The following is a 56,053-nucleotide window of genomic DNA, read 5'->3' on the forward strand; positions in this document are numbered from 1 at the left end:
CGACCGCTATCTTCACGCTGACCTCCACGCCCTCGCGCGAGGGGTACGCCTCATAGCTCCCCAAGAACACCCCCCCCGCCCCCCCCCCCCCCCCCCCGGGGGGGGGGCGGCCCCGCGGCCGCGTCAATCGTCGGCGATCTGGGCGGTGAGGCGGTCCAGCTCGGCCAGCTCCGCGGACGACAGCGCGAGCATCGACTTCGGCGGTTCCCCCAGGATGCGCTCGGCCTCGAGCGCGGCCACGGCGCCCGGGGCCGTGACCGTGACGACGCGGCTGCGGCGGTCCTCCGGGTGCGGCTCCCGAAGCACGAGGCCGCGGCGCACGAGTTCGTCCACCACGTGGGTGGTGTAGGGCCGGTCGGTGTTGAGTTGCTCGGTGAGCTCGCTCATCGTCAGCGGCCGCACCGCGACCCTCCGCAGGGCCTTGACCTTGATGAAGCTCATGCCGAGCGCCTCGCAGACCTCACGCCTGCGTTCGTGCCGGTCGAGCACCAGCGCCCGCATTCTGGCCCACACGCGGGTCGCGATCTCGTGGTCGTCGGCGCCGGGGTCGGTCATGTCAGGCCTTCACCAGCCCCGCGGAGGCGTCTTCCTCCAGGGCGACGCTGCGCGCGGTCGCGTAGGCCCAAGGCGTGGTGGTGACGAGTCCGAGCACGATCACCAGCACCCCGCAGGCGCCGATGATCCACCAGCCCGCGTGGCTGGCGGCGGGCAACCCGGCCGCGAACGGGCCCTGGACGCGGGCGGTGACGACCGCGCCGATCACCGCGACCCCCATCGACGTGCCGACCTGGCGGCTCGTCGACGCGATGGCGGCGGCCACCCCCGCCTGCGCCCGCGGCATGCCCGACACCGCCGCGTAGGTGATCGGGGCGTTGACCAGGCCGAAACCGATGCCGAACACGATGTAGGTGATGATCAGGCGCCACAGCGGTGTCGTGGCCGACAGATCGAGCATCAGCAGCGCGCCGACGACGGTACCGATCCCCGCGAAGACCAGCGGCAGCCGAGCGCCGCGCGTGCCCACGAGCCGGCCCGAGATGGGGGCGCAGATCGCGCACATGATGGCCATCGGCAGCGTCAGCAAGCCGGCGTGCAGCGCGCTGTAGCCGCGGGTGTCCTGCAGGTACAGCGAGTTGAGGAAGAGGAAGCCCGCCATGGCCGCGATGCCGCACACCGCCGTGAGGGTCGCGCCGGAGAACGGCGCGCTGCGGAAGAACCGCGGTTCCAGCAACGGCTCCTTGCGCCGGCGCTCGTAGGGCACGAACACGAACAACGACACCAGCGCGAGCACGAACGCGACGAGGATCTGCGGCGAGCCGTAGCCGGAATCGCGGCCTTCGATGATGCCGTAGGTGAGTCCGGCGAGGAACACGATGACCAGCAGCTGGCCCACCGGGTCGAGCCGGCGCGGCCGCGGCGCGCGCGACTCCGGCACGAACACGGCGGTGAGCACGACGGCGACGATGACCACGGGCACGTTGATCCAGAAGATCGAGCGCCAGCCGGCCACGCCCACGAGCGCACCACCGAGCACCGGCCCGACGGCCATGGACAGCCCCATCGTGGCGCCCCACATGCCGATCGCGCGCCCGCGCTCCTTCGGGTCCGTGAACGTGTTGGTGACGATCGACATCGCCACCGGGTTGAGCATCGAACCACCGACGGCCTGCAGCGCGCGGAACGCGATGAGCAGCCCCACGCTCGGCGCGACGCCGCACAGCAGCGAGCCGAGGCCGAAGAGCACCAGGCCGGTCTGGAAGGTGCGCCGCCGCCCGAGCCGGTCGGCCGTCGACCCCGACAGCATGAGCAGGCTCGCGAGCACGAGCGTGTAGGCGTCGATCGTCCACTGCAGACTCGAGACGGACGCGCCCAGGTCGTGCTGGATGGAAGGCAGCGCCAGGTTCACGATGGTGTTGTCGAGCCCGACGATGAACAGGCTCATGCAGCAGACACCGAGCACCATCTGACGCCGCCGACGGCTGAGCTCCGGCACGGGACCCCTCGAAAAGTAGTTGTAGAACTCTAACATTTAGCACACTACAACTAATCTTCCGCGCCGTCACCGGACGGCGGCGCAGCTCACGCCGCGATCCGGTCAGCCGGGGAACATCTTCGTGAGCCGGGCGAGGGTTTTCTCGATGCCGTCGGCGTTGCGCTTCGGGAAGCCGAGCAGCTGCAGCACCGCGGGTGAGTGCGCGGTGGAGTAGTCGAACGTCTCGGTCACCGACGTCTTCCCGTCGCCCGCGGGCTCGAGCAGCCAGCGCCAGCGGTGGCCCATGAAGTGGCGCCACGCGATGAGCCGGTTCTCCTCGAACTCCACCACGGTGTTCCGGATCCGGTACGGCGCGCCCATCCGCATGTCCATGCCGAACTCCGCCCCGAGCGACAGCCGCGCCGGCCCGCCGTCACGGCCGGCGCGGACCGTGCCCGAGCCGTCGATGAGCGGGTGGTTGGCGGGGTCGGCGAGGAGGTCGAAGATCTGGTCCGGACGGGCGGCGACGAGCACGGTGCGCGAGATCTGGCGAGTACCCATGGCCGGTGAGCCTAAGGGCCGGGCGGGGCGCCGACGATTCGGAAGCCCCGCCGGGAAAGGAGATCACCCGGGTGCCGAGGGGGCAGAGGCACCCGGGTGACCACCGGAACCGGCACCGGCGCGGCTCGGGCCGGACGGCCCCCCGAAACGATCCGCGCGACGCCGGAAGTGCGAAACCGCACCGCGTTGTCACCGCGGCGGCGAGTGCTTCAGCACCACCGTCCGCTCGCCGAGCGGCGCGGCGAGCGCCACGGACAGCACCGGGTAACGCAGGTCCATCGTGCACATCTGACCGGTCTGGGCCTTGGTCTCACTCAGGTCCACGACCACTTTCTGGGCCGTCTGCTCGGTCGCCTCGCCGAGGGCGTGCCCGCAACCGCCTTCTTGGGCGCGGAGGTTGAGGATCGTGCCGCCGTTGTCGGTCTTCACCTGGTTCGGGAAGCCGGACGGCAGCGCCGTCGCGTCGACCTGCGAGGCCGGGACGGGCGTGCTGCCGGGCGGGAAGTCGAAGCGGGACACGCCCGGCGGGTTGCCCGGCGGTTTCGGGACCGCGGACGGCGAGGTCGAGATGCTGCCGCTCGCCGCCGAGGAGTCGCCTCCGGGCGCGGGGTTGGTGGCCATCGTCCCCTGGCTGCCACACGCGGTGACCGTGGCGAGGATCAGGCCCGTGCCGACCAGCTTCGTCAAGTACCTCATGCACCCAGGACGGAAGGGGTACCGCCGCGGGTTGCACGCGATCACGGACCGGGCTGCAGCACCAGCGTCCGGCCACCGAGCGGCTCACCGAGCGGCACCGGCAGCGACACCTCACGCACGTGCATCGGGCACATCTGCCCGCGCGGTGCCTTCGTGACCGTCACCCGCACGACCACGTGCTGCGCCGTCTGCTCGCCGGCGGCCGCGGAGAGGTGGTCGCAGCCCGCCTCTTCGGCGTGGATGACCACGACCTTGCCGCCTTGCGCGAGCGTCACGTCGTGCGGGTAGCCGGCCGGCAGCGCCGACGCGTCGACCTGGCCCGGGGCCGGCGCCGTGTCCCCCGGCGGCACGCCCTGCGTCGGGCGGCTCTGCGGCGGCCCGCCCGGCGAAGGCGGGGGCGTCATCGGGGTCGTCGGCCCGGTCGGGGCGCCCGGAGTGGCCGGAGTGGTCGAAACCGCCGGTGGCGGCGAAGTGGCCGGGGCCGGACCCGCCGGCACCGTTCGTTCGCCGCACGCCGCGGCCGAAAGCAGCAGCACGCTCACACCCAGGACCTTCACCGTTGTCCGCATACCGTGCGGACGGAATCGGCGCCGCCGCGGTTGCACGGGCGGGTGCGAAAACTTCAGTCGAGCACGTCCGGCAGGTCGCGCACGGAGCCGAGCACGTGCGTCGCGCCCGCTTCGCGAAGTTCGGCGCCCGTTCCGGCACCGGTCAGCACACCCGCCACCACGCGCGCACCCGCGGCGAGCCCGGTCCGCATGTCCGCCGGCGTGTCCCCGGCGACCGCGACGTGCCGGACGTCCGTGACCCCCAGCCGCAGCACCGCGGCGAGCACGAGATCGGGGTACGGCCGCCCGCGCAGCCCGTCGCCGGGCGCGAGCGCGAGGTCGGCGAGGCCGCGCCAGCCGAGCGCGCCGAGGATCGCCTGTTGCGTGGCGACCGCGAAGCCGGTCGTGAGCGCGACCTTGACGCCCGCGTGGCGCAGGCCGCGGATCACCTCCTCCGCACCCGGCAGCGGCTTGCACTCCCCCGCCGCGACGAGCACGCCGTACGCGCGCTCGAACTCGGCGTTGGCGCGCTGCGCGAGGTCCTCGGTGGGCAGCAGCGACCGGAACACGGTGATCTTCGACTGGCCCATGGTGGCGTGGACGTGCGCCAGCATCCCGGCGAACCGGGAGTCCTCTTCGGACACTCCGGCCGCGCCGATCGCCGCGGTGAAGGCGCGCACGACCAGCCCGTCGTCGGCGACGGTGGTGCCGGCCAGGTCCAGTACGACGAGTTCCGTGGTCATAGACCCACCGCCAGCGCCGTGTCCTCCGCGATCGCGGGCGAGCACGTCATCCCGCGCCCACCGGGTCCGGTGACGAGGAAAGCGTTGTCCGCCAAGCGTTCCCGGTGCACGATCGCGGCCGGGTCGGTGGCTTGGGCGTAGACGCCGGCCCAGCGGCGGCGGATCCGCGGCAGCGGGCGGCCGAGCAGCTCGCCGGCGACGTCGGCGAGGTGCTCGTACGGGTCTTCGGTCACGTCGAAGCCGAAGGGCTGCGCGTATTCGTGCGTGTCGCCGATGGTCAGCGATCCGTCGAGGCGCTGGACCATCAGCAGTTGCATGGCGTGCGTCGCGGCGACGTCGCCCTGCGGCTGGGCGCGTTCGAGGGCTTCGCTGCGGAACGCCGGGTAGTAGCGGAAGCTGTCGGCGTCGGCGACGCTCGTGGTCAGCCGCTCGTCCAGCGGCTCGGTCTGGGCCATCTGCAGCCGGACGCGGCGGACGGGCACCGCACCGCCGAGCTCCCGGACGAGACCACCGAGCCACGCACCGGTGCAGAACAGCACGACGTCGCCTTCGTGGCGGTCGCCGTGGTCGTCCGTGACGCCGGTGCCGGTGAGGCTGCGGACCTCGCGGCCGGGGAGCCAGGTGTAGCGGCCCGAGGCCAGCAACGCCGCGCGGAGGGCCGGCTGGGCGGTGCGCGGTTCGACCGCGGCGTCGCGTTCGCACCAGAGCGCGGCGGTGAAGTCGCCGCGGAGCGCGGGGTTCACCGCGCGGGCCTCGGCCGGGGTGAGGAGCTTGAAACCGCGGTCGGCCGCGTCGGCGTCCGCGGCCGCTTCCCGCGCGACGGCGACCTCGGCCTCGGTCCTCAGCACGGTCAGCGACCCGTTCGCGCGGAAGCCCAGGCCGGGCACCTTCGCGCCGATCTCCTCCCACAGCCGGCGCGCCCGCAGCGCGGTACCCAGCTCGGGCCCCGCCGCGCGGCCGCTGACCCAGACGAGGCCGAAGTTGCGGACCGAAGCGCCGCGCGCCTCTGCTTCCCGCTCGATCTGCACCACGTCGTGCCCCCGGCCGACGGCCTGCCACGCGTGCATCGTCCCCAGCACGCCACCACCCACGATCACCACTCGCACGCCCGCCACGGTCTCCGCCTGTCGGGAATGGCGGTTGGCGTGGCGGGGAACGTGAGGTGAAGAGGTGGCGGTCGGTTGAGTCGCTTGTTCCGGGTCAGAGCCGGCCGGCGGCGACGAACGCGGCCAGCGCGAGGATGAGGACGTTGACCCCGACGTTGCGCCATTGGGCGGGTTTGTGCTGGGTGATCGCGAGGCGCGCGTGCATGGCCATCGCGCCGATCATGACCACGACCAGGCCCAGCGCGGCCCACCCGGTCAGCGCCGGGGCGATGCCGGTGAGTTGCGGCAGGACCAGCCCGAGCACCGCGAGCAGTTCGCAGATCGCCGCGAACCGCACCACGGGCAACGGATACGCGGCGGCGCCCGTCTGGCCCGTCTCCAGCAGGCGCTGACGCGACATCGTGGACTTGAGCGAACCGGACAGGGCGAACAGCAGCGCCAGGACGATTTGTCCGGTCCAGAGGGCGATGTTCACGGGGTGCTCCCTTCGGGGTGGCCGTCGGGAGGGGAACGGGACAGCGCCGCGGGATGTGACAGGCGATTTGTCGACGCGGCCCGGCGCTTGGCCTGCTCCGGGCGCCGGCGCCGAAAGTTTTGCTACGAGGGGACCGTTCGTACCGTAAATCCGAAGAAAGTAGCTTGTCCGGTTGACCGTTCTCTGGTGTAGTCGGGTGATCACTCCCCGTATCCCCTGTTCCACTTCGGACACCGGAAGGACGGATCTCCCGTGACCTCCAAGAGATGGTTCACCCTGCTCGGAAAAGCTCTCGTCGGCGTCACCGTGCTGGCCACGGCGCTCGGGCTGGCGGCACCGGCCGGCGCGTCGACGAGCGGCACCCAGGTCATCGGCGGCACGCGCGCGGCCCAGGGCGAGTTCCCGTGGATGGTGCGGCTCTCCATGGGCTGCGGCGGCGCCCTGTACACGCCGCAGATCGTGCTGACCGCCGCCCACTGCGTCACCCGCACCGGCTCGAACGCGTCGATCACCGCGACGCTCGGGGTCGTCGACCTGCAGAGCACCAGCGCGAAGAAGGTGCGCTCCAGCTACGTGTACCGCTCCCCCACGTACACCACCATCGGCGGTGACTGGGCCCTGATCAAGCTGGCGAGCCCCGTCAGCGGCATCCCGACCCTGCCGCTCGCCACGAGTACCTCACTGAACTCCGGCACGTTCACCATCGCCGGCTGGGGCGCCGCAACCGAAGGCGGCGCCCAGCAGCGCTACCAGCTCAAGGCGCAGGTCCCGTTCGTCAGCGACTCGACGTGCACCGCCCAGGGCGGCGACTACTCCGACCTCATCCCGGCCGCGGAAATCTGCGCCGGCAACGTCACCTCCGGCGGCGTCGACACCTGCCAAGGCGACTCCGGCGGCCCCATGTTCCGCCGCGACACCGCCGGCAACTGGGTGCAGGTCGGCATCACCAGCTGGGGCACCGGCTGCGCCCGCCCGCACGCCCCTGGCGTCTACACGGAGGTAACGAGCTTCACGAGCGCGATCTCGTCGGCTGCCTCGAAAATCTAGCGTCCACTGAGGACGGTGGAGCCCGACATCGGGCTCCACCGCCCACGCACTCGCCCGCCAGCAACGCAACAACGACGCGCCCGACCCCGACCCGCCACCTAGAACGGCGACGCACCACGCGCATACGCAACCGCCGCCCACCTGCCCGCCGAGGATGCACCCAACCCCTACCCGCCACCTCGTAACGGCGACGCACCACGCATACGACACCGCCGCCGAACTAGGCAACTGAGGAAGCACCCAGCCCCTGCCCGGCACCTCGATCCGAAGCTTCCACACGGCCGCCGACCCCGTGTCAAGGCACGCTTTCCCGCCTTGACACGGGGTCAGCGGCCGTAGTCACACTCAAGCTTCGGGGTGCCTACGCCACGCAACACGCCCCCGCGCAGGACCGCATCACCCCACAACGACTCCGCCACCTGTTGTCCTCAAAGGACCACCAAGCTCAGCGCGGCAACCCCTCCACTGCCTCGTCATAACCCCGAACAAGCTCCGCCATCACCTCCGCCACCGGGCGGATCCGGTCCATCCGGCCCACGATCTGCCCGACCGGCATCGACACCACCGACGGGTCGCTCGCGGCGTGGATGCGGTTGTGGGCGTGGGAGACCAGCAGGTTCTGCAGCGGCATCGGCAGCGGTTCGGGCGCGTCCGGCGCGGCCCAGGCGTCGGTCCAGCGGGTTTTGAGCAGGCGCGCGGGTTTGCCGGTGTAGATGCGGGTGCGGACGGTGTCGGCGGAGGTCGCGCCGACGAGCGCGGTCTGCATCGCGCCGGAGCCGGGCATGGTGCGGCGGTATTCCTCCGTGGCGAGCCAGAACGAGCCCATCCACACGCCGGACGCGCCGAGGGCCAGGGCTGCCGCGACTTGGCGGCCGGAGCCGATGCCGCCGGCGGCGAGCACGGGGACGTCGGCGCCGACGGCGTCCACGATTTCCGGCACGAGGACCATCGACGCGATCTCCCCGGTGTGCCCGCCGGCCTCATACCCCTGGGCCACCACGAGATCCACGCCGCGCGCGACGTGGCGGGCCGCGTGCTCGCCCTTGCCGGCGAGTGCCGCGACCGGCACGCCGGCGTCGTGGGCGCGGCCGATGACGTCCTCGGGCGGCGAGCCGAGCGCGTTGGCGATGAGGCGGATCGGGTGCTTCAGCGCGACGTCCACGTGCGAGCGCGCGACGGAGTGCAGCCAGCCGAGCACCCCGGCGCGTTCGTCGGTGTCGTCGGGCAACGGCGGCACGGCCAGGTCCCGGAGCACTTTGTCGACAAAGGACCGATGCGCGTCGGGGATGAGCTTGGCGAGGTCGACCTGGCTGCCCTCGGCGGGCACCTTGGCCGGCATCACGATGTCGACGCCGTACGGTTTTCCGCCGGTGTTCTCGTCCATCCAGCCGAGCACGGCGTCGAGTTCGGCGGCGTCGTTGAAGCGCACGCAACCGAGCACGCCGAGGCCGCCCGCGCGGCTGATGGCGGCGGCGACGTGCTCCGACGGCGTGAAACCGACGATCGGCAGGTCGATAGAGAGCCGGTCGCAGAGGGAAGTCCGCATGCGCGCTCCTAGGCGGGTTCGTGTTCGGCGGCGTAGCGCTGGGCCCACGGGTAGTCGGGTTTGCCGCTGGGCGAGCGCCCGATCTCGTCGGCGAGCCACACCGTGCGCGGCACCTTGTAACCGGCGATCTCGGTGCGCACGTGCGCCTCGATCGCCGCCAGGTCGGGTTCGACGCCGGGCCGCGGCTGCACGACGGCGGCCACGCGCTGGCCGAGCCGGTCGTCGGGCACCCCGATGACGAGCGCGTCGAACACGTCCGGGTGCGATTTGAGCGCGCCCTCGACTTCCTCGGGGTACACCTTCTCGCCGCCCGTGTTCACGCACTGCGAGCCGCGGCCGAGCAGCGTGACCGTGCCGTCGTCCTCGTAGCGCGCCCAGTCGCCGGGCACGACGTAGCGCACGCCGTCGACGTCGGCGAAGATCGTGCTGCTCTTCTCGGGGTCGTTGTAGTAGCCGAGCGGCACGTGGCCGCGGCGGCCGATGAGCCCGACGGCGCCCGGCTCGGCGGCCACGACGGCACCGTCCTCGTCCAGCAGGATCGCGTCCATGCCGAAGGTGACGCGCGGGCCCGCGCTGTGGTCGGAATCCTTGCCCACCATGCCGATGCCGGTGAACCCGCTCTCCGACGAACCGATCGCGTCGGTGATCACGACACCCGGCAACAGGTCGAGCAACTCCTGCTTCACCGACTGGGAGAACAGCGCCGCGTGGCTCGACACGGCGACGAGCGACGTCGCGTCGTAGCCGCCTTCGCGGTAGGCCTCGACGAGCGGGCGCGCCATGGCGTCGCCGACGATCGTGAGCACCTGCACCTTGTGCTCCTGCACGGCGCGCCACACGTCGTGCGCGTCGAACTGCGGCACGAACACGACCGGGCTGCCGGTGAACAGGGCGCCGAACGCGGCCCACTGCGCCGCGCCGTGGATGAGCGGCGCGGCAGGCAGCCGCACGAGCGCGCCGGACTTGCCCTGCTCGGCGAGCGTCCACTCGTCGGGCACGTACTCGCCGGTGACGAAGTTGATGCCGCCGCCCAGCGCGCGCCAGATGTCCTCGTGGCGCCACAGCACGCCCTTCGGGTACCCGGTGGTGCCGCCGGTGTAGAGGATGTAGAGGTCGTCGGCGCTGCGATCGGGGAAATCGCGCTCGGGTGAGGCGCCGGCGAGGGCTTCTTCGTACTCGACGCCCGTCTCGACCGGGGTTCCGGACCCGTCTTCGACGACGACAACGTGTTTCAGTTTCGGCGCCTCGGGCAGCACCGCGGCCACCTTGCCGGCGTACTTGCGTTCGTGCACCAGCGCGACGAGGTCGGCGTTGGTGAACAGGTAGCGCAGCTCGCCGTGGACGTACCGGTAGTTGACGTTCACCGCGACCGCGCGCAGCTTGTACGCGGCGAACATCGCCTCCAGTGCCTCGACTGAGTTGCGGGAATAGACACCGATGTGGGCTCCGGGTCCCACGCCGTGGGCGGCGAGGTGGTGCGCGAGGCGGTTGGCGCGAGCCTCCAGCTCGGCGAACGTCACCTGCTTCTCACCGCACACGACCGCGACGCGCTCCGGCACGGCGTCGACGGCGTGCTCGAGTAGATCCGCGATGTTGAGTGCCACGCCCCCAAAGTAGAACATGTTATCGTTCTGGGCAATGTCCGTGGCCGGTTGGAGGTCGCCTTGGGTGAGCCGCACGCTCTCGTGTCCGTGGAAGGCCAGACGCTCGTCGTGACCATGAACCGCCCGGAGGCGCGCAACGCGCTCACCGGCGAGATGCTCGCGATCATGACCGAGGCGTGGGACCGCGTCGACACCGACGACTCCATCCGCTCCTGCGTCCTCACCGGCGCGGGCGGGGCGTTCTGCGCGGGCGCGGACCTGAAGTCGATGTCCCGCAACGCCCCTTCGCGGGCGTTCGCCTCGGGCTCGTTCGACCCCAGCCGCATCGACGGCCTGCTGAAGGGCCGCCGGCTCACCAAGCCGCTCCTCGCGGCCGTCGAGGGCCCCGCCATCGCCGGCGGCACCGAGATCCTCCAGGCGACCGACATCCGCGTCGCGGGCACCTCGGCCCGCTTCGGCGTCTCCGAGGCCCGGTGGGGCCTGTTCCCCATGGGCGGCTCCGCCGTGCGGCTGGCCCGCCAGATCCCCTACACGCTCGCGGCGGACCTCCTGCTCACCGGCCGCCACCTCACGGCCGCCGAGGCGCTGTCCGCGGGCCTGATCGGCCACGTCGTCCCCGACGGCACCGCGTTGTCCCGGGCGCTGGAACTGGCCGCCCTCGTGAACGCCAACGGCCCCCTCGCGGTCCGCGCCATCCTCCGCACCCTGCGCGACACCGAAGGCCTCCCGGAAAACGACGCCTTCAAACTCGACACGAAGTACGGCATCGAGGTCTTCGCGTCCGCGGATGCGAAAGAAGGGCCGAAAGCGTTCGCGGAGAAGCGGAACCCGCGCTTCGAAGGGCGCTGAAAGCCGGGCCGGTCGGTGGACCGGCCCGGCTCCCCGAGCCTCACGAAGACACGTACCGCTCCCGCAACCGCCGCTTGTACAGCTTCCCGTTCGGATCCCGGGGCAGCTCGTCGAGGTAGTCGACCGTCTTCGGCAGCTTGAACCGCGCCAGGCGGGACGCCGCGAACGCCAGCAGTTCCGACGTGAGCTCGGGCGAGGGCGAAACCCCCGGGGCCGGCTGCACGACGGCTTTGATCTCCTCGCCCCAGTCTTCGTGGGGGATGCCGAACACCGCGACGTCCGCGATCTTCGGGTGCATCACGAGCTCACCCTCGATTTCGGCCGGGTAGATGTTCACGCCGCCGGAGATGATGAGGTCGGAGCGGCGGTCGTGGAGGTACAGGTAGCCGTCGGCGTCGAGGTGGCCGATGTCGCCGAGGGTGAAGAGGTCGCCGACGCGCGAGCGTTCCGTTTTGGCGCGGTCGCGGTGGTATTCGAACGACGAATCGCCCATCTTCAGGTACACCGTGCCCACTGAGCCGGGAGGCAGCTCGGCACCCGAGTCGTCCAGGACGCGGACGGTGGAGCCGGGCCACGGCAACCCCACCGAACCCGGTTTGCGCAGCCACTCCGCACCGTTGATCACGGTGCCGCCGCCTTCCGTGGCGGCGTAGTACTCGGTGACGACGGGGCCCCACCAGTCCAGCATCCGCCGCTTCACCTCGAGCGGGCACGGGGCGGCGCCGTGGATCATGACGCGCAGCGAAGACAGGTCGTGGCGCGACCGCACGTCGTCCGGCAACGCCAGCAGGCGGCGGAACTGCGTCGGCACCATGTGGCTGTGCGTCACGGAGTACCGCTCGATCAGGCGCAGCATCTCCTCGGCGTCCCAGCGGTCCACCAGCACCGCGGTGTGCCCCAGCTGCACGGAGATCGCGACGAAGTTCAGCACCGCCGTGTGGTAGAGCGGCGACCCGCACAGGTGCACGTGGTCGTCGAACGGCGCCAGCCCGAAGATCCCGAAGAACCACGTCGACGCCGCCGGCACCTGGTCCGGGTCGGCGCCCGTCAACGGCCGCCGGACGCCCTTGGGCCGGCCCGTGGTGCCCGAGGTGTACAGCATCGGCGAACCCGCGGTCCGCTCCGACGGCCGCCCATCGCCCAGGCCCGCGCCCAGTTCCTCGATCCGCCGGAACCCCGGCACGTCGCCCACCGCGAAGCGCGCCGACGCGGGCAGCCCCGCCTCGTCCGCGGCCGCGACGGCCACGTCGGCGAACCGTTCGTGCGCCAGGAACGCCTTCGCCCCGCTGTCGGCGATGATGTACGCGACTTCCGGGCCCACCAGGTGCCAGTTGACCACCACCACGTACAGCCCCGACTGGATCGCGGCGAAGTACGCGGCCAGCAGTTCGTCACCGTTCGGCTGCAGCAGGACGACGCAGTCGCCGACTTCCAGCCCCAGCTCGCGCAGCCCGAGCGCGTAGCGGTTCGCCTTCGCCGCCAGCTCGCCGTAGGAGACCTCCCGGCCGTCGGGGTCCACCAGCGCCGTTCGGCCGGGCTCGGCCGCGGCGATCGTCCACAGTCCCAGGTCCATAACCCCAAATCTAGAACGCGTTACACATACGCACAACAGCTGTCTTGCCTCTGATTCGAGAACGTGTTTCACTCGAAGCCGTGACGGTCTCGGACACTCCGCTCTCGGCGCCGCTCGACGTCGGTTTCGACTACACCCGCTCGACCGGGCCCGTGCTCGGCCGCTTCGTCAACGCCCTGCGCGAGCGCCGGATCGAAGGCGTCCGCGGCAGCGACGGGCGCGTGCACGTGCCCCCACCCGAATACGATCCGGTGACGGCCGCGCCGCTCACCGAATTCGTGCCGGTGGCGGCAGAGGGGACGGTCGTCTCGTGGTCGTGGTGCGCGGAACCGCTGGAAGGACAACCACTTTCCCGCCCGTTCGCGTGGGTTCTGGTCAAGCTCGACGGCGCGGACACCGCGCTCCTGCACGCGCTGGACGCCGGCGATCCCACCGGAGTCCACACAGGACAGCGCGTCCGCGTCCGCTGGGCCGACGAGACCGTGGGCCACATCCGCGACATCGCCTACTTCCTGCCGGCCGACGCGCCCGAGACCGAACCCACCGAACCCCCGCCCCCGGTGGCGAAACGCGAAGACGGCGCCCCCGTCGAAGTCGTGATCACGCCCGTGCACCTGCACTACCGGCACTCCGCGTCTCCCGAAGAAAGCCGCTACCTGCGCGCGCTCGCCGACGGCCGGCTGATCGGCCAGCGCTGTCCCGCCTGCGAGAAGGTGTACATCCCGCCGCGCGGCGCCTGCCCCACCGACGGCGTGCCGACGACCGACGAGGTCGAACTGCCGGACACCGGGATCGTGACCACGTTCTGCATCGTCAACGTGCCGTTCCTCGGCCAGCGCATCAAACCGCCGTACGTCGCGGCCTACATCCTGCTCGACGGCGCCGACATCGCCTTCCTGCACCTCGTGCTCGGCTGTGCGGCCGAGGACGTGCGGATGGGCCTGCGCGTGCGCGCCGCGTGGCGCCCGCGTGAGCAGTGGTGGACGTCGCTGGAGAACATCAGCCACTTCGAACCCACCGGCGAGCCCGACGCGCCGTACGAATCCTTCGCCCACCACCTGTGAGGGGGTCGCATGCCCGAAGTCGCCGTCGCCGGGTTCGCGCAGGCACCGAACGTCCGCGAAACACCCGGCACCACCAACGGCGTCGAGATGCTCGTGCCGATCTTCGCCGAGGTGTTCGCCGCCACCGGACTGGCCAAGGAGGACATCGGGTTCTGGTGCTCCGGCTCGTCGGACTACCTGGCCGGGCGGGCGTTCTCGTTCATCGCGGCGGTCGACGCCATCGGCGCGTTCCCGCCGATCCACGAATCCCACGTGGAGATGGACGCCGCGTGGGCGCTCTACGAAGCGTGGCTGAAGATCCGCACCGGTGAGGTCGACACCGCGCTCGTCTACGGCTTCGGCAAAGCGAGCGCGGGACAGCTGCGCCGGGTGCTGGCGCTGCAGCTCGACCCGTACGTCGGCACTCCCCTCTGGCCGGATTCGCTCGCGATCGCCGGTCTGCAAGCCCGACTGGGCCTGGAAGCCGGGTTGTGGTCCGAAAAGGACCTGGCCGAGGTCGCGGCGCGAAGCCGCGCCGACGCCATCGGCAATCCGGCCGCGCAGCTGTCCGGAGAAGTCGACGCGGCGCGCCTGCTGGACACGCCCTACGTCGCGGATCCGTTGCGGGCACACGACATCGCGCCCGTCACCGACGGCGCCGCCGTGATCGTGCTGGCGAGCGCCGAACGCGCGAAGGACCTCGTGGACCGGCCGGCGATCCTCACCGGACTCGAGCACCGCGTGGACTCCCCCGTGCTCGGCGCACGCGACCTCACGCGCTCGCCCTCGACCGAAGCCGCCGCCCGCGTCCTCGACCTCGACGGCGTCGAGGTCGCCGAGCTGCACACTCCGTTCACCCACCAGGAGCTGATCGTCCGCGACGCGCTGGGCCTGGGTTCCGGCGTGCGGATCACGCCGTCGGGCGGCGCGCTCACCGGCAACCCGATGTTCTCCGCCGGGCTCGCCCGCATCGGCGAGGCGGCGGCACGCATCCACCGCGGCGAGGCCCGCAAGGCGCTCGCCCACGCGACGAGCGGCCCGGCCCTGCAGCAGAACCTCCTCGCCGTCCTGGAGGCACGATGACCAAGCAGCTCGCCGCCGTGCTCGGCACCGGCCAGACGCACCACCGCGCGAAGCGCACCGACGTGTCCATGCCCGGCCTGCTGCGCGAGGCGATCGACCGCGCGATGGCCGACGCGCAGGTCGGCTGGGACGACATCGAAGCCGTCGTGCTCGGCAAGGCGCCGGACTTGTTCGAGGGCGTGATGATGCCCGAGCTCTTCCTGGCCGACGCGCTGGGCGCGACCGGAAAACCGTTGCTGCGGGTGCACACCGCCGGGTCCGTCGGCGGCTCGACGGCACTCGTCGCCGCGTCGCTGGTCCAGGCGGGCGTGCACCGGCGCGTGCTGACGGTGGCGTTCGAGAAGCAGTCGGAGTCCAACGCGATGTGGGGGCTCTCGATCCTGCCGCCGTTCCAGATGCCGGTGGGCGCCGGCGCGGGCGGGTACTTCGCGCCGCACGTGCGCTCCTACCTCCGCCGCACGGGCGCGCCGCAGCACGTCGGGGCGATGGTCGCGGCCAAGGACCGGCGCAACGGCGCGCTCAACCCGTACGCGCACCTGCGCCAGGCGGACATCACCGTCGAATCGGTGCAGGCGTCGCAGATGCTGTGGGACCCGATCCGCTACGACGAGACGTGCCCGTCCTCCGACGGCGCGTGCGCGATGGTGCTGGGCGACGAAGCGGCCGGCGACGCCGTGCCGGGCGGAGCCGCGTGGATCCACGCCACGGCGATGCGCACGGAACCGACGACGTTCGCCGGCCGCGACCAGGTGAACCCGCAAGCCGGGCGTGACGCCGCGAAAGCGTTGTGGCGTGAAGCCGGGATCACCGATCCGCTGTCCGAAGTGGACGTCGCCGAGATCTACGTGCCGTTCTCGTGGTTCGAGCCGATGTGGCTCGAGAACCTCGGTTTCGCCGACGAGGGCGAGGGCTGGAAGGTCACCGAAGCCGGCGACACCGCGCTCGGTGGCCGGCTGCCCGTGAACCCGTCGGGCGGGGTGCTGTCGTCGAACCCGATCGGCGCGTCGGGCATGCTGCGGTTCTCCGAGGCGGCCAAGCAGGTGATGGGCCGCGCGGGCGACTACCAGGTCGACGGCGCGCGGGTCGCGCTCGGCCACGCGTACGGCGGCGGCTCGCAGTACTTCAGCATGTGGCTCGTGGGCTCGGCCAAACCCGGGTCGTGACCGGCTTCCTCAGGTTCGCGACCGGCGCCGGCCGCGCAACGCGAACACCGTGCCCAGCACGCCGAGGACGGCGCCGAGCGCGAGCGGACCGGCCGGGTTGTGCCTCGGCGCGACGACCGGCCGCAGCTCGGTCGGCGTCGGCGGCGGAACCGGTTTCGGCGGTGCGTCGCGCGCGGTGGCTGTCCACGCCGTGATGTACACGAGCATGCGCGCGATCAGCGAGATGAAGAACAACAGGCCGATCACCGAACCGAACGCGACCCCGGTCGGCGACACGCTGATCAAGCTCAGGTAGAAGCCACCGGCCTGCTTCAGCAGCTCGAAGCCGAGTGCCGCCGCGACCGCGCCGCGCATCGCGCTGCGCCAGCCGACCCGTTCGCGCGGCAGCCGCGTGAGCACCCACAGGAACACGAGCCAGTCGGCGGCCAGCGCCAGGGGAACCGACACCACCGACAGCACCGTGTGGCCCCAGCTCGTGTCCGCCACGCCGATCAGGCCCAGCAGGTAGTGCCCGACGGCCGTGCCGGACACGGTGATGCCGAACGACACCAGCAGCGCGGCCGCGAGCCCCAGGAGCGCGAGCACGTCGACGACGATCGTGCGCAGCAGTGGCTGGTCGGAGCGGTTCTGCCCGTACATCGCGGTGAGCGCGTCGCGCAGGGAGTTCATCCAGTTCCAGCCCGAGTAGAGCCCGACGACGAGGCCTGCGACCCCGACGCTCGTGCGCTGCTCCACGAAACCCGTCAGCAGGTCCGCGGCCTTGTCGCCGAGCGAGCCCGGGAGCGTGCCGGAGATCGCGTGCAGCAGCTGGTCGAGCAGCTGGGGCTGCGACGCCAACACGAAGCCCGCGGCCGAGGACGCCAGCATCAGGATCGGCACGAGCGAGAGCAGGCTGAAGTAGGTGATCGACGCGACGTAGTGGTAGCCGCCGTACTCGAGGTACCGGTTCGTCGCGAGGGCGAGGTGGTCGAGCCACCGGTACCGGGCACGCGCGCGGGCCCACCGGCTCGGCCCAGGCAATTCACGGTTCACGGTCACTGTCTACCCAGCCGCGGCCGGGTTTGTCGCACCGGACCCGCATTCAGTCCAGGACGACCGGTTTGTGCGGGTCGTCGGGCGGCAGCGCGCCGTCGGCCGTCGCGAAGACGGTGGCGCCGAGGAATTCGAGCTCGCAGCCGAGCGGGGTGAGGAACGCGGTGTCGGCGGCGTCGCGACCGGTGGCGATCCGCAGCATCGTCCGGCGCGGCGCCCGGCGGGTCGCGTCGAACACCAGCCAGCGGCCGCCCACGCCGGCCTCGAACACGGCGTGGAAGTCCATCGGCACCAGGCCGGGTGCGTAGACGGTGGTGAACCGGGCGGGGATGTCCGCGACGCGGCACAGCGCGATGCACGCGTGGGCGAAGTCGCGGCAGGCGCCGACGCCCGCGCGCAGCACTTCGGCGGCGTCGCGGCCTTCGCGGGCTCTCGCGACGTACTCGAGACGTTCGTGCACGTGGTCGGTGATGGCTTGCACGCGAGCGCGGTCGTCGGCGTGCCGCGCCAGGTCGAGCCCGGGCATGCGGTCGGCCGGGCAGTAGCGGCTCGGGCGGGTGTAGCGCGCGAGGTCGGCGAGCGTCACCGGTTCGGCGCAGCTGCGGTGCAGCGTCCGTTCACCGTGGTAGGTGACGAGGTGCTCGCCCGCCGCGAGGTCGAACACCTCGGCCCGCGTGCCGTGGTCGAGCTCGGCGGCGCGGGGGCAGCCGGCGGCGGTGACGGCCAGCTCGTCGGCGTCGGCGTGCACGGCGGCGACCGAGATCGCGGCGAGACCGGGTTTCGTCACCCGGACGCCGAACTCGACGTCGACGCACACGCGGTGGGTCACCCGGCCATCATGCCGGTTTCCGGCGGATCAGGCGTATCGGACCTGGTAGTGCTTGATGCCGTTGAGCCAGCTCGAGCGCAGCCGCTGCGGCGGGGCGGCCTCGGAGATGCCCGGCATGACGTCGGCGATCGCGTTGAAGATGAGGTCGATCTCCAGCCGAGCGAGGTTGGCGCCGAGGCAGTAGTGCGAGCCGGTGCCGCCGAAGCCGACGTGCGGGTTGTCCTCGCGGAAGACGTCGAAGCGCTCCGGCTCGGCGAAGACTTCGGGGTCGAAGTTGGCGGAGCTGTAGAACATGCCGACGCGGTCGCCCTTGCGGATGTGCGCACCGCCGAGGTCGGTCTCGCGCGTGGCGGTGCGCTGGAACGCCACGACGGGCGTGGCCCAGCGCACGATCTCGTCGGGCGCGGTCTTGGGCCGGGCCTCGCGGTAGGCCGCCCACTGCCCGGGGTGGTCGAGGAAGGCCTTCATGCCGTGGGTGATGGCGTTGCGCGTGGTCTCGTTGCCCGCGACGGCCAGCAGGATCACGAAGAAGCCGAATTCGTCGGAGCCGAGGGCTTCGCCGTCGACGTCGGCCTGCACGAGCCTGGTGACGATGTCGTCGACCGGGCAGCGGCGGCGTTCCTCCGCCATGTTCCAGGCGTAGCCGACCAGTTCGGCCGACGCGGTGAGGGGTTCGAGCTCGTACTCGGGGTCGTCGTAGGCGACCATCTGGTTGGACCAGTCGAAGATCTTCATGCGATCTTCCTGCGGAACGCCGATGAGCTCGGCGATGGCCTGCAGGGGCAGCTCGCACGCGACGTCGGTGACGAAATCGCCTTCGCCCTTCTTCCGCGCTTCGGCGACGATGCGCTCGGCGCGTTCGCGCAGCGTGTCTTCGAGCTTGGCGATGGACCGCGGGGTGAAGCCCTTCGAGACGATGCGGCGCAGCTTGGTGTGCTGCGGGGCGTCCATGTTGAGCAGCACCAGGCGGTTGGCGTCGAGGTTCTCCGCCGTCATCCGGTCGTCGAAGCGGATGATGGCGGTCTTCTCCCACGACGAGTAGAGCTCGCTGTCGCGGGAGACCTCCTTGACGTCGGCGTGGCGCGTGACGACCCAGTAGCCGTCGTCACCGAAGCCGGCGGTGTTGGGGCGCTGCGGGTTCCACCACACGGGCGCGGTTCGGCGGAGCTCGGCGAACTCCTCGAGGGGCAAGCGGTTCGCGTAGAGGTCCGGGTCCGTGAAGTCGAAACCGGCGGGCAAGAGCGGAGCGGCCACGGCTGCCTCCAGCACGGGATCGGCGGTGATTCGCGCACTGCAACACGTTCTACGATCCAGTAGAGCATACGGTGTTAACTCACGGAACCCGTTTTGGTGATACCCGTTTACTTTACCGATTCTGACCAGGTGAACGAGCGCTCAGTTGGCGAAGATCGAAATAGTGGGACAGCTGGGGATCCTTGCTTCTCATTGAAACCTGTTCTAGTTTTGAGGTGGTTTTCAACGGTGGGCGAAGGGGATTCCCGTGGGTGAACCGGTGATCGTGGCGGCGGTGCGCACGCCGATCGGCAAGCGCGGCGGCCGGCTTTCCGGCCTGCACGCAGCCGAACTCCTGGGCGCGGTGCACCGCGCGGTGGTGGAACGCGGCGGCGTCGATCCGGCGTTGGTGGAGCAGGTCATCGGCGGCGCGGTGACCCAGGCGGGCGAGCAGGCGGGCAACCTGACCCGCACGGCCTGGCTGCACGCCGGGCTCCCCGAGACGACGGGCGCCACCACCATCGACGCCCAGTGCGGCTCCGCGCAGCAAGCCGCGCACCTGGTGGCCGGACTCATCGCCGCGGACGCGATTTCGGCCGGCGTGGCGTGCGGGGCGGAGTCGATGAGCCGGGTGCCGCTCGGCGCGAACCGGGGCGACTCGGTGGGCGCACCGCGACCGCCGTCGTGGTCGATCGACCTGCCGAACCAGTACGGCGCGGCGGAACGCATCGCCGTCCGCCGCGGCCTGACGCGGGCCGACGTGGACGCGTTCGGCGCCGCCTCGCAGCAGAAAGCCGCGGCGGCGTGGGCGGCCGGGCACTTCGACCGGGAGATCGTGCCGGTGAAGGCGCCGGACCCGGAGTCGGGCGAGACCCGGCTGGTGACGCGGGACCAGGGCCTTCGGGAGACCACTGTGGACGGTTTGGCGCGCTTGAAGCCCGTGCTCGAAGGCGGGGTCCACACGGCCGGCACGTCTTCGCAGATCTCGGACGGCGCGGCCGCACTGCTGATCATGGACGCCGCGCGGGCGCGGTCACTGGGCCTGCGCCCGCGCGCCCGCATCCTCGCCCAGGCGCTGGTCGGCGCCGAGCCCTACTACCACCTCGACGGCCCGGTCCAAGCGACCTCACGGGTGCTCGCGTCGGCGGGCATGACGATCGGCGACCCGGACCTGTTCGAGGTCAACGAAGCGTTCGCCTCGGTGGTCCTCTCGTGGCAGTCGGTGCACCAGCCGGACCTCGCCCGCGTGAACGTCAACGGCGGCGCCATCGCGCTCGGCCACCCCGTCGGCTCCACCGGCGCCCGCCTGCTCACCACGGCGCTGCACGAACTCGAACGCCGCGACGCCACGACCGCACTCGTCACCATGTGCGCCGGCGGCGCCATGGCCACCGCGACGATCATCGAACGCCTGTGACGGCAGAGTTTCCGCCCGCCGCGGAATCCGCGGCGGACTTACGCTGAGGCGATGAAACTGACCGCAACCGTGATCGGCGCCCCCGACCCGCGGGCGCTGGCGACGTTCTACCAAGCCCTCCTCGGCTGGACCCTCGGCGCGGACGAGCCGGACTGGGTCACCCTCCGCCCACCCGGCGGCGGGCCCGGCCTGTCGTTCCAGCTGGAACGCGAACTCGTACCCCCGGTGTGGCCGCCGAAGCCGGGCTACCAGCAGATGATGCTCCACCTGGACATCGAGGCGGACGATCTCGCGAAGGCCGGCGCGAAAGCCGTCGCCGCCGGTGCGCGGCTGGCGCAGTTCCAGCCGCAGGAACACGTCCGCGTGTACCTCGACCCGGCCGGGCACCCGTTCTGCCTGTGGGCTCAGCCCTGACCGGCCCTCCGGAGCGGGCCCGCCCGGGCGCCCCTTTACGACAACGGCTCGGTGACGATGCCGGGCGGTATCCGCTCCGGTTCGCGCCGCCACACGGCGGCGAAGGCGTGGGCGAGCCGCTTCGGAACCTCGACCTGCGCGCCACCTCCGTGGAAGTCGACGGTGACCAGGGTGGCGTCGACCTCCCACGGAACGCGGCGCAGCAGCTTCGCGTAGTCCGCACTCCGGGACACGAACCCGAGAACCCGCCGGGCGCCGAGCCGCTGCACCTCGTACTGGAGCGCGGCCTCGAGCGTGCCGGGCGGCCAGTCACGCAGGTGGAGTTTGCGGTCGTAGCAGGCGATCGGCTCGTCCGCCCTCGCGACGCCGTAACCACCGCTGAGGATGAGCAGCCGTCCGGACGCCGCGGCGTCGGGCAGCGCGTCGCCGACGTGGCGGTAGAAGTGGCCGTGGTAGCGCTGCCAGGCGGGCAGCTGCGTCCGGTCGTCGACGGCCGAGCGGGGCAGGAGCTCCTCGCGGGCCCGGAGCAGCTCGTCCGGCCAGTCGGCGCGAGTCGCCGTGCGCGGACTGCCGCCGGTGACCTTGGCCTTCGACGGCCCGATGATCAGCAGGGTGCCGGGCTCGTCGACCAGGTCTTCCGCCAGACGCATGCCCGCATTGAACCACCCGGCCCAGTGACGGGACCGCGGGCGGCGCGCCGGACCCGGCCGGGTCCGCGCCCACCCGAATCCGGCGCGGCCGAAACCCGTACCCGACCGGCAGCCTCGCCGGGCCCTGAAAAACTCAGCCCAGCACGGTTTTCTCCGCCGGCCCGTTGTCCGGGCGGGCGAAGCGGACCCAGGCGCCGCCGTCGTGCCAGGATTCGACGAAGAGGGTGTTGTCGGCGACCCACGTGTAGACCGCTTCCTGGATGTCGAGGTGGAAGAGGTGACTCGCCGGGTCCACGCCGAGGCGGGCGACTTCGTCGGGTGCGGTGATCTCCTCCGCGACACCCGCGAGCTTGGCGTCGCCCTCGCCGCCGTCTTCGATGCCCGGGTAGGCGTGCACCGCGAACCGGCCGTCGCGGCGCAGGTCGCGGGCCTTGACGGCGCCGAGCATCGAACCGATGTAGAGGCGCCCGTCGTCGCGGAAGTCGACTTCGGAGCCGCTCACGCGGGGCGAGCCGTCGCGGCGGAGGGTCGCCAGGACGTGCGACTCGCCGGCCGTGAAACGTCTGTGCACGTGGTCCGCGAGCGACGGAGCCGCCGCCGCGAAGCTCTGCCAAGTGGTCATGCGCGCCAGTCAAGCACCCGGCACCGACAGAACTAAGCGCCGTACACCGGTTCGGGTGAGGTCGCGGCGGCCAGCAGCGAAGCCACCACGGGCCCCAGCTCCCCCGGTTCCCACCGGGATCCCTTGTCCCGCGCCGGGCCGTGGCGCCAGCCGTCCGCCACCGCCACGCGTCCACCGTCCACTTCGAACACCCGGCCCGTCACGCCGGCGGCTTCGAGGGAACCCAGCCACACCACCAACGGCGACACGTTCTCCGGTGCCATCGCGTCGAACCCCGACGCCGGTGCCGCCAGGTCGAACGTCCCCTCCGTCATCCGCGTCCGCGCGGCCGGCGCGATCGCGTTCACGGTCACGCCGTAGCGCCCCAGCTCCGCCGCGGCCACCGAAGCGAGGCCCAGGATCCCCGCCTTCGCCGCCGAGTAGTTGCCCTGTCCGACGCTGCCGAGCAGCCCCGCGCCCGAACTCGTCATCACCACCCGTGCGTCGCGCGCCCGGCCAGCCTTCGCCTCGGCACGCCAGTACTCCGCCGCGTGCCGCAGCGGCGCGAAGTGCCCCTTCAGGTGCACCCGCACCACGGCGTCCCACTCGTCCTCCGCGAGGTTCACCAGCATCCGGTCGCGCAGGAACCCGGCGTTGAGCACCAGCACGTCCAGCGAACCGAACGCCGCGACCGCCGCGGACACCAACCGCTCGGCGCCCGCCCAGTCGGCGACGTCGTCGGTGTTCGCCACCGCTTCCCCACCGGCGGCGCGGATCTCCGCCGCCACGAGCGAAGCCGGCCCCGCCTCACAGCCGGAGCCGTCCAGGCCCGCCCCGACGTCGTTCACCACGACGCGCGCGCCCTCGGCCGCGTACGCCAGCGCGTGCGCCCGCCCGATCCCGCGCCCGGCCCCGGTGACCACCGCGACCCGTCCGTCGACCAGTCCCACGTTCACTCCCCTCGCAAGTACGCCGGCGCTTCGCCGCCGCCGTGCACCGCCAGCCGCGCCCCGCTCACGTAGGAAGCCAGCGGAGACGCCAAGAACACCGCGCACGCCCCGACTTCCGCCGGTGTCGCCAGCCGGCCCAGCGGCACGGTCGCGCTCACGCCGTCCGAGTAGCGCGCGGTTTCCGTACGCACCATCCCGACGTCGAGCGCGTTCACCCGCACCTTCGGCGCCCATTCGACGGCGAGCGTCGCCGTGAGGTTGTCCAGCCCCGCTTTCGCCGCGCCGTAGGCCGCCGTCCGCGGTGACGGCCGCAGTGCGCTGACACTGCTGACGTTCACGATCACGCCACCCGTGTCCTGCCGCTGCATCACGGCGTTCGCCGCCTGCGCCACGCCCAGCGGCGCCAAGAGGTTGAGCGCGACGACCTTTTCGTGGAACCGCGGCGACGCCGTGGCCGTCTCCGCGAACGGCGCTCCCCCGGCGTTGTTCACCAGCACGTCCAGCCGCCCGTGCCGCCGCAGGACTTCCGCGACCACCGCGTCGACCGCGGCCGGCTCACGCACGTCGCAGGCCAGGAAGTCCTCGCCGGCCCCGGATCGCGCGCAGGTCACCACGCGCGCCCCCGCCTCGCGGAAGCTCGCCACGATCCCGGCACCCACGCCGCGGGTCCCGCCGGTGACCAGCACGACGGCACCGTCGAGCCGAAGATCCAGTGCCACTTCGGACCTCCCGCCGCGTCGCCGTTGCCGTGCTAACGTACCAAGCAAGTGCTAGGTTTGTAACCCGTCAGAGGTGACCATGACCGTGTCCACGCACTCCCCGGAACCCGGCGTCGCCGTGGTGACGGTCGACGCTCCCCCGGTCAACGCGCTGACGGCGCACGGCTGGTTCGCCCTCGCCGACGCCGTCGCGCAAGCCGGGCGCGATCCCGCCACCCACGTCGTGGTGCTGCGCGCCGAGGGCCGCGGGTTCAACGCGGGCGTCGACATCAAGGAGATCCAGCGCGACCCCGGCCACGACGCGCTCATCGGCGCCAACGAGGGCTGCGCCGCCGCGTTCGCGGCCGTGTACGACTGCGCGGTGCCGGTGATCGCGGCCGTGCAGGGGTTCTGCCTCGGCGGCGGGGTCGGGCTCGCCGGCAACGCCGACATCGTCGTCGCCAGCGAGGACGCCGAGTTCGGCCTGCCCGAAGTGGACCGCGGCGCCCTCGGTGCGGCGACGCACCTCGCGCGGCTCGTCCCCCAGCACCTCATGCGCGCGCTGTACTACACGGCCGAGACGATCTCCGCGAAGCAGTTGCACCACCACGGTTCCGTGTACGCCGTCGTTGCGCGCGAAGACCTCGACGCAACGGCGCGGGAGCTGGCTCGCCGCATCGCCGCGAAGGACCCGCGCGTGATCCGCGCGGCGAAGCAGGCCATCAACGGCATCGACGTGCAGCCCGTGCACCGCAGCTACCGCTTCGAGCAGGGCTTCACCTTCCAGCTCAACCTCGCCGGCGTGTCCGGCGCCGCCCGGCAGAAGTTCCTCGACGGGGAGGGAAAACCGTGACCGACAAGCGGACGACCGCCGACGAGGTGGTCGCCGAACTGCGCGACGGCATGACGATCGGCGTCGGCGGCTGGGGTTCGCGGCGCAAGCCGATGGCGCTCGTGCGCGCGATCCTGCGTTCGCCGCTGACGGACCTCACCGTGGTGTCCTACGGCGGTCCCGACGTGGGCCTGCTCGCCTCGGCCGGCAAGCTGCGGCGGCTGGTGTTCGGGTTCGTCACGCTCGACTCGATCCCGTACGACCCGTGGTTCGGCCGCGCCCGGGAAGCCGGCGCGTTCGCGGTGACAGAGTACGACGAGGGCGTGCTCGGCACCGCGCTTTCGGCTGCGGCGCAACGGCTTTCGTTCCTGCCGACCCGGGCCGGCCTCGGCTCCGACGTCGTCGCGCTCAACCCGCACCTGCGCACGATCCGCTCGCCGTACGCCGGCGAAGAGGAACTGCTCGCCGTGCCCGCGCTGAAGCTCGACGCGGCGCTCGTGCACCTCAACCGCGCCGACGCGCGCGGCAACGCCCAGTACCTCGGTCCCGACCCGTACTTCGACGAGCTGTTCGCCCTGGCCGCCGACCGGTGTTACGTGTCCGCCGAACGCGTGGTCCCCACGGCGGACCTCACCGCCGCCGCCCCCGTGCAGAGCCTGCTGCTGAACCGCGCGAACGTGCACGGCGTCGTCGAAACCCCGCACGGCGCGCACTTCACCAGCGCGGTGCCGGACTACGGCCGCGACGAGAACTTCCAGCGCCACTACGCGAATTCGGCCAAGGATCCGGGAAAGTGGCCCGCGTTCGCCGACCGCTTCCTCTCCGGCGACGAGGCGGCCTACCAACGGGAAGTCGCCCGGTTCGCCGGGGAGGCCGCGTGAGCGACGTGACCCGAGCCGAGTACGCGGTGATCGCGTGCGCCGAACTGTTCCGCGGCGACGGCGAAATCCTCGTCAGCCCCATGGGGTACGTCCCGGCGCTCGGCGCGAAGCTGGCGCGCCTGACGTTCGAACCCGACCTGCTGCTCAGCGACGGCGAAGCGCAGCTGGTCGACCGCGACGGGCGCGTCGAAGGCTGGCAGCCGTTCCGGAAGGTGCTCGACACCGTGGTGCCGCACGGGAAGCGGCACGTGGTGATGGGCGCCAACCAGCTCGACGGCGAGGGCAACCAGAACATCTCCGCCATCGGCCCGCACGCGAAGCCGGCGAAGCAGCTCCTCGGCGTGCGCGGCGGTCCGGGCAACACCGTGAACCACCGCACGAGCTACTGGGTGCCGCGGCACAGCCGGCGCGTGTTCGTGGACCACGTGGACGTGGTGTCCGGCGTCGGCTACCCCCGCGCGCACGCGCTTTCCCTGCCCTACCACGACGTCCACCGCGTCGTGACCAACCTGGGCGTGCTCGACTTCGGCGGCGCCGGCCACGCGCCCCGGCTGCTGCACACCCATCCGGGGGTGTCCGTCGACGAGGTCCTCGCCGCGACGTCGTTCCCGCTCGACACGGCGCACACGCGGCCGACGCGCGAGCCCACCGGCGAAGAGCTGGCGCTGCTGCGCGAGGTGCTGGATCCGAAATCGCTGCGGGACAAGGAAGTCCCGTCGTGAAGACCGCTTTCACGGAGCTCGTCGGCGTGCGCCACCCCGTGGTGCAGACCGGCATGGGCTGGGTCGCGGGCCCGCGCCTGGTGTCCGCGACGGCGGAAGCGGGCGGCCTCGGCATCCTCGCGTCGGCCACCATGACCTACGACGAACTCGCAGCCGCGATCAAGGAAACCAGGAGCCGCACGGTGAACCCGTTCGGCGTCAACCTCCGGGCCGACGCCGAAGACGCCGGCCGGCGCGCCGATCTGCTCATCGCGGAGGGCGTGCGCGTCGCGTCCTTCGCGCTCGCACCGAAGCGTGAGCTCATCACGAAGCTCAAAGACCACGGGATCGTCGTGCTGCCGTCGGTCGGGGCGGCGCGGCACGCGGAGAAGGTGGTGGCGTGGGGCGCCGACGCCGTGGTGGTGCAGGGCGGCGAGGGCGGCGGCCACACCGGCGGCGTCGCGACGACGTTGCTCCTGCCCGCGATCCTCGACGCGGTCAACGTCCCGGTGGTCGCCGCGGGCGGTTTCTTCGACGGCCGCGGGCTGGCGGCCGCGCGGGCCTACGGCGCGGCCGGGATCGCGATGGGCACGAGGTTCCTGCTCACGCGCGAAAGCACCGTGCCCGACGCCGTGAAGCAGCAGTACCTCGACCGCGACCTCGGTGGCACCGTCGTGACGCGCAAGGTCGACGGGATGCCGCACCGCGTGCTGCGCACGGAGCTGGTCGACGCGCTCGAAAAGTCCGGGCCGCTCACCGGGTTCGCGCGCGCCGCCGTGAACGCGGCGCGGTTCCGGCGGCTGTCCGGGCTTTCGTGGGGCGCACTCGTGCGCGAAGGCCTGCGGTTGCGCCACAGCGGCCGCACCCGGGCTCAGGTGCTGATGGCCGCGAACACGCCGATGCTGCTGCGCGCGGGTCTCGTCGACGGCGATCCGGCGGCGGGGGTGCTGGCGTCGGGGCAGGTCGCCGGGCTGCTGCGCGACCTGCCGAGGGTCGCGGACTTGATCGAGGGGATCGTGGCCGACGCGGAGGCGATCCTGCGCCGCCTCGGCGACGGCTGTTGTGCTTGACTTCAAGGCATGATCCCGGAAAGCCGCTGCCCGGTCGCGGAGGGCGAGCTCGCCGTCCGCGTCGGCGGCGAGGGCCCGATGCTGCTGCTCATCCCCGGCGGGACCGGGGGCGCCGACGCGTACCGCGCGCTCACGAAGCAGCTGCAAGCGGATCACACCGTGGTCACCTACGACCGCCGCGGCCACTTCGCCAGCACCGACACGACCGCGGGCCCGGTGCCCGTTTCGCTGCAGGCGGACGACGCGCTGGCGGTGCTCGACCACGTCGGCGCCGGGTCGATCCCTGTGTTCGGCACCAGCGCCGGGGCGCTCATCGGCCTCGACCTCGTGGCGCGCCACCCCGGCCGCGTGTCCGTGCTCGTCGCGCACGAACCGCCGGCCGTGCAGCTGATGCCCGACGCCACCGGCTGGCTCGAAGCCGCGCACGAACAGGTGCGGCTGGCCCGTTCGGGCGACCTCATGGGCGCCGTGACGCGCTTCTCCGACGGGATCGCGGGCGCCGCGCTGCCCGACCTGCCCCACCTGCGGCTCCCCCACGAAGCCGACTGGCTGCGGCTGTTCGACCGCGAGCTCGCCGAGTTCTTCGACTACCTGCCCGACCTGCGCGCGCTGCGGCGAGCGAGCACCGAGATCGTGCCCGTGGCCGGCGAAGGCAGCCGCGGCCGTTACCACTACCAGCCGGCGAAGATCCTCGCGCTCGAGCTGGGCCTGCCGTTCGCCGAAGTGCCCGGCGCGCACCTCGCGCCGCAGCGCAACGCGCCGAAGTTCGCCGCGGCGCTGCGTGAGCTCCTGTCGTCGGTCACCGACTGATCACCACGTGACCGGCAGCCGCGCGAACTCCGTGTGGCTGACGTCGACCCGCCGCTCCAGCTCACCGGGCGGGACGGCGAGGCGGATCCCGGGCAGGACGCGGGGCAGCGCGGTGAAGACCGCCCGCAGCTCCAGCCGGGCCAGCGGCGCCCCGAGGCAGTGGTGCGGACCGTGCCCGAACGCGAGATGGCCGCGCGCGTCGCGGCGGATGTCGAACGCGGCGGGGTTCTCGAACACGGTCTCGTCGAGGTTGGCCCGCACCGCGCTCAGCAGCACGAGGTCACCGGTGCGCACGGTGTGGCCGCCGGTCTCGAAGCAGGCGCTCGCGCGGCGCGGGCGGCCGCCGGTGAGCGGGGACTTCAGCGGCAGCCGCAGGATCTCCTCGACGGCGCCCGGCACGAGCGCCGGGTCCGCCCACAGCGCGGCCCGCTGGTCCGGGTGCGTGTCGAGCAGCACGAGGCCCTTGTCGATCGCCGTCGTGGTGGTGACGTGGCCCGCGTACAGCAGGATTTTCGCGTGGCGGGCGGCTTCTTCGGGTGTGACCTCGCGGACGAGTTCGGACAGCACGTCGTCCGCGGGGTGCGCGCGCTTGAAGCGGGCGACCTCGGTGAGGTCCTCGCCGGGCGGGGTGCCGAGGAGCCGGCGGATCACCAGGTCCGGGAACGGAGCGGAGAAGGCCGCGTGGAAGTCGACCGGCGGGGTCAGCTCCGCGAGCAGCCGGTGCGCGAGCGCGTCGATCTCGGGTTCGAGGCCCGCCATGCGCCGGACGGAGAACGCGCCGGTCAGCAGGCGCCGCATCCGGCGGTGCTCGGCGGGGTCGCGCGCGGGCAGCGGTTCGAGGAGCGGCTCGGCGAAGAGCCGCTTGACCTCGGCGTGCCCGGTGACTACCCACGGCTCGCTCACGCCGCACGCAGCCGGTTGCGGTAACCCAGCACGGCCAGCAGCCCGACGGCGATCACGGCCCAGCCGACGGGCCGGCCGACGGCGACGAACGTCGTGGTCGGCAGCCAGATCGCCAGCACCAGCAGCACCCCCGCGTGCACGGTGAGCAGGCCACCGACGAGCCCCGTCATCACCGTGATGCCCTTCCGCTGCTCGGGCGCGGCCTCCCGGCCGGTGAAGCGGTGCACCAGGAGCAGCACCGGCTTCCCGATCAACGCCGACCCGAGCAGCACGAGCCCGACCGGGCCGGTGAACACCGCTTCCTGCAGTTTCAGCACCAGTTCACTGCCGCCGGTGAGCGCCAGCACGATCAGCATCACCACGAACCCGGCGACAGCCACGACGCCGATCGGGTCCACCCGGCGTCGCACCGCGAAGCCGCCGACGGTCACCAGCAGCGGGATCGCCGCCGAGATCGCCAGCGCCACCACCTCGCTCCCGACGACGGGTTTGAGCAGCAGGTACACCACCAGCGGCACCACGACGTTCCCCACGAGGCTCGGCACCAGCCGGCGCAGCAGTTCGGGTTTCACAGCAAGCCCTCCCGTTCGGTGAAGCGGACCCGCTCAGCGTGGCCGCGACGAGGGAGCTTCCGCGTCGGCGCCAGGGTGGGACTTGCGCGTGCACCCTGGGGTGGAGTCAGGCGGTCTTGGTCTCCGCCCGGCGCAGGAGCCCGGCGCCGGCCGCGGCGATCAGCAGCCACACGAACCCGGCGGGTGCCAGCGAGTCGCCCGCCAGACCGAGAGCCGCCGGGATGACCAGGCCCGGCACGAGCGTCACCAGCGCCCACCGCACCCCGCGGCCCGCGGCGAAGCCGGCGAGGGACCCGATCACCGCGAACGCGGCGACGCAGCCGCAGAGCAGCCAGCGGGTCCCGGTGGCCACGTGGCCGTGGTCGACGGACTCGACGGCGTCGCCGAGCCCACCCGCGAAGACGGCCAGGAGCCCGGCCACCAGGCAGTGCAGCGGCAGCAGCAGGCGGGGGCCGAGTACGTCCGCGGCGAGGTACGGGATCCCGCCGAAGCCCCGGTTCAGCGCGGTGCCCCAGAGCGTGGCGAGCAGCGCCAGTGCGGCGATCACCGTCCAGTACAGCCGCGCGTTCCATTCAGGGGTCGAGGCCATCGCGTCGGTGACCGTGAGGACCCCTTCGCCGAGCACGATGATCGTGAACAGGCCCAGGCGCTCACCGAAGTGGACGGTGTCGAGGCGGGCGAGCGTCGGGCGCTGGACCGGACCTTCGCGGGTGGCCATCCGCGCGGTCAGGTTGGCGACGAGCCGATCGCCCGAAACGGCGAACGTGATGACCAGGTCGAGCGCCAGCCCGAGCGCCCACAGGCCGTAGCGCCACGGGCTCTCGACCCAGAAGGACACGAACCACGGCACGACGCCGAACCCCAGCTGCGCCACCGGCCAGTCCACGACGATCCGCACCCCGCCGCGGCGGTTCTCCCACACGCGGTCGGCCAGCACACGCACGCCGATGTAGGCGCCGGCGAACACCTTCGCGTGCTCCCCCTGGATGTCCGGAACCGACGCGGCCATGAAGGCCAGGCCCACCATCGCGAGCAGCACCGGGAGCGTCCGCGCGGCGCCCTTCGCGACGTTGCCGTAGACCGTGAAGCACATCCACGCCGTCCAGAACGCGAGGAAACACACCACGTACAGCCCGACGTCACCCCACGAAGTGCTGCCGTGCACCAGGTGCGCCAGCTGCGCGACGCCGGCGACCGCCACCAGGTCGAAGAAGAGCTCGAGCCAGGACGCGTGCCGTTCTTCCCCGGTCGTGGGCGTTTCAGTTGTGGGTGTTTCGGTCATGGCCGCCAGTATGGCCTCCGGCTGATCTACACCCGGGGGTTGACGACCGGCGCGTTTTCCGCGGCTACCGTCGATCGGGTGGCCGAACCCCTCGCGAGCGAGCACCGGTGGCGCCGTCCCGTGGCGGTGCTCGTCCTGGCGCTGCTGACGTGGCTCGCGGCCCAGACCGAACCGCGCCCGGCGCTGCACGGCCCCGGGCTCGGCGTGCTGCTCGGCCTGCTGGGCCTGCTGCTCGGCGGCGCGGTGCTCGTCGTCCCGCAGCGGCGCCTGCCGGTGCCGGCGGAGGTGGCGCTGTTCGTGCTCGTGCTGGGCAGTTCGCTGACGCTCGTGTGGCTCGAGCCCAACGGCACCGGGTTCTTCGGCGGTTTCCTGCTGGCGGGCACGGCTTCGGGGCGGATGAGCGCGCGGGCCGGGGCGGTGGTCACCGGGCTCGGGGTGGCGGCGCTCGTCGGGGCGAGCCTGTTCGGCGCGCCGCACGCGGTGGTGCCGACCGCGCTCAGCGCGCTCGGCATGCTGGCGTTCTACCGGCTCGGCCTCTACACCCGGAAGCTCCGGGAACGCACGGAGGAGCTGGAGCAGACCCGTGCGGCCCAGGTCCGCGCGGCCGCGCTCGCCGAGCGGCAGCGGCTCGCGCGCGAGATGCACGACGTGCTCGCCCATTCGCTGTCCGGGCTCCTGCTGCACCTCGAAGGCGCCCGCCTGCTGTCCGTCCACAGTGGAGCCGATCCGCGGCTGACCGACGCCGTCGAGCGTGCGCACCAGCTGGCGCAGAGCGGGCTCGGCGAGGCGCGCCAGGCGATCGGCGCGCTGCGCGGCGAGGACCTGCCGGGCCCGGAGCGGCTGCCGGTGCTGGCCGCCGAGTTCGAACGCGACACCGGGATCCCGTGCGGGCTCGTCGTGAGCGGCTCGGCGCCGGAGCTCGCGGCGCAGACGCGGCTGACGCTGTACCGGGTCGCGCAGGAGGCGCTGACGAACGTGCGCAAACACGCGAAAGCCGACCGCGTCGACCTGCGGCTGACGTACGAGCCGGGCGGCACGCTGCTCACCGTCGAGGACCTCGGCCGGCCGGGCACCGCGCCCGGCGACCACGGCTACGGGGTGAGCGGCATGCGGGAACGCGCCGAGCTGCTGGGTGGCCGGCTCGACGCCGCGCCGACCGGCACGGGGTTCCGGGTGAGCCTGTGGGCCCCGGCGTGATCCGCGTGCTGGTGGCCGACGACCAGCGCGTCGTCCGCGACGGCCTGTCGATGCTGCTCGGGCTGCTGCCGGGCGTCGAGATCGTCGGCACGGCTGCCGACGGCGACCAGGCGGCCGAGCTGGCGGGTGAGCTCAAACCGGACGTCGTGCTGATGGACCTGCGCATGCCCCGCTGCGACGGCATCGAGGCCACGCGCCGCATCCGCAGCCACGACCGCGAGGTGCAGGTCATCGCGCTGACCACGTACGCCGACGACCGGTCCGTGCTCGACGCGCTGCAGGCCGGCGCCCGCGGTTACCTCACGAAGGACGCCGGTTCCGAAGAGATCCGCCGCGCGCTGAGCCAGGTGACGCGCGGCGCGGCGGTGATCGATCCGGCGGTGCAGCACCACCTCGTCGACGCGCTGACCTCCGGGGCGCCGCGCCCGGCGTCGCCCGCGCCAGACAGCCTGACTCCGCGCGAGGTCGACGTGCTCACCCTGATCGCCGACGGTCTGTCCAACACCGAGATCGCACAGCGGCTCTTCGTCGCGGAAGCGACGGTGAAGAGCCACATCAACCGGATCCTCGGCAAGATCGGCGCGCGCGACCGGGCGCAGGCGGTCGGCTACGCGTACCGCCACGGGCTGACTTCCGGGTGAGGACCGCCGTAGAGTCGGCCCATGGCTGAGCTCCTGGCGTGGTTGCTCGACAGCGATCCGGCCCTGCGCTGGCAAGTCGAACGCGACTTGGCCGGCGAACCTCCGGAGGTGTGGGAAGCGACGCGCGCCCGCGTCGCCACCGAAGGCTTCGGCGCGCGGCTGCTCGCGCTGCAGGACCCGGACGGCCAGTGGGCGGGCGGCACGTTCTTCCCCGCCGGGTTCCAAGGTTCGCCCGAAGACGGCCAGCCGTGGACCGCGACCACGTGGTCGCTCAACGCGCTGCGCGACTGGGGGGTCGACGCGTCCGTGCTGCGCGGCACGGCCGAACTGCTCGAAGCCAACAGCCGCTGGGAGTACGACGACCTCCCGTACTGGGGCGGCGAGGTCGACTGCTGCATCAACTCCTGGACCCTGTCCAACGGCCTGTGGCTGGGCGCGGACGTCGCCGGCATCGCCACGTGGTTCGCCGAGCACCGCCTGCCCGACGGCGGCTGGAACTGCGAGTGGGTCGAGGGCTCGACACGATCGTCGGTCCACTCGACCCTCAACGCCCTGAAGGGCCTGCTCGCCTGCCCCGGGGCCGACGTCCTGGCCGCCCGCCGCTCCGGCGAGGAGTACCTGCTGCGCCGCGGCCTCTTCCGGCGCCTGTCGACCGGCGAACCGGTGGCGCCGTGGGTTTCGCGGTTCAGCTACCCGTTCCGCTGGTTCTACGACGTCCTCAACGCCGCGGACTACTTCCGCACCGCCGCCCTCCTCGACGGCTCCGCCCCCGACCCCCGCATGGCGGACGCCATCGGCCTCATCCGCGCCGCCCGCCGACCCGACGGCACGTGGCTGCAGGCCCGCCGCCACCCCGGCCAGGTGTGGTTCGAGATCGACGCCCCGGCCGGGCAACCGTCGAAGTGGCTCACCTTCCACGCCACCCGCGTCCTCGACTGGTGGGACTCGGCGCAGGTCTGAACCCCCTTCGGGCAGGACTCGTTCCTCGCGGTGCCGACGAGACCAGAGCGCTCCCGACCTGACCAGAGCGGTTGCGTGCAGTCCGCGCCGGAAGACAAACCCCCGCCCTCCCGGGGCAGGGTTCCGGCAAAGTCTTGGGACTGGTCGTGGGGTGGGCACGGCCTCCGGCGATCATGTGATTGCCGAAGTCCCATGACCCCGGTTGCCTGACGTTGACGGCGACCGGGGGTGGGTCGCCGACCTGCGGCAGTACCTCTCCAAAGTGGCCGATCCGCGGCATCGACGGAGTACACACCCGCGGCGCCTACGTGTTCATCTTCAAAGAAAACCAGCACCGCCCCCACCGGCTGCCCGACACCCTGCCCTGGCACGAGATCCCCAGCCACGTCACCGAAAACCGTGGACACGGCTGCACCAAACACCGCACCACCCGACTCGCACTCCTGGACGATTTCCGCGTCTCCCCTATGGGCATTCCCAGACTTCGCGGAGCCGTGAGTCACCTCCGGAGCACCGTTCGCGGATCCCCACCAGACCAGCAGCGATCGGAGGCGAAGAACGCCACCCGACCGAGCGGACCACCCCGCCACGACCCATTCACAGCCCAAGCACCCGCCGCGCTCGGCTCTCCCCCGGATCCCGAACTCGCCGCGAAGGCACCCGACACCGTCGCAAGGCGCCGAAGCACCGTTCACTCGCCCGAGTGGACGAGCCTGCCACGGCGGGCGCGGCGGTGTAGGCCTGAGGTCAAGCCGCCGCCGAACGGAGTAACGCATGAAGCTGGGTCGGGCGCTCGCGCTGGCCGTCGTCCTCGTCGTCCCGCTCGCTGTGCCCGCGGGGGCCGAACCGCCGGGCCCCGAGACCGCCCGGGTGGCGCAGGCAGTGCGCGCCGGGACGCTCGGGCAGGACCACAGCGTGGCCGACGCGTGCACCGGTGTCCTGCAGGGACACCAGGTCGACCTCGGCTGCCTTACGAACCTGGTCACCCAGGACACCTCCGCGCACGATCCCCTCACCACGCCCGCCCCGGCCGGGTTCTCGCCGCAGGAGCTCGCGAGCGCCTTCCACCTCCCCGGCCCGAACTCCGGCGCGAGCGGCCTGGTCACGATCGTCGGCGTCGGCGCGTACCCCACGTTGGAGAGCGACCTCCAGACCTACCGCAGCCAGTTCGGCCTCCCGCCGTGCACCACCGCCGGCGGCTGCCTCAAGATCACCGATTACCACGGCGGCCCACCGCTCAAGCCGCAGAAGGCGTTGGCGCAGATCGAAGAGGCCTACGCCACCGAGACGGCGCTCGACGTCGACCTCGCGTCGGCCGCGTGCCCGAAGTGCCGCATCGCCATGGTCCAGATCCCGATGGACGTCTCGCGCCTGCTCAACGCCGTGCTGCTGCAACAGCCCGGTGAACTCGCCGACGACTTCGGCACCGCGGTGAGCTACGCGGCGAGCCTGCACTCCAGCGCGGTCAGCATGAGCTACGGCGTGCCCACCGGCGTGCAGGGCAGCTACCTCGGCACCGGCGCCCCGGCGCAGGCGCTGCACCACCCCGGCATGGCCGTCGTCGCCGCGTCCGGGGACAAGGGTTTCCTCGGCGGCTCGCAGCTGTGGCCGCAGGAGCTGCCGTGGGTGACGTCGGTCGGCGGGACGTCGCTGAGCGGCAGCAGCGGATCGTTCGTCCAGAAGGCGTGGGGCAGCCTGTTCACCCCGCACGGCGAACAGCAGCGCTGGGTCGGCGCCGGCAGCGGCTGCGCGCTCGACCTCGGGCCGGCGCAGGGCCAGCCCGCTGCGATCGCCGGCAACTGCTCGGGCCACCGCGCCGGATCCGACGTCTCCGCCGTCGCCGACCCGCTCACGGGTGTCGCCATCTACCGTTCCTACGCCCCGAACGGCGGCAAATCGGGCTGGCTCGTCGCCGGCGGCACGAGCGCGGCGTCGCCGTTCATCGCGGGCCTCTACGCCCGCGGCGGCCGACTGTCCGGTGTGGACGGTCCCAACACGTTGTACCGAGCCCCGAACGGCACCATCGCCGACGTGTCCGGCGGCTCCAACGCGCAGCACGGCGCCGCGGACTGCGCGCAGTTCAAGCCCGTGCTGTGCACGGCGGGACCCGGGTGGGACGGCCCGACCGGCCTCGGCGTGCCGGTCGGGCTCGGTGCGTTCTAGCGGTCAGACCGCGCGCACCCCGTCCTGCCACACCTCCCGCACGTTGCCGGCCAGCCCGCCGAAGTCGTACGCGTCCCCGGCGACCACCACGACGTCGGCGCGGTAGCCGGGCGCGAGCCGGCCCAGTTCGCCGTCGAGCCCGAGCAGCCGCGCGGCCGACGACGTCGTCGCCGCCAGCACGTCGGCGGGGCTCATGCCGCACGAGTGCATGAGCTCCAGCTCCTCCAGGTTCGTCCCGTGTGGACCGACCCCGCTGTCCGTGCCCATGGCGACCCGCACCCCCGCCGCCACGGCCCGGCGGACGGAGTCGGCGTGCACCTCGGCGACCTCCTTGGCCTTCTGCACCACGGCATCCGGCAGCGACGCACCCGCCGCCGCCGCGCGGATCACGTTCACCGGAGCCACGAGCGTCGGCACGAGCCAGGTGCCGCGCGCCAGCATCAGCTCGATGGCTTCGTCGTCGAGGTAGATGCCGTGCTCGATGGAGCGGATGCCGGCGCGCACGGCGTTCTTGATGCCCTCGGCGCCCTGCGCGTGGGCCATCACCGCGCGCCCCTGCATCTGCGCCTCCGTGACGAGCACGTCGAGCTCCTCCAGCGTGAACTGCGAGTGCCGCGGGTCGTCGCGCGGCGAGAGCACACCGCCGGTGGTGCAGACCTTGAGCACGTCGGCGCCCGCGCGCAGCAGCGTCCGCGCGACGCGGCGCATCTCGTCGGGTCCGTCGGCCCGCGCGTCGGGCCGGCCGGGGTGGGGCAGCGACAGCGGAACGCAGTGGCCCGAAGGCATCCAGCCGTCACCGTGCCCGCCGGTGGGGCTGATCAGGCCGATGGCGATCTGCAGCCGTGGCCCCGGGATGAGCCCGTCGTCCACCGCCTGCTTGATGCCGAGATCGGCGCCGGCGGCGTCGCGCACGGTCGTGATGCCGAGCTTGAGCGTGGTCCACAGGTTCCGCGCCGCCTCGTAGAACTGGTACGAGAACGGCTTCTGCACACGGGGCAGCAGTCCGAGGTCCGAGACGGTCACGTGCACGTGGCAGTCGAACAGCCCGGGCAGCAGGGTCGCGCCCGCGCAGTCGACGGCGCGGTCGCCGTCGAGGCCGGTGCCGACCTCGACGATCACCCCGTCTTCGATCACCACGTCGGCTTCGGCGGGTTCGCTGCCGGTGCCGTCGAACACCTTGCCGCCGGTGAACACCGTGCGGGTCATACCGGTTCTCCTGTCTTCACGGGAACTCCGGGCCGCGTCACGGCCCGTTCGACCAGCGTCGCCACGGCGAGCACCACGACGTTGGCCGCGAGCCCGATGAGGCCGACGTTCACGGTGCCGGCGAACTTCGTGTCGAAGAAGGTCAGCCAGACCACCACGATCTCCCCGGCGATGAGCCCGGCCAGCACCGGGCCCTTGCCCACGGGCACCCTCTTGAGGAAGCCCAGCAGGTTGGCCGGCGCGAGCTGCACCGAGCCGGAGTAGGTGAGCAGCAGCAGGTTCGCGAGCAAGTCGGGCCGGAAGATGCCGAGCACCAGCGCCAGCGCGCTCGCGAGCACGACCGTGCCGTGGTTGATCCAGAACTGCTTGCGCTCCCCGCGCACCCGCGCGATGTTGCGGGCCACGAGCGACGAGATGCCGATGAGGATGCCCGCCGCGGGCACCATCGCGGTGGCCGTCGCCGCGACGACCACGAGGCCGGTGACCCAGCCCGGCAGCGCGTCCTTGCTCAGCGTCAGCAGGACGCCGTTGGGATCGCTGCCCTTGCGCACCACGAGGATCGCCGCGAACCCGATGATCACCGGGAGCAGCAGGCACAGCTCGTAGATCGGCATCCACGTGTAGTTGCGCCGCAGCACCTTCGGGTCGCGGGCGGCCATCAGCGCGGGCCACGAGTGCGGCAGCGTCATCAGGCCGACGCCGATCGCGCTCACGAGCATGCTGGTGATGAACCACGTGTGGTCATTGGTGCCGGCGTGGATGAACAGCTTCTCCGGGTGCAGCTGCTCGATCTTGCGGAACACCCCGGACACGCCGCCGGCGAAGTGTGCGGGCACCGCGATGATCAGCACCACGAGGACGATGAGCATGATCGCGTCCTTGAAGTACGACGTCGCGGCCACTCCGCGCAGCCCGGCCCACAGCACGAACGCGACGATCAGCAGGCTGCCCACGACCATGCTCAGGTTGCCCGACGCCGTGTCGCCCGTGACGAGGCGGACGATCAGGCCCAGGCCGGTGATCTGCAGCTGCAGGTAGGGCAGCACGAAGATCACGCCGAGCACGGCCGAGAGCGTGCCGAGGAACTTGCTGGAGAAGCGGTCTTCGAGGAAATCGCCCTGCGTGAGGTAACCGCGCTCCTTGCCCATCCGCCACAGGCGTTTGGCCAGGAAGAACAGGACCACGTAGGCGATGGGCACGTACGGCAGCGCGTACATCGCCGCGACGCCGCCGGAGAACGCGAGCCCGGCCATGCCCAGGAAGGTGAAGGTGGTGAACACCTCGCCGGCCTGGAGGAACCACATCGTCAGCGCGCCGAACTTGCGGCCGCCGACGGTCCACTCGCTCAGGTCGGCCGCGGGCTTGCGGCGGCCGACGAACCCGAGCACACCGATGAGGACGATGCCGACGAGCGTGAAGGTGAGGATCATTCGTCGTCCCCCGCTCCGACGCGCGCCATCATGCGTTCGCTCAGCAGGAGGGCGGGGGTGAACATGAGGCACCAGAACGCGCCCCACACCAGCATCTTCGGCAGGCCGAGCCACAGCCCGGTGGAGTTGACGAACGGCAGGAACGGCATGAGGACCAGCGCGATCACGGGGATGATCGGCGGGAGGTGGTAGCTGCGCATGTGATCACGCTGCCAGGACCGCGAGCTGTCGGCACGCCAGCTCGGCGAGCAGGGTGGAGCCGTCGGCGAGCACGGAGTCGTCGAACGCGGCGCGCGGCGAGTGGTTGTTGGGCGCGGTGGCCGGGTCGTCCGAGCGCGACGCGCCGAGGAACACGAACGCGCCGGGCACCTTCGCGAGCACCCGCGAGAAGTCCTCGGAGCCCGTCATCGGCTGCGGCAGCAGAGCGAACCGCTCTTCGCCGAACACGTCGCGGACGGTGTCGGCGATGAACTCGTGGCCGGACTCGTGGTTCACGGTCACGGGGTACTCGGCGTCGTAGGTGATGTCGACGTCGACGCCGTGCGCGGCGGCGATGCCCTCGCACGCGCGGACGACCTGCGTGCGGATGCGTTCGCGGACCTCCGGGTCGAACGAGCGGACGGTCGCCTCGAACACGGCGTCGTCCGGGATCACGTTGCGGCGCGTGCCGGCGTGGAAACTGCCGACGGTGAGCACGACCGGTTCGAACGCGCCGAAGCCGCGGGTCATGCGCGTCTGGAGCGCGGTGACCATCTCGCACGCGGCCGGGATCGGGTCGCGGGACAGCTCGGGCGCCGAACCGTGGCCACCAGCACCGACGACACGCACCTTCACCGCGTCGGACGCCGCCATCAGCGGCCCGGGCCGGCAGGTGAACACGCCGCGCGCGTGGCGCGAAGACGAGACGTGCAGCCCGTAGGCGGCGTCGACCTGGCGCCCGGCCGCTGTGAGCACGCCCTCGTCGATCATGTAACTCGCGCCGTCGCAGCCCTCTTCGCCGGGCTGGAACATGAAGACGACGTCGCCGGCCAGGCGGTCGCGGCGGGAGACGAGCAGCTGGGCGGCGCCGACGAGTCCGGCCGTGTGCAGGTCGTGGCCACAGGCGTGCATCGCGCCGTCGATCTCGGACGAGAACTCCTCGCCGGACGCTTCGGTGACCGGCAGGGCGTCCATGTCGCCGCGCAGCAGCACGGTGCCGCCGGGTCCGCCCCCGCCGCGCAGCACGGCGGTGACGGAGGACAAGTCCCGGCCGAGCGTGAGCTCGAGGCCGAGGCCGTCGAGGGCCTGCAGCACCTTCTCCTGCGTGCGTGGCAGGTCGAGGCCGATTTCGGGGGTGCGGTGGAGGGCGCGGCGCAACGCGACCAGGTCGGGGCGGAGCGCTGCGGCGTCGGAGCGCAAGGACATGGGTCTCCTTCGCTGGAACATCGACATATGCTGGCCCGACGATGATGCGAGTGTCGAACGCTCCTGCCGGTCAGATCGCAGGAATCCGCCAGATCGACGCTGCCGGAGCGAAGGATCGGCCATGTTGAGCGAGAGCGACCTCAAACTCGTCGACGCGCTGCAGACCCGGCCGCGCGCCTCGTGGTCGGTGTTGGGCCAAGCGCTGGGCATCGGCGCCGTCACGGCCGCCCGGCGCTGGGAAACGCTCGTGTCGCGCGGGCAGGCGTGGCTCACCGCCTACCCCGGAGGCGAACTCGTGGCGCAGCTGGCGCTGGCGTTCGTGGAGATCGACTGCGCGTCCGGCGCGGCGGTGAAGGTGGCGCGGACGCTGGCGGCGGACCCGCACGTGGCGACGATCGAGTACGTCGCCGGCCACTGCGACCTGCACATCCACTTGGTGGCGCGGTCGCTGCGGGACATCGCGGACTACGTGCTCCACCGGCTCTCGGCGCTGCCCGGCGTGGTGGGCACGCGCACGGTGGTGTCGCCGCGGCTGTTCACCGAAGGCAGCCGGTGGCGCGTGCGGGCGATCTCGCCGGGCGAGCGGGAGGCGCTGGTCTCACCGGCGTCGCGGACGTCCGGGGCTCTGCGTTTCGGCGAACTGGACCGCGCGCTGATCCTGGCGCTCGGTGAGGACGGGCGGGCGTCCGCCGCGTCGCTGGCGGTGGAGCTGGGCGTGGGCGCGAGCACCGTCCGCCGCCGCCTCGACGCGCTGGTGGCCCGCGGCGCGGTGCGGCTGCGGTGCGAGATCGCGCGGCCGCTGTCACCCGCGCCCGTGACGGCGATGCTGTGGCTGCGCGTCCCGCCGGACAAACTCGAGACGACCGCGCGGTCGCTGGCGATGCTGCCGGAGGTCCGCATGTGCGCCGCCATCAGCGGTGCGGCGAACCTGATGCTCGTGGTGTGGCTGGGTTCCCAGCACGACACGGTGCCACTGGAGAGCTCACTGGCGGCCAAGCTGCCGTGGCTCGAGATCGTCGACCGCGCCGTGACGCTGCGTGGCCTGAAACTGATGGGCCACCTGCTCGACGACGAGGGCTCCGCCGCCGGCCACGTCCCCCTCGACTTCTGGGCGCCGGTGCCCGGCCCACCGTGACCGGCCCGGCGCGTGCGGGGGGGGTGTGGGAGGGAAGCGCGCGCCGGGCCGGTCGTGGACCCGGCCCGGCGAGTGGGGGGTGGGTGGTTGGGAGGGAACTCGCCGGACCGGAGTTGGACGGCTGCCGGTGCCGGCAGCCGGGATTCTGGTGTGGACAGTCGTCGTGCGGGGGGACTCGGTGTCGCCTAGGCGAAGTGCGCCACGCCCGGCGGTGGTTTCGAAGTGACCGCTGTGAAAGTGATCCGGGTACCGAAGCACCGCGCGATCCGGACTACGGCCGGGCGGCGCCGTGGGTTCCTCGGGCCGGAGCGGTGGGCCGCTCCGGCGAACCGAAGGACCCGGGTGCCCACCCGGCGCCGGCCGCGTCGGGCCGGGAACGCCGTGCGGGGCGGGGAAATCCTCATCGAACCTCCTCGAGTGTGCTGACCGGATCCCGGCGGGCGGGCCTCGACCGGTGCCACGGGTTCCCGGTGAGCGGGCGGCGTGGGGGCGGCCCGGGTCCCCGCGGTGTCCGAGCGAGACACCGCACCGAGCCGCCGGCACACGGGATCATTCCTGGCAGCGCTTGCCGGTGTTGATGCAGGAGACCACGCGGTTCATCTGGGACTGCGTCATGACGTTGGCGAAGTCGTCGTGGTCGGAGCGGGGGTTGTGCTTCTCCTCGGGGAACGAGTCCACCTTGTACTGGCCCTTGACCTGCACGTCGTGCGGGATGTTGTAGACCAGGGTGATCTTCAGCTGCGGCACGGCTTTGAAGCCGCGCTTGCAGTTGCCGTTGGCATCGGCGAAGACGATGTGGGTGCGGTGGTTGGCGCTGTCGATGTTCTCGCCGTCCCAGCAGTTGGGGAACGCGTGGATGCGTTCGACCTTGCTGCCGACCGGGCAGATCGGGTAGTGGTCGGTCAGCCGGTCCTCGAACCCGGTGCACGTCCAGCTCGCCCGGGCGTTCGCGGGACCGTTCGCGCCTTCCTTGGCGTCGCCGTAGAGCACGCGCAGGAACCGCGGCATCGGGACGACCTTGCGCGCCCCGCCGCTGCCGAACGTCAGCGTCGCGGACTCCACGCGCTGGATCTCGCCGTCGTTGCCGGCGACCTCGTTGTTCTCGTTGACACCGGGCAGCTCGGCGGCCGAGCCGTTGGCCTGCTTCTGCTGCTGCTCCGCGGCGCTCTCGCCCTGCGCCGGGTCGCTGTTGGCGCCGCCGTTGTCGAGGCCGTCGCTGTCCTCGTCCTCCACGGCGCACGTCGACAACGCGCCGGTGTCACCCGGTTTCGCGCCCTTCGCGGCCATCGCGTCGGAGATCTTCTTCAGCGACGCGGACCGCTTGTCGCGCAGCGACTTCAGCACGCCCGCCCGGTCCTGCCCGGCGGAGACCTGCTTGTCGGCGTCGTCGACCTGCTGGTCCATGTCGTCGAGCTCGCCGTTCACCGCGTCCATCGCGTCGTCGGGCACGTCGGGCAGCTCGCTCACGACGTCGGGGCAGTCGACCGCGGGCTGCGCCGCGTCCTTCGCCGCGGCGGCGCGGTCGTCGGCCACGTTCTCGCCCTCGGCCGGCTCGGCGGCTTCGTCGTCCTTGTCGATGCGCACGACCGGCCAGAAGTACGTCGACTTGTCGCCGTTCTTGCAGGTCGTGCCCGCTTGGGCGAGGCTGCGGTTGGTCGAGTCGGCGTTCGTGGACAAGTTGCCGACGTAGTCGTGCAGGTGCTGCGCGCCGTTGCGGACACCCGGCTGCGCGATGAAGTTGTCGGGGTTGAAGTGGCCGTTCTCGTTGCGTCCACAGTCGACGGTGAACGTGCCGCGCGAACCACGGTTCGCCGCCCGGCTGACGTTCGCGCCCTTGGGCACCTTGTTGATGTCCAGGAAGAACGACTTGTCGGCCGGGTCGGCGCCGGCTCGGTCGGGGTCGCCGGACGTCGCGTTGACGGCCAGCGCGCCGACGGCGAGCGCCAGGCCGAGCGCGCCGGTGACGACCGTCGTGCGCTTCGAGAGCCGATGTCGGGGCTGGTTCCTGCTCATGCTGGTGAACTCCCTGAAGTCCAGAGACGCGGCACCTCGGATACGGGGGTGGGGAGGTGCCGGCACTGGGGAATACGGACGCGGAACCCAAGTGGTTCAAAAAGAAATCGCCGCGTTATCGGCACGTGATCGGTGGCCGGGCGCGAATGGTCCACAAAGGACGGCACATTTCCCGTGCACCGAGAAGAAAACCCGGATTACCGGTCGACGACCGCGAGCAGCGATCCGTCGTCCGCGCGGACCTCGAACCTCGTGATCCGGTCGGCGGGCAGCGAAGTCCCGCCGGTCACGCGCAGCGGAGCCGGCGAGCCCGGGATCCCGTAGCCCTTCGCGGGCACGGACCAGCCCGTGACCGTCCGGATGTCGCCGTCCGACGAGATGGCCAGCAGCTGGCAGCTCATGGGCCCCGCGACGCCGCTCAGCTCGAGTTCGACGGCGCTGCCCCACTCCTCGGGTGTCACCTTCACGTGGGCGGTGGGCGCCGGCGCGCCCCGCCCCGCCGAGGGCCCACCGTCCGGCGCCGACGGCGGCGCCGGCGGCAACGAGGTCGGCGCGACGAGACTCACGCTGGGACCGGCCGCGTCGGCGGGCCGCACGGCGAGCGTCACGAGCGGGCCCGCCACCACGAGCGCCGCGGCGGCGGCCGCGGCGAGCAGCCCGGCGCGGCGGCGCCGCTTGCGCTTCACCGTCGCCTCGGCCATCAACGCCCGCAGCACGCGCGGGCCGGGCGCGAGCGTGCGTCCCGGCGTGACCGGTACCGGCGGGTCGGGCCAGTTCTGCTTCACGAGGTCGAGCACGTCGGGCAGCTGGTACAGCTCCACCAGGTCGAGCTGGCAGTGCGGGCAGTCCAGCAGGTGCTGCTCGAACCGCGTGTTGTCGGCTTCGTCGAGCACGCCGAGCACGTACGCGGCGAGGTCGGTGTGGGCGGACCCGGCCACGTCGGTCAACCCCGCTCGCGCAGCGCCTTCCGCAAGGCGCGGACGGCGTGGTGGATTCGCGATTTGACGGTGCCGGGCGGCACGCCCAGCGTGGCCGCGACCTCGTTGACGGTCCGGTCGGCGAGGTAGGTCTGCTGCACGGCCTCCCGCTGCTCGGGTGAAAGCCCTTGCAGCGCCTCGTAGATGATCATGGCGGCCAGTGTCTTGTCGGACTCGTCGGGCACGAACACGGCGTCGGACTCGATCTCTTCGAGCTCCTGCGGACGGACGCTGCGGCTGCGCCAGCCGTCGATCACCGTGCGCCGCGCGACGGTGAACAGCCACGCGCGCAGCATCGCCGGCCGGCGGTCGAGCTTGTCCGCGTTGCGCCAGGCCTTGATCAACGTCTCCTGCACCACGTCCTCCGCCCACTGCCGGTCGTGCCCGGTCAGGCGCAGCGCGAAGCCCATCAAGGCTCCGCCGAACTCTTGGTACAACGCTTTGGCCAGGTCGTCATGAGGACCGGGGGTTTCGGTTTCATGATCGTCCATCGGGCTCAGCGTGCGATTGTGCCGTCCCACGCCGCACATCTTTGTGGCAACGACGCCATTTCGTCCAGTACCAACCTCAGGGGCTTTGGTCACGAAAGTTTTTTGAACCGGGTGGAACCCGGGACCGTATCCCCTGTCGAAGACCCCGACAAAGCGTCGTTCCCCCGCGACGCGCCGCATTCACCATGGGCTTACTGTCCACAGTGGATCAACTGCGCCCTTTTCCCGGCCGTTCCGCACGGCCGCGCGCAGTTCCGCCCCCTGGAGGAAGCCGTGAACCGCTTGATCGCCACGGCGGCGACGTCCGCCGTGTGCCTCGCCGCATTCACAGTGTTGACCGCATGTCAGTCCGGAACCGTTTCCAGCGGCTATTCGAGCGCGTCGTCCCCGGGCGCGATGAGCATGCCGATGCAGATGCCGGCCGATCAGACCGACCCCGCGAAGGCCGAGCTGCGCGCCGCGCGCGCCTTCGACCTCGGACCGGTCGTCGTGGACGGGAGCGGTTTCACCGTCTACCGGTACGACCGCGACTCCGCGAAGCCGTCCCGGTCCCGGTGCGACGAAGAGTGCACGCAGCAGTGGCTGCCTGTGCGCGCCAGCAGTGACGTGAAGCTCACCGGGATCGACCGCGCGCTCGTGGGCAGCGTCACGCGCCCCGACGGTACGGACCAGGTCACCCTCGCCGGCTGGCCGCTCTACCGCTACACCGGCGACGAGATGCCGGGCCAGACCGCCGGGCAGGGCGCGAACCGCGCGTGGTTCCCCCTGACGCCCGAGGGCCGCAAGATCGAGACCACGACCGATTCCTGGCGGGCCGATGCCTTCCGCCTCTGAGCCGTCCCGTCGCCCCCGGAACCGATTGCGCCGCCTCGTCCGCACGCTGTTCGTCGTGCTCACCGCCGCAGTGCTGCTGCAGCCGCAGGGCACCGCGTCCGCCCAGATCGGCGTCGACGCCGGTGACCAGCTGCTGCTCGTGAAGGTGCGCCAGGCCGGGCTCTGGGAGATGCCGGCCGGCACGTGGGCCGAGACCCGCGGCGCGAGCCCGCAGGTCCGCGCGGTCGGCGCCGCGATCATGGTCGACCACGGCCGCCTCGACGTCGCGACCCGCCAGCTCGCCGCGAAGCTGAACGTCGCGCTGCCGAGCGAGCCCTCGGCCGAGCAGATGGGCTGGCTCGCCGAACTGCAGAACGCGCCCACGCCGCAGGACTTCGACCGGATCTTCGCCAACCGGCTGCGCGCCGCGCACGGCCAGGTGTTCTCGATCATCGCGCAGGTCCGCGCCGGCACGCGGAACCCGGAGATCCGCGCCTACGCGACCGTCGCGAACCAGGCGGTGCTGCGGCACATGACGCTGCTGGAAAGCACCGGGTTCGTCGACTTCACGGCCCTGCCGCAGTCCGCCGTGTCCTCCTCCGCGGCGCCCGCCGGCGCCGCCCTCGACCTCCGGACGAGCGACGTCCTCACCGCCGCGCTGCTGTTCCTGCTGGTCGGCGGGGCGACGCTGCTCGGCGTCCGCTACGTGAAATCGGGCCGCCTGCGTGGCGGCCGGCTCCGTCCGAACTCAGGAGAAAACCATGGTTGACACCGTCCACGAGGCGGTGACCACACTCGCGCAGCAGTCCACGGACCCGGCCGCCCGCGGTATCGCGGCGCTCTCTGCGCGGCTGTCGTACGCGTTCATGTGCCTCTCGCTCTGCTGGGGCGTCCTCACCGCCACGGGCTGGGTCCGCACGGTCACCGGCCGCCGGGCCCTGCGCAGCGGCCACCTCGTGCTCGCCACGCTGACGCTCGCGTTCGGCTGCCTGCACGCGCTGGGCTTCCTGTACCTGACGGTGAACCCGTTCTCCTTCGCGTACATCTCGATCCCGTTCATGCCGGGCACGCTCGCGCGCCACACGTTCGGCATCGTCGGCCTGGAGCTCATGCTCGCCATCGCGATCACGGCCGGCGTCCAGCGCTGGACGTCGTACCGCCGCTGGCTGTGGTTGCACCGGCTGGCCTACCCGGCCGTCGCGCTGACCGCGCTGCACGCGTTCTTCGGCGCGATCGCCAACGGGCACCTCGCGACGCTGTGGCTGGTCGGCATCACCCTGCTCGTCCCCCCGGTCACGCTGACGCTGCTGCGGTTCCTGCCGCCGCGGACGCTCGAGCGGATCGGGCTCGTCGAGGAGCAGGTGGCGTGAAACTCCCCGGCAGCGGCCCGCGCGTGAGCGTCGACAACGACCGGTGCGAGCTCTACGGAATCTGCGCGATGGAGGCACCCGACCTCTTCGACCTCGGCCAGGACGGGCGCTTGCGCTTCCGCAAGCGCCTGCTCGGGGCCGCCGACACGACACAGGCGATCGCGGCGGCACGGGTGTGCCCCATGCAGGCGATCGTCTTGAGAGGGGAACTCGATGGCTGACGGCGACCGGATCGTCATCGTCGGAGCCGGAGTCGCCGGCCTGCGCGCCGCGGAACGGCTGCGCGAGCTGGGCTTCGACGGCGAGATCGTGGTGGTGGGCGACGAGGCCCGCCGCCCGTACCACCGGCCGATGGTCTCGAAGCAGCTCGTGATGGGCGCGGCGCGGCCGAACGACACCACGCTGCGCACGTACGGCGAGGATCTCGACTTGCACTGGCGGCTCGGCACGCGGGCGACGCACCTCGACACCGTCGAACGGGTCGTGCACCTGCCGGGCGGCGAAGCTCTCTGGTACGACGGGCTCGTGCTCGCCACCGGAGTCGTGCCGCGGCACCTGCCGGGCTCGCCGCGCCACGACCCCCGCGTGCGGGTGCTGCGCACGGTCGACGACGCGCTGTCCGTGCGCCGGTGCCTGCAGGCGAGCGCCAAACCGGCCGTGGTGATCGGCGCCGGGCTCATCGGCAACGAGTTCGCCGCGAGCATGCGCCACCTCGGCCGCGACGTCACGCTCGTCGGGCACGCGGAAGCGCCGCTGCACCGCTTCGGCACGCGGATCTCCGACTCCGTGGCGCACCAGCACAAGGAGCACCGCACCAAGCTGGCGATGAAGTCCGAAGTGCGGCACTGGATCAGCACGAAGGAAGCTATCGGCCTGCACCTGACGAACAACAAGCTGCTCGTGGCGAGCTGCGTCGTGCTGGCGATCGGCAGCGTGCCGGCCGTCGACTACCTGCGCGGCTCCGGCCTCGACGTCGAGGACGGCGTGCTGTGCGAGCCCACGCTGTTCGCCGAGCACGCGAACGACGTGGTGGTCGCGGGTGATCTCGCGCGCTGGCCCAACCTGCGCTTCGACGACGTCCCGCGGCGCGTCGAGCACTGGATCAACGCCGTGGAGTCGGCGCGCACGGCCGCGGAGAACCTGATGGCGGGCCGGTCCGCCGCCACGCCGTTCACGCCGCTGCCGCGCGCGTGGTCGACGCTCTACGACGTGCGGCTCCAGATGGCCGGCCTGCCGGCGCTCGGCGAGGACACGGTGTCGCTCGACAAGGGCATCACCGGGTTCATCCGCGGCGGGCAGCTCGTCGGCATCACCGCGTGGGACCGGCCGCGCGCGATGCTGGACTGGACCGCCGAACTCGAGCGGCGGCTGCCGGTGCCGGACCACGCGCCCCAGCCGGCCGAGGTGTGGCCGGAAACCGACGACGACCGGTACTACGACGACCGGTTCTTCAACGAGCGGTTCGCGGAGCGGTTCGAGCCGGACGAGGAGTTCGCCACGGACGAGCGGTTCGACACCGGGGAGTTCTACGCGCAGTTCGCGGACGAGCTCGACGCCGCGGCGGAGTCGCGGCGGTGAGAGCCGGGGGTGGCCGCGCGCGGCAGCCGCCCCCTTCCGCCGGTCACCACACCGTTCCTGCGGCTGGACGGTGTGGTGGCCGGCCCCCGCTACGCGCGTTCGATGATCGTGACGTTGGCGGTGCCGCCGCCTTCGCACATCGTCTGCAGGCCGTAGCGGCCGTCGCGGCGCTCCAGCTCGTGCAGGAGCGTGGCGAACAGCTTCGTGCCCGACGCGCCGATCGGGTGGCCGAGCGCGAGGGCGCCGCCGTTGACGTTCACGCACCCGGGATCGGCCCCGGTTTCGTCGAGCCAGGCGAGCACGACGCTCGCGAAGGCTTCGTTGACCTCGAACAGGTCGATGTCACGGATGGTCAGACCGGTCTTGCGCAGCGCGTGCGCGGTGGCCGGGATGGGGCCGGTGAGCATCCAGACCGGGTCGGCCGCGCGGACCGACAGGTGGTGGATCCGCGCACGGGGCTTGAGGTGGTGGTCGCGGACGAAGGATTCCGAAGCCAGCAGCGTCGCGCTCGCGCCGTCGGAGAGCTGGCTGGAGACGGCGGCCGTGATCCGCGAGCCTTCGCTGAGCGGCTTGAGCGCGGCCATCTTCGCGAGGCTGGTGTCGCGGCGGGGACCTTCGTCCGTCGTGAAGTCACCGTACGGCGTGATCTCGGCGGCGAAGCGCCCTTCGTCGATGGCGGCAGCCGCGCGCTGGTGACTGCGCAGGGCGAACTCCTCCATGGCTTCGCGCGAGAGGTCCCAGTGGCGCGCGATGAGGTCGGCGCTGCGGAACTGCGAGACCTCCTCCCCGCCGTAGCGCTCTTGCCAGCCCTTCGAACCCGAGAACGGGTCGGGGAACCCGAGTTCGCGTCCGGCCAGCATCGCCGAACCGATGGGCACGGCCGACATGTTCTGCACGCCGCCCGCGAGCACCAGATCGGCCGTGCCGCTGAGCACCGCCTGCGCGGCGAAGTGCACGGCCTGCTGGCTCGAACCGCACTGGCGGTCGACGGTCACCCCCGGCACGTGGTCCGGGAACCCGGCCGCGAGCCACGCGGTGCGGGCGAGGTTGCCGGCCTGCGGGCCGAGGGTGTCGACGCAGCCGAACAGCACGTCGTCGACCAGCGCCGGGTCGACGCCGGTGCGGGTCACGATCTCGCGGATCACGTGAGCGCCGAGGTCGGCCGGGTGCACGCCGGCGAGCGCGCCACCGCGGCGGCCGACGGGCGTGCGGACGGCGTCGAGCACGTAGGCCTCAGCCACGGCGGCCCCGCTTCTTCGTCGCGATGCCCTCGAGCAGGATGCCGAGGTACTGCTCGGCGACGTCGTGGGCGCTCAGCGCGCCTTCGGGGTTGTACCAGCGGACGGCAACCCACACCGTGTCGCGGATGAAGCGGTAGACCAGCTCCACGTCGAGATCGGGCCGGAAGACGCCGGCCTCGACACCGTCGGTGAGGATGCCGTTCCACAGCTTGCGGAACTCGGCGTTGCAGTCGTTGAGGTAGGCGAAGCGCGGCAGCTGCATGAGGTGCTGGGCTTCGTTCTGGTAGATCGCGACCTCGGCGGGCCGGCGGTGGATCGAGTCGAACGACGCCACGACCACGGCTTCCAGCGTCTCCCGCGGCCCGTCGCCCCGCGCGACGATCTCCGCGTACGCGCCGAAGAGCTCGTCGAGGAAGCCGGCCAGGATCTCGTCGGCCATCGACTCCTTCGAGTCGAAGTGGTGGTACAGACTGCCGGACAGGATGCCGGCGGCGTCGGCGATGTCGCGGACCGTCGTGGACACGTACCCGCGCTCGGCGAACAGCTTCGCGGCGAGCCCGAGCAGCTCGGCGCGCCGGGATCCGGGGGCGTTCTTCACTCGTTCCACCTCACGCGTGCTGGGCACTGACGGACACCACCTCACCGGTGAGGTACGAGCTGTACTCACTGGCCAGGAACACCATCACATTCGCCACCTCCCACGGTTGCGCCGCCCTCCCCGAGACCTCGCGCGCGGTCAGCTCCGCGAGCAGCTCGTCGGTGGTCACCTTCGCGAGGTTCGCGTGCATCGCGAGCGTGGGGGCCACGGCGTTCACGCGCACGTCGTACGGCGCGGCGTCGACGGCGGCGCAGCGGGTCAGCGCCATCACGCCCGCTTTGGCGGCGGCGTAGTGCGCCTGGCCTTCCTGTGCGCGCCAGCCGAGCACGCTCGCGTTGTTCACGATGGCACCACCGGTGTTCTGCTCGGCGAACCGGCGCAACGCGGCGCGGGTGGCGCGGAAGGTGCCGGTGAGCGTCACGTCGAGCACGCGCGACCACTCGTCGTCGGTCATGTCGAGCAGGGAGCAGGTGCCGCCGAGGCCGGCGTTGTTGACCAGGACGTCCAGGCGTCCGTAGTGCTCGACGGCGGTGTCGATGAGGTGCTGCACGTCTTCCTCGCGCGTGACGTCGCAGGGCACGCCGGGGACGCCGAGTTCCTCCGCCGTTTCGGCGAGCCGGCGCTCGTGGCGGTCGCTGATCAGCACGCGCGCGCCCTCTTCGAGGCACCGCTTCGCGGCGGCCGAGCCGATGCCCGTGCCGGCCGCCGCGGTGACGACGACGACCTTGTCCTCGAGGAGGTCTTTTCCTCCGGGGTACTTCGGAACGGTGATCACGGGCGGGCCTCCCAGGGCAGGCCGAGCACGCGCTCGGCGATCACGGTGCGCTGGATCTCGTCGGAGCCGCCGTAGATCGTGTCGGCGCGCGAAAAGAGGAACAGGCGTTGCCAGCGGTCGAGGTCACCGGGCGCGACGAGCCCGGCGGCGCCGCGGACGAGCATCGCCAGCTCGCCCAGCTGCCGGTGCCACCCGGCCCAGACGAGCTTCGCCACCGACGCGGCGCCGGGCCCCGGTGCGTCGAGCGTGCGAACGGCGTGCGCGTGCATCACCTCGAGCCCGACCCACGCCCGCGCGATGGCCTCCGCGACGTGCGGATCCCTTGCGGCGCCGGACGTTTCGGCCAGCTCCGTGAGCTCCTCGAGCTCCCGGCGGAAGCCCACCTGCTGCCCGAGCGTCGCGACCCCGCGCTCGAAACCGAGCAACCCCATCGCGACGCGCCACCCGTCCCCCGGCTCCCCGACGACGAGGTCCCGCGCGGTGTGCGCCTCGGTGAAGAAGACCTCGTTGAACTCGGCGGTGCCGGTCAGCTGCCGGATCGGGCGGACCTCCACGCCGTCCTGGCGCATCGGGATCAGCAGGAACGACAACCCCCGGTGCCTTTCGGACTGGGGTTCGGTGCGCACGAGCGCGAAACACCACTCGGCGACGTGCGCGAGCGACGTCCACACCTTCTGGCCGGTGATCACCCACTCGTCGCCGTCCAGGCGCGCCTTGGTCCGGACCGCCGCGAGGTCGGAGCCCGCGCCGGGTTCGGAGAAGCCCTGGCACCACAGCTCTTCGACGCTGAGGATCTTCGGCAGGAAGCGCCGTTGCTGTTCGGCGCTGCCGTACTCGATCAGCGCCGGTCCGAGCAGCTCTTGTCCCAAGTGACTCACCCGCGCGGGCGCATCCGCCCGCGCGTACTCCTCGTGGAACGCCACCTGCTGCGCGATCGTCGCCCCCCGCCCGCCGTGCTCCCGCGGCCACCCCACGCCATTCCACCCGGCGGCGCCCAGTTCCTTCTCCCAGGCCCGCCGCTCGTCGAACGCTTCGTGCTCACGTCCCGGACCGCCCAGCCCCTTGAGCGCCGGGTCGAGGTTGTCGGCCAGCCACGTGCGGATCCGCGTCCGGAACTCGTCCACCGCGCTCTCCTCTCTGGCCTCGGCTTCGTCCGTAGGTTACCCTACCAAGCACTTGCTAGGGAGGTCTCGCGATGACACTGCCGTCGGTGCCCGCGACCGTCCCCGCCGCCCTGGACGCCGCCGCCCACCACCCCGGCCTCGCCGTCGCCGACGGCCCCGTCCGCCTCACGTGGCCCGAACTGCACGCCCGGGTCCGCTCGTTCGCTGCCTTCGTGCACACCCGCGGCCTCGGCCCGGGCTCCCGGATCGCCGTGTGCTCCCCCAACACGTGGCACTGGGTCGTCGCCGGCCTCGGCATCCTCTACGCGGGTGCCACCCTCGTCCCCATCAGCACCCGCTTCACGGCCCGGGAAATCCACGACGTGCTCACCCGGTCACACGCCTCGGGCCTGGTGATCTGTGGCCGGTTCCTGGGCACTTCCCGGCTGTCGGGGCTGACCGCGTTGCCTCCGTTGGTGGTGCGGGTTCCGGTGGAGGAGGTGGCCGAACCTGCCGTCGCCGGCGTGACGGAATGGTCCGATGTGGACGGTTGTGGTGACTCCGCGCTACCCGTCGCTTCGGCGGCAACGCCCGCTCGGGCTGCCGGTTCGACCCTCCGCGCCGCCGAACTCGCAGCCCCTGCGCGGGCTCCCGATCCGCCTTCTACCTCGGGCGATCGTTCCGAGCCCAGGGCAACCGGTTCAATCCGGAGTCCCGGTCCGGATCCGGGTCTGGTGCGTCCGGATGACGTCAGCGACATCCTCTTCACCTCGGGCACCACGGGCCGCAGCAAGGGTGCGATGAGCGCCCACCGCCAGGCGCTCGGTGTGGCGGCCGCGTGGGCGGAGTGCTCCGAGCTGTCCACTCGGGACCGGTATCTCGTCGTGAACCCGTTCTTCCACAGCTTCGGCTACAAAGCCGGCATCCTCGCCTGCGTCCTGACGGGCGCGACCATCGTTCCCCAGCGTGTGTTCGACGTTTCCGCGACACTGCGGCTCATCCAAGACGAGCGCATCACCGTGCTGCCCGGCGCCCCGACCGTCTACCGGATGCTGCTCGACGCGCCCGACCGGTCGCGCTGGGACCTCTCGAGCCTCCGCTTGGCCGTGACGGGCGCGGCCACCGTGCCCGTTTCCTTGGTGTCGCAGATGGAAGCGGAGCTGGGCTTCGAAACCGTGCTCACCGCGTATGGCCTGACCGAAGCCGTCGTCGCGACGATGAGCCGGCCTTCGGATCCGCCGGACGTCGTGGCCCAGTACGCCGGACGTGCCACCGCGGGGTTCGAGGTGCGGCTCGGCACTGATGACGAAGTCCTGTTGCGCGGCCCGAACGTCATGCTCGGTTACCTCGACGACCCCGGCGCCACCGCCGCCGCGATCGACGCCGACGGCTGGCTGCACACCGGCGACGTCGGCCGCCTTTCCCCCGACGGCCATTTGAAGATCACCGACCGGCTCAAGGACGTGTACGTGTGCGGCGGCTTCAACGTCTACCCCGCCGAGGTGGAGCAAGTGCTGGCCGAACACCCTGACGTCGCCGAGTCGGCCGTCATCGGTGTGCCCGACGCGCGTCTCGGCGAGGTGGGCCGGGCGTTCGTGGTGCCACGCCCGGGTAGTCGTCCGTCTGCTGACGAAATTCTGGCTCACTGCAAGGAAAACCTGGCGAACTTCAAGCTGCCGCGGTCCGTGGAGCTCGTGGCGGAGCTGCCGCGCAGCCCGGCGGGCAAGGTGCTGAAACGACTGCTGCGGGAGGACACTCATGGCTGAGGTCACCTACGAACGACGTGGCCCGGTGGCGATCGTCACGATGAACCGGCCGGAGTACCGCAACGCCCAGAACTCCGCGATGACCTACGCCCTCGACGACGCCTTCACCCGCGCCGTCGAGGACAACGACGTCAAGGTCATCGTCCTCACCGGCGCCGGCGACCACTTCTCCGCGGGCCACGACATCGGCTCCCCCGGCCGCGACGCCGACACCTCCTTCGACCGCCGCGCCGTCACCTGGTGGGACCACGTCGACGCGTCCGGCGCCGACCGCCGTTTCGCGCGCGAGTCGGAGGTCTACCTCGGCATGTGCCGCCGCTGGCGTGACCTGCCCAAGCCGACCATTGCCGCCGTGCAAGGTGCTTGCATCGCGGGCGCCCTCATGCTCGCCTGGACCTGCGACCTCATCCTCGCCGCCGAAGACGCGTTTTTCGCCGATCCCGTCGTCCGCATGGGCATCCCCGGCGTGGAGTACTTCGCGCACCCCTGGGTCCTCGGCCCGCGCGTCGCCAAGGAAATCCTCTTCACCGGAGCCCGTTTCTCCGCCGAGCAAGCACTGACGTGGGGCATGATCAACCGCATCGTCCCCCGCGCCGATCTGCAGTCCTCGGCCTTGGCTCTGGCCGAGCAGATCGCCGAAATGCCGCGCTTCGGCCTCGCCCTGACCAAAAAAGCCGTCAACCAGGCCGAAGACCTCATGGGCTTGCGCCCCGGCATGGACGCCGCGTTCGCCCTCCACCACCTCGCCCACTCGCATAACGCCGAATCCACCGGCGACTCCCTCGGCGGCCACACGGCCCGCTCCATGCGCACCGCCCCCCAGAGCGCCGGCCCTTCCCCCGCCAACCCGGCCACCTCGGCGTCCCCTGCCAACCCGACGAGCCCCCACGACCCCACCACCGCCTCGCCGTCGACCACGCCGTCGACCACGCCCGCTGCCGATGAGCGCACACCTCCCGCGCCTGACGCCGCGCAGGCCGCCGGTGAACCAGCCGCCCGCACAACTCCCGCGCCTGACCCCGCTCAGCGTGCCGGTGCACCAGCCACGCCCGCACCGGCCGCGGCGCCGCCGGCCGCGGAAGGTGCTGCGCCCGACGGCGGTCGGCCCGCATCGGCACCTGATGGCGAGGCCTGACCGCGATGGACCTCGACCTCGGCCCGGCCGCCGAAGCGTTCCGGGAGGAAGCGCGCGAGTGGCTGGCCGCACACGTCCCCCGGGAGCCGCTGCCGTCGTTCGACACGGCGGAGGGCTTCACCGCGCACCGGGCGTGGGAGGAAGAGCTGGCGGACGCCCGGTGGTCCGTCGTGTCGTGGCCCCACGAGTACGGCGGCCGTGATGCGACCCTCCTCGAGTGGGTCCTGTTCGAGGAGGAGTACTACGCCGCCAGTGCCCCGGGACGCGTGAACCAGAACGGCATCTTCATGCTCGCCCCCACGCTCTTCTCCGACGGCACGCCCGACCAGCTCGCCCGCGTCCTGCCGAAGATGGCGCGCTCGCAGGAGGTCTGGGCGCAAGCGTGGTCCGAGCCCGAGGCCGGCAGCGACCTCGCCGCACTCCGCAGCAGCGCCACCCGCACCGACGGCGGCTGGCTCCTCAACGGCGAGAAGACCTGGAGCTCCCGCGCCGCCTTCGCCGACCGCGCGTTCGGCCTCTTCCGCAGCGACCCCGGCGCGACTCGCCACCGCGGCCTCACCTACCTGATGGCCGACCTTCACGCCCCGGGCGTGACCGTGCGCCCGATCCCGCAGCTCGACGGCGACCCCGGCTTCGCCGAGATCTTCTTCGACGACGCCTTCGTCCCGGACGCCGACGTCATCGGCACCCCCGGCGAAGGCTGGCGCGTGGCCATGACCACCGCCGCCAACGAGCGTGGACTGTCACTGCGCAGCCCCGGCCGCTTCCTCGCCTCGGCGCGCCGGCTCGCCGCACTGTGGTCGGCCTCAGGCCGCCCGGACTCCAGCGCCGCCCGCGTCGCCGACGCCTGGATCTCCGCGCGCGCCTACCAGCTCCACACCTTCGCGACGGTCAGCCGCCTCGCCGACGGCGCCCAGCCCGGCCCCGAAGCCAGCGTCACCAAGCTCTTCTGGTCACATCTCGACGTCTCCCTCCACGAAACCGCACTCGACCTCCTCGGCCCGGCCGCCGAACTCCGCGGCCCCTGGCCCGACGGCTGGCTCTTCTCCCTCGCCGGCCCCATCTACGGCGGCACCGACCAGATCCAGCGCGGCATCGTCGCCGAGCGCCTGCTCGGCCTGCCGAGAGGAGACCGATGAGGTTCACGCTCTCCCCCGAACACCACGCCTTCGC

The 56,053-nt window shown here is 72.0% G+C and carries 57 protein-coding genes and 1 pseudogene (1 of these 58 cut by a window edge); 26 read left to right on the plus strand and 32 right to left on the minus strand.

The features are described from left to right. Positions 1–123 precede the first annotated feature (123 nt). The 8 genes from ACIA77_RS33555 to ACIA77_RS33590 all read right to left on the minus strand — a co-directional run bounded on the left by ACIA77_RS33555 (position 124) and on the right by ACIA77_RS33590 (position 6,101). Complete coding sequence (locus ACIA77_RS33555; RefSeq protein ID WP_395890060.1) at positions 124–555, minus strand: MarR family winged helix-turn-helix transcriptional regulator; 432 nt, start codon at positions 553–555, stop codon at positions 124–126. Position 556: 1 nt separating this feature from the next. Then, positions 557–2,029: an MFS transporter gene (locus tag ACIA77_RS33560; RefSeq protein ID WP_395890061.1), complete on the minus strand. Its 1,473-nt coding sequence runs from the start codon at positions 2,027–2,029 to the stop codon at positions 557–559. A 66-nt stretch (positions 2,030–2,095) separates the two neighbouring features. Further along, entirely contained in the window at positions 2,096–2,533 is a 438-nt protein-coding gene (locus tag ACIA77_RS33565) for an SRPBCC family protein (protein ID WP_395890062.1), read from the minus strand. Positions 2,534–2,722: 189 nt separating this feature from the next. Then, complete coding sequence (locus ACIA77_RS33570; RefSeq protein WP_395890063.1) at positions 2,723–3,229, minus strand: hypothetical protein; 507 nt, start codon at positions 3,227–3,229, stop codon at positions 2,723–2,725. Between the two features lie 41 nt (positions 3,230–3,270). Beyond that, complete coding sequence (locus ACIA77_RS33575; protein WP_395890064.1) at positions 3,271–3,771, minus strand: hypothetical protein; 501 nt, start codon at positions 3,769–3,771, stop codon at positions 3,271–3,273. Positions 3,772–3,851: 80 nt separating this feature from the next. Next, on the minus strand, positions 3,852–4,520 hold the full coding sequence (locus tag ACIA77_RS33580; protein WP_395890065.1) for a phosphonatase-like hydrolase: 669 nt from the start codon (positions 4,518–4,520) through the stop codon (positions 3,852–3,854). Continuing rightward, positions 4,517–5,626 carry a TIGR03364 family FAD-dependent oxidoreductase gene (locus tag ACIA77_RS33585; RefSeq protein ID WP_395890066.1) on the minus strand — a complete coding sequence of 370 codons (1,110 nt, stop codon included), beginning with the start codon at positions 5,624–5,626 and terminating at the stop codon, positions 4,517–4,519. Before ACIA77_RS33585 ends, ACIA77_RS33580 begins: the two co-directional genes overlap by 4 nt. Before the next feature lie 94 nt (positions 5,627–5,720). Continuing rightward, entirely contained in the window at positions 5,721–6,101 is a 381-nt protein-coding gene (locus ACIA77_RS33590) for a DoxX family protein (RefSeq protein WP_395890067.1), read from the minus strand. 252 nt (positions 6,102–6,353) lie between these two features. On the opposite strand from ACIA77_RS33590, the gene ACIA77_RS33595 reads away from it, so the two are divergent. Further along, positions 6,354–7,148 (plus strand): S1 family peptidase, encoded by a 795-nt coding sequence (locus ACIA77_RS33595; protein WP_395890068.1) that lies wholly within the window; start codon positions 6,354–6,356, stop codon positions 7,146–7,148. A gap of 445 nt (positions 7,149–7,593) precedes the next feature. On the opposite strand, the gene ACIA77_RS33600 is transcribed toward ACIA77_RS33595, so the two are convergent. Both ACIA77_RS33600 and ACIA77_RS33605 read right to left on the minus strand, forming a co-directional pair. Then, complete coding sequence (locus ACIA77_RS33600; protein ID WP_395890069.1) at positions 7,594–8,694, minus strand: NAD(P)H-dependent flavin oxidoreductase; 1,101 nt, start codon at positions 8,692–8,694, stop codon at positions 7,594–7,596. Between the two features lie 8 nt (positions 8,695–8,702). Then, positions 8,703–10,298: an acyl-CoA synthetase gene (locus ACIA77_RS33605; RefSeq protein ID WP_395890070.1), complete on the minus strand. Its 1,596-nt coding sequence runs from the start codon at positions 10,296–10,298 to the stop codon at positions 8,703–8,705. A gap of 60 nt (positions 10,299–10,358) precedes the next feature. Between ACIA77_RS33605 and ACIA77_RS33610 the strand changes: the two genes are divergently transcribed. Then, positions 10,359–11,147, plus strand: a complete 789-nt coding sequence (locus tag ACIA77_RS33610; RefSeq protein ID WP_395890071.1) for a crotonase/enoyl-CoA hydratase family protein — start codon at positions 10,359–10,361, stop codon at positions 11,145–11,147. A gap of 40 nt (positions 11,148–11,187) precedes the next feature. On the opposite strand, the gene ACIA77_RS33615 is transcribed toward ACIA77_RS33610, so the two are convergent. After that, entirely contained in the window at positions 11,188–12,720 is a 1,533-nt protein-coding gene (locus tag ACIA77_RS33615; protein ID WP_395890072.1) for an acyl-CoA synthetase, read from the minus strand. An 80-nt stretch (positions 12,721–12,800) separates the two neighbouring features. On the opposite strand from ACIA77_RS33615, the gene ACIA77_RS33620 reads away from it, so the two are divergent. From ACIA77_RS33620 to ACIA77_RS33630, 3 genes are read left to right on the plus strand one after another with little or no spacing between them, the layout of a single operon-like run. Beyond that, positions 12,801–13,784 carry a Zn-ribbon domain-containing OB-fold protein gene (locus ACIA77_RS33620; protein ID WP_395890073.1) on the plus strand — a complete coding sequence of 328 codons (984 nt, stop codon included), beginning with the start codon at positions 12,801–12,803 and terminating at the stop codon, positions 13,782–13,784. A gap of 9 nt (positions 13,785–13,793) precedes the next feature. Continuing rightward, a complete protein-coding gene (locus tag ACIA77_RS33625; protein ID WP_395890074.1) occupies positions 13,794–14,846 on the plus strand; it encodes a thiolase domain-containing protein in 1,053 nt (350 codons plus the stop codon). Further along, positions 14,843–16,009 carry a thiolase domain-containing protein gene (locus ACIA77_RS33630; protein WP_395890075.1) on the plus strand — a complete coding sequence of 389 codons (1,167 nt, stop codon included), beginning with the start codon at positions 14,843–14,845 and terminating at the stop codon, positions 16,007–16,009. Before ACIA77_RS33625 ends, ACIA77_RS33630 begins: the two co-directional genes overlap by 4 nt. A 9-nt stretch (positions 16,010–16,018) precedes the next feature. Here ACIA77_RS33630 and ACIA77_RS33635 read toward each other — a convergent pair whose 3' ends face one another. Genes ACIA77_RS33635 through ACIA77_RS33645 form a run of 3 tightly spaced genes read right to left on the minus strand, consistent with a single transcriptional unit; the run spans position 16,019 to position 19,124 of the window. Next, positions 16,019–17,041, minus strand: coding sequence for a YhjD/YihY/BrkB family envelope integrity protein (locus tag ACIA77_RS33635; RefSeq protein WP_395890076.1), 1,023 nt, complete (start codon positions 17,039–17,041; stop codon positions 16,019–16,021). Between the two features lie 49 nt (positions 17,042–17,090). After that, positions 17,091–17,870 (minus strand): transglutaminase family protein, encoded by a 780-nt coding sequence (locus tag ACIA77_RS33640; protein WP_395890077.1) that lies wholly within the window; start codon positions 17,868–17,870, stop codon positions 17,091–17,093. A gap of 27 nt (positions 17,871–17,897) precedes the next feature. Continuing rightward, positions 17,898–19,124, minus strand: a complete 1,227-nt coding sequence (locus tag ACIA77_RS33645; protein ID WP_395890078.1) for a cytochrome P450 — start codon at positions 19,122–19,124, stop codon at positions 17,898–17,900. Between the two features lie 247 nt (positions 19,125–19,371). Between ACIA77_RS33645 and ACIA77_RS33650 the strand changes: the two genes are divergently transcribed. After that, positions 19,372–20,520 carry a steroid 3-ketoacyl-CoA thiolase gene (locus ACIA77_RS33650; protein WP_395890079.1) on the plus strand — a complete coding sequence of 383 codons (1,149 nt, stop codon included), beginning with the start codon at positions 19,372–19,374 and terminating at the stop codon, positions 20,518–20,520. 51 nt (positions 20,521–20,571) lie between these two features. Beyond that, on the plus strand, positions 20,572–20,934 hold the full coding sequence (locus ACIA77_RS33655) for a VOC family protein (RefSeq protein ID WP_395890080.1): 363 nt from the start codon (positions 20,572–20,574) through the stop codon (positions 20,932–20,934). Between the two features lie 35 nt (positions 20,935–20,969). Here ACIA77_RS33655 and ACIA77_RS33660 read toward each other — a convergent pair whose 3' ends face one another. The 4 genes from ACIA77_RS33660 to ACIA77_RS33675 all read right to left on the minus strand — a co-directional run bounded on the left by ACIA77_RS33660 (position 20,970) and on the right by ACIA77_RS33675 (position 23,854). Further along, positions 20,970–21,584, minus strand: a complete 615-nt coding sequence (locus ACIA77_RS33660; protein ID WP_395890081.1) for a hypothetical protein — start codon at positions 21,582–21,584, stop codon at positions 20,970–20,972. A gap of 133 nt (positions 21,585–21,717) precedes the next feature. After that, the gene (locus tag ACIA77_RS33665; RefSeq protein ID WP_395890082.1) at positions 21,718–22,206 is read right to left on the minus strand and encodes a pyridoxamine 5'-phosphate oxidase family protein; all 489 of its coding nucleotides are present in this window, start codon (positions 22,204–22,206) and stop codon (positions 21,718–21,720) included. A gap of 32 nt (positions 22,207–22,238) precedes the next feature. Next, the gene (locus ACIA77_RS33670; RefSeq protein ID WP_395890083.1) at positions 22,239–23,135 is read right to left on the minus strand and encodes an SDR family oxidoreductase; all 897 of its coding nucleotides are present in this window, start codon (positions 23,133–23,135) and stop codon (positions 22,239–22,241) included. A gap of 2 nt (positions 23,136–23,137) precedes the next feature. After that, positions 23,138–23,854 (minus strand): SDR family oxidoreductase, encoded by a 717-nt coding sequence (locus ACIA77_RS33675; protein ID WP_395890084.1) that lies wholly within the window; start codon positions 23,852–23,854, stop codon positions 23,138–23,140. Positions 23,855–23,933: 79 nt separating this feature from the next. Between ACIA77_RS33675 and ACIA77_RS33680 the strand changes: the two genes are divergently transcribed. Genes ACIA77_RS33680 through ACIA77_RS33700 form a run of 5 tightly spaced genes read left to right on the plus strand, consistent with a single transcriptional unit; the run spans position 23,934 to position 28,127 of the window. Next, positions 23,934–24,686, plus strand: a complete 753-nt coding sequence (locus tag ACIA77_RS33680; RefSeq protein ID WP_395890085.1) for an enoyl-CoA hydratase family protein — start codon at positions 23,934–23,936, stop codon at positions 24,684–24,686. Then, the gene (locus tag ACIA77_RS33685) at positions 24,683–25,546 is read left to right on the plus strand and encodes a CoA transferase subunit A (RefSeq protein WP_395890086.1); all 864 of its coding nucleotides are present in this window, start codon (positions 24,683–24,685) and stop codon (positions 25,544–25,546) included. Before ACIA77_RS33680 ends, ACIA77_RS33685 begins: the two co-directional genes overlap by 4 nt. Next, entirely contained in the window at positions 25,543–26,268 is a 726-nt protein-coding gene (locus tag ACIA77_RS33690; RefSeq protein WP_395890087.1) for a CoA-transferase subunit beta, read from the plus strand. Before ACIA77_RS33685 ends, ACIA77_RS33690 begins: the two co-directional genes overlap by 4 nt. Then, positions 26,265–27,317, plus strand: a complete 1,053-nt coding sequence (locus tag ACIA77_RS33695) for an NAD(P)H-dependent flavin oxidoreductase (RefSeq protein WP_395890088.1) — start codon at positions 26,265–26,267, stop codon at positions 27,315–27,317. The genes ACIA77_RS33690 and ACIA77_RS33695 overlap by 4 nt, the downstream gene beginning before the upstream one ends. A 9-nt stretch (positions 27,318–27,326) precedes the next feature. Continuing rightward, a complete protein-coding gene (locus ACIA77_RS33700) occupies positions 27,327–28,127 on the plus strand; it encodes an alpha/beta fold hydrolase (protein ID WP_395890089.1) in 801 nt (266 codons plus the stop codon). Here the strand turns inward: ACIA77_RS33700 and ACIA77_RS33705 are convergent, their stop codons facing one another. The 3 genes from ACIA77_RS33705 to ACIA77_RS33715 all read right to left on the minus strand — a co-directional run bounded on the left by ACIA77_RS33705 (position 28,128) and on the right by ACIA77_RS33715 (position 30,884). Then, positions 28,128–29,030, minus strand: a complete 903-nt coding sequence (locus tag ACIA77_RS33705; protein WP_395890090.1) for a cytochrome P450 — start codon at positions 29,028–29,030, stop codon at positions 28,128–28,130. Further along, the gene (locus ACIA77_RS33710; protein WP_395890091.1) at positions 29,027–29,602 is read right to left on the minus strand and encodes a VC0807 family protein; all 576 of its coding nucleotides are present in this window, start codon (positions 29,600–29,602) and stop codon (positions 29,027–29,029) included. The genes ACIA77_RS33705 and ACIA77_RS33710 overlap by 4 nt, the downstream gene beginning before the upstream one ends. 106 nt (positions 29,603–29,708) lie before the next feature. Beyond that, positions 29,709–30,884, minus strand: coding sequence for a low temperature requirement protein A (locus tag ACIA77_RS33715; protein WP_395890092.1), 1,176 nt, complete (start codon positions 30,882–30,884; stop codon positions 29,709–29,711). Between the two features lie 78 nt (positions 30,885–30,962). Here ACIA77_RS33715 and ACIA77_RS33720 point away from each other — a divergent pair, with 78 nt between their 5' ends. The 4 genes from ACIA77_RS33720 to ACIA77_RS33735 all read left to right on the plus strand — a co-directional run bounded on the left by ACIA77_RS33720 (position 30,963) and on the right by ACIA77_RS33735 (position 35,845). Then, positions 30,963–32,081, plus strand: coding sequence for a sensor histidine kinase (locus tag ACIA77_RS33720; RefSeq protein WP_395890093.1), 1,119 nt, complete (start codon positions 30,963–30,965; stop codon positions 32,079–32,081). After that, positions 32,066–32,722 (plus strand): response regulator, encoded by a 657-nt coding sequence (locus ACIA77_RS33725; protein WP_395890094.1) that lies wholly within the window; start codon positions 32,066–32,068, stop codon positions 32,720–32,722. The genes ACIA77_RS33720 and ACIA77_RS33725 overlap by 16 nt, the downstream gene beginning before the upstream one ends. Positions 32,723–32,743: 21 nt before the next feature. Continuing rightward, complete coding sequence (locus ACIA77_RS33730; protein WP_395890095.1) at positions 32,744–33,682, plus strand: squalene cyclase; 939 nt, start codon at positions 32,744–32,746, stop codon at positions 33,680–33,682. 774 nt (positions 33,683–34,456) lie between these two features. Then, complete coding sequence (locus tag ACIA77_RS33735) at positions 34,457–35,845, plus strand: hypothetical protein (RefSeq protein ID WP_395890096.1); 1,389 nt, start codon at positions 34,457–34,459, stop codon at positions 35,843–35,845. 3 nt (positions 35,846–35,848) lie between these two features. On the opposite strand, the gene ACIA77_RS33740 is transcribed toward ACIA77_RS33735, so the two are convergent. From ACIA77_RS33740 to ACIA77_RS33755, 4 genes are read right to left on the minus strand one after another with little or no spacing between them, the layout of a single operon-like run. Next, positions 35,849–37,051, minus strand: coding sequence for an amidohydrolase family protein (locus tag ACIA77_RS33740; RefSeq protein WP_395890097.1), 1,203 nt, complete (start codon positions 37,049–37,051; stop codon positions 35,849–35,851). Next, positions 37,048–38,481 (minus strand): sodium:solute symporter, encoded by a 1,434-nt coding sequence (locus ACIA77_RS33745; RefSeq protein ID WP_395890098.1) that lies wholly within the window; start codon positions 38,479–38,481, stop codon positions 37,048–37,050. The genes ACIA77_RS33740 and ACIA77_RS33745 overlap by 4 nt, the downstream gene beginning before the upstream one ends. Continuing rightward, entirely contained in the window at positions 38,478–38,681 is a 204-nt protein-coding gene (locus tag ACIA77_RS33750) for a hypothetical protein (RefSeq protein WP_395890099.1), read from the minus strand. The genes ACIA77_RS33745 and ACIA77_RS33750 overlap by 4 nt, the downstream gene beginning before the upstream one ends. 4 nt (positions 38,682–38,685) lie before the next feature. Continuing rightward, a complete protein-coding gene (locus ACIA77_RS33755) occupies positions 38,686–39,885 on the minus strand; it encodes a M20 family metallopeptidase (protein ID WP_395890100.1) in 1,200 nt (399 codons plus the stop codon). A gap of 121 nt (positions 39,886–40,006) precedes the next feature. Here ACIA77_RS33755 and ACIA77_RS33760 point away from each other — a divergent pair, with 121 nt between their 5' ends. Next, positions 40,007–41,020 carry an Lrp/AsnC family transcriptional regulator gene (locus tag ACIA77_RS33760; protein WP_395890101.1) on the plus strand — a complete coding sequence of 338 codons (1,014 nt, stop codon included), beginning with the start codon at positions 40,007–40,009 and terminating at the stop codon, positions 41,018–41,020. Positions 41,021–41,569: 549 nt separating this feature from the next. Here ACIA77_RS33760 and ACIA77_RS33765 read toward each other — a convergent pair. The 3 genes from ACIA77_RS33765 to ACIA77_RS33775 all read right to left on the minus strand — a co-directional run bounded on the left by ACIA77_RS33765 (position 41,570) and on the right by ACIA77_RS33775 (position 44,531). Next, positions 41,570–43,033 (minus strand): DUF1996 domain-containing protein, encoded by a 1,464-nt coding sequence (locus ACIA77_RS33765; RefSeq protein ID WP_395890102.1) that lies wholly within the window; start codon positions 43,031–43,033, stop codon positions 41,570–41,572. A gap of 197 nt (positions 43,034–43,230) precedes the next feature. Next, the gene (locus ACIA77_RS33770; RefSeq protein WP_395890103.1) at positions 43,231–43,971 is read right to left on the minus strand and encodes a zf-HC2 domain-containing protein; all 741 of its coding nucleotides are present in this window, start codon (positions 43,969–43,971) and stop codon (positions 43,231–43,233) included. 5 nt (positions 43,972–43,976) lie between these two features. Next, positions 43,977–44,531 (minus strand): sigma-70 family RNA polymerase sigma factor, encoded by a 555-nt coding sequence (locus ACIA77_RS33775; protein ID WP_395890104.1) that lies wholly within the window; start codon positions 44,529–44,531, stop codon positions 43,977–43,979. Here ACIA77_RS33775 and ACIA77_RS33780 point away from each other — a divergent pair. The 5 genes from ACIA77_RS33780 to ACIA77_RS33800 are packed head-to-tail and all read left to right on the plus strand — an operon-like array spanning position 44,490 to position 48,262. Beyond that, positions 44,490–45,335, plus strand: coding sequence for a hypothetical protein (locus tag ACIA77_RS33780; protein WP_395890105.1), 846 nt, complete (start codon positions 44,490–44,492; stop codon positions 45,333–45,335). The two genes, ACIA77_RS33775 and ACIA77_RS33780, sit on opposite strands and share 42 nt — an antisense overlap. A gap of 55 nt (positions 45,336–45,390) precedes the next feature. Further along, positions 45,391–46,083 (plus strand): DUF4142 domain-containing protein, encoded by a 693-nt coding sequence (locus tag ACIA77_RS33785; RefSeq protein WP_395890106.1) that lies wholly within the window; start codon positions 45,391–45,393, stop codon positions 46,081–46,083. Then, positions 46,076–46,684 carry a ferric reductase-like transmembrane domain-containing protein gene (locus ACIA77_RS33790; RefSeq protein WP_395890107.1) on the plus strand — a complete coding sequence of 203 codons (609 nt, stop codon included), beginning with the start codon at positions 46,076–46,078 and terminating at the stop codon, positions 46,682–46,684. The genes ACIA77_RS33785 and ACIA77_RS33790 overlap by 8 nt, the downstream gene beginning before the upstream one ends. Beyond that, positions 46,681–46,905, plus strand: a complete 225-nt coding sequence (locus ACIA77_RS33795; protein WP_395890108.1) for a ferredoxin — start codon at positions 46,681–46,683, stop codon at positions 46,903–46,905. The genes ACIA77_RS33790 and ACIA77_RS33795 overlap by 4 nt, the downstream gene beginning before the upstream one ends. Beyond that, positions 46,898–48,262: an NAD(P)/FAD-dependent oxidoreductase gene (locus ACIA77_RS33800; RefSeq protein ID WP_395890109.1), complete on the plus strand. Its 1,365-nt coding sequence runs from the start codon at positions 46,898–46,900 to the stop codon at positions 48,260–48,262. Before ACIA77_RS33795 ends, ACIA77_RS33800 begins: the two co-directional genes overlap by 8 nt. Before the next feature lie 89 nt (positions 48,263–48,351). Here ACIA77_RS33800 and ACIA77_RS33805 read toward each other — a convergent pair whose 3' ends face one another. Genes ACIA77_RS33805 through ACIA77_RS33820 form a run of 4 tightly spaced genes read right to left on the minus strand, consistent with a single transcriptional unit; the run spans position 48,352 to position 52,000 of the window. Then, complete coding sequence (locus ACIA77_RS33805) at positions 48,352–49,503, minus strand: acetyl-CoA C-acetyltransferase (RefSeq protein WP_395890110.1); 1,152 nt, start codon at positions 49,501–49,503, stop codon at positions 48,352–48,354. Further along, positions 49,496–50,101 carry a TetR/AcrR family transcriptional regulator gene (locus ACIA77_RS33810; protein WP_395890111.1) on the minus strand — a complete coding sequence of 202 codons (606 nt, stop codon included), beginning with the start codon at positions 50,099–50,101 and terminating at the stop codon, positions 49,496–49,498. The genes ACIA77_RS33805 and ACIA77_RS33810 overlap by 8 nt, the downstream gene beginning before the upstream one ends. A 10-nt stretch (positions 50,102–50,111) precedes the next feature. Then, on the minus strand, positions 50,112–50,876 hold the full coding sequence (locus ACIA77_RS33815) for an SDR family oxidoreductase (RefSeq protein ID WP_395890112.1): 765 nt from the start codon (positions 50,874–50,876) through the stop codon (positions 50,112–50,114). Continuing rightward, positions 50,873–52,000 carry an acyl-CoA dehydrogenase family protein gene (locus ACIA77_RS33820; RefSeq protein WP_395890113.1) on the minus strand — a complete coding sequence of 376 codons (1,128 nt, stop codon included), beginning with the start codon at positions 51,998–52,000 and terminating at the stop codon, positions 50,873–50,875. Before ACIA77_RS33820 ends, ACIA77_RS33815 begins: the two co-directional genes overlap by 4 nt. 71 nt (positions 52,001–52,071) lie before the next feature. Between ACIA77_RS33820 and ACIA77_RS33825 the strand changes: the two genes are divergently transcribed. The 4 genes and pseudogenes from ACIA77_RS33825 to ACIA77_RS33840 all read left to right on the plus strand — a co-directional run. After that, complete coding sequence (locus ACIA77_RS33825) at positions 52,072–53,745, plus strand: AMP-binding protein (protein WP_395890114.1); 1,674 nt, start codon at positions 52,072–52,074, stop codon at positions 53,743–53,745. Continuing rightward, a pseudogene (locus tag ACIA77_RS33830) lies at positions 53,738–54,574 on the plus strand (enoyl-CoA hydratase); the annotation flags it as partial. The gene ACIA77_RS33825 and the pseudogene ACIA77_RS33830, both read left to right, overlap by 8 nt. A 311-nt stretch (positions 54,575–54,885) precedes the next feature. Then, entirely contained in the window at positions 54,886–56,019 is a 1,134-nt protein-coding gene (locus ACIA77_RS33835) for an acyl-CoA dehydrogenase family protein (RefSeq protein WP_395890115.1), read from the plus strand. After that, positions 56,016–56,053, plus strand: the beginning of a protein-coding gene (locus ACIA77_RS33840) for an acyl-CoA dehydrogenase family protein (protein ID WP_395890116.1). The gene runs 901 nt beyond the window's last position; 38 of the gene's 939 nt are visible here — the first part of the coding sequence; it begins with the start codon at positions 56,016–56,018; its stop codon lies beyond the right edge, outside the window. Before ACIA77_RS33835 ends, ACIA77_RS33840 begins: the two co-directional genes overlap by 4 nt.

The sequence above is a fragment of the Amycolatopsis sp. NPDC051903 genome (assembly GCF_044452505.1).
Taxonomy (GTDB): Bacteria; Actinomycetota; Actinomycetes; order Mycobacteriales; family Pseudonocardiaceae; genus Amycolatopsis.

Coding starts and splice junctions, on each gene's coding strand:
- ACIA77_RS33555 (WP_395890060.1), bottom strand. CDS start 555: ATGACCGACCCCGGCGCCGACGACCACGAGATCGCGACCCGCGTGTGG.
- ACIA77_RS33560 (WP_395890061.1), bottom strand. CDS start 2,029: ATGTTAGAGTTCTACAACTACTTTTCGAGGGGTCCCGTGCCGGAGCTC.
- ACIA77_RS33565 (WP_395890062.1), bottom strand. CDS start 2,533: ATGGGTACTCGCCAGATCTCGCGCACCGTGCTCGTCGCCGCCCGTCCG.
- ACIA77_RS33570 (WP_395890063.1), bottom strand. CDS start 3,229: ATGAGGTACTTGACGAAGCTGGTCGGCACGGGCCTGATCCTCGCCACG.
- ACIA77_RS33580 (WP_395890065.1), bottom strand. CDS start 4,520: ATGACCACGGAACTCGTCGTACTGGACCTGGCCGGCACCACCGTCGCC.
- ACIA77_RS33600 (WP_395890069.1), bottom strand. CDS start 8,694: ATGCGGACTTCCCTCTGCGACCGGCTCTCTATCGACCTGCCGATCGTC.
- ACIA77_RS33615 (WP_395890072.1), bottom strand. CDS start 12,720: ATGGACCTGGGACTGTGGACGATCGCCGCGGCCGAGCCCGGCCGAACG.
- ACIA77_RS33625 (WP_395890074.1), top strand. CDS start 13,794: ATGCCCGAAGTCGCCGTCGCCGGGTTCGCGCAGGCACCGAACGTCCGC.
- ACIA77_RS33630 (WP_395890075.1), top strand. CDS start 14,843: ATGACCAAGCAGCTCGCCGCCGTGCTCGGCACCGGCCAGACGCACCAC.
- ACIA77_RS33655 (WP_395890080.1), top strand. CDS start 20,572: ATGAAACTGACCGCAACCGTGATCGGCGCCCCCGACCCGCGGGCGCTG.
- ACIA77_RS33660 (WP_395890081.1), bottom strand. CDS start 21,584: ATGCGTCTGGCGGAAGACCTGGTCGACGAGCCCGGCACCCTGCTGATC.
- ACIA77_RS33665 (WP_395890082.1), bottom strand. CDS start 22,206: ATGACCACTTGGCAGAGCTTCGCGGCGGCGGCTCCGTCGCTCGCGGAC.
- ACIA77_RS33680 (WP_395890085.1), top strand. CDS start 23,934: ATGACCGTGTCCACGCACTCCCCGGAACCCGGCGTCGCCGTGGTGACG.
- ACIA77_RS33700 (WP_395890089.1), top strand. CDS start 27,327: ATGATCCCGGAAAGCCGCTGCCCGGTCGCGGAGGGCGAGCTCGCCGTC.
- ACIA77_RS33715 (WP_395890092.1), bottom strand. CDS start 30,884: ATGACCGAAACACCCACAACTGAAACGCCCACGACCGGGGAAGAACGG.
- ACIA77_RS33730 (WP_395890095.1), top strand. CDS start 32,744: ATGGCTGAGCTCCTGGCGTGGTTGCTCGACAGCGATCCGGCCCTGCGC.
- ACIA77_RS33735 (WP_395890096.1), top strand. CDS start 34,457: ATGAAGCTGGGTCGGGCGCTCGCGCTGGCCGTCGTCCTCGTCGTCCCG.
- ACIA77_RS33740 (WP_395890097.1), bottom strand. CDS start 37,051: ATGACCCGCACGGTGTTCACCGGCGGCAAGGTGTTCGACGGCACCGGC.
- ACIA77_RS33745 (WP_395890098.1), bottom strand. CDS start 38,481: ATGATCCTCACCTTCACGCTCGTCGGCATCGTCCTCATCGGTGTGCTC.
- ACIA77_RS33750 (WP_395890099.1), bottom strand. CDS start 38,681: ATGCGCAGCTACCACCTCCCGCCGATCATCCCCGTGATCGCGCTGGTC.
- ACIA77_RS33755 (WP_395890100.1), bottom strand. CDS start 39,885: ATGTCCTTGCGCTCCGACGCCGCAGCGCTCCGCCCCGACCTGGTCGCG.
- ACIA77_RS33760 (WP_395890101.1), top strand. CDS start 40,007: ATGTTGAGCGAGAGCGACCTCAAACTCGTCGACGCGCTGCAGACCCGG.
- ACIA77_RS33765 (WP_395890102.1), bottom strand. CDS start 43,033: ATGAGCAGGAACCAGCCCCGACATCGGCTCTCGAAGCGCACGACGGTC.
- ACIA77_RS33780 (WP_395890105.1), top strand. CDS start 44,490: ATGATCGTCCATCGGGCTCAGCGTGCGATTGTGCCGTCCCACGCCGCA.
- ACIA77_RS33790 (WP_395890107.1), top strand. CDS start 46,076: ATGGTTGACACCGTCCACGAGGCGGTGACCACACTCGCGCAGCAGTCC.
- ACIA77_RS33800 (WP_395890109.1), top strand. CDS start 46,898: ATGGCTGACGGCGACCGGATCGTCATCGTCGGAGCCGGAGTCGCCGGC.
- ACIA77_RS33825 (WP_395890114.1), top strand. CDS start 52,072: ATGACACTGCCGTCGGTGCCCGCGACCGTCCCCGCCGCCCTGGACGCC.
- ACIA77_RS33835 (WP_395890115.1), top strand. CDS start 54,886: ATGGACCTCGACCTCGGCCCGGCCGCCGAAGCGTTCCGGGAGGAAGCG.